Raw genomic sequence first — 57,671 nt, 5'->3', positions numbered from 1 at the left:
AATATCATCATTTGCCGCATAACTTGAAATAGGAGTTAAAAGTAATGATCCCGTTAATGCCACTGCTGTTATACCTTTTGAAAAAGTCTTCAAGGTTATCCTCCTCGTAATCTACGAATTTATTATCACAAATTTGATTATATATAAGTCCTCTTTAAAAAATCGACATATCTGTACGTTGAATACGACTGAGGATTGCATCCGGATTTTTATCAATAGATTCTATAAATTGATAGATTGAATCCACTAAATGATTCATCGTTTCATGATAACAATTTGCTAATACATTTTCCTTCATTACCTTCCATACACGTTCAATCATATTTAAGTTCGGGGAATATGGAGGTAAAAACAGCAAAGTTAGACGGCGGTTATTTTCTCGTAAAAAGGATTTCAGTAATTTAGCATGATGATACCTTGCATTATCTAATACAAGCACGACGTGCTTATTTTTATATTCTTTTAACACATATGTTAAAAAGTGCTGAAACGTTTCAGCATTACAGCGTTCTGCTGTTGTACAGAGAAATTTACCAGTGATTGCATCAATTGTACCGAATAAAGATGTTGAAATACGCTTTCCTAATACTGCAATTTTCTTTTGCTTCCCCTTTGCAAACCATGTAGCATGAACGGTTTGACTATCTCTAAAGTGACATTCATCTTGATACAAGAGTACAGTATTTTCATCAATTAAGTTTTTTTTATCATATCTAATTGTTTTTGAAACTGTATTTGTTTTTCTTTATTCGCTTTTTTTAATACATAAGTAGCATTTGTATAGGAAAAATTCATCCGATGTAACATTTTACGGATGCCTTCACGTGACATACAAATCGTAAATTTCTCTTTGATGATGTATTGGATATTGCGTGTATTCCAGAAAGATTCTTGACCGAATTGCAACTCCACTGGAGTTGTATTTAAAATGAGTTGCTTCAATTCTTCCTGTTGTTGCTTAGTTAAATACGGCTTTTTACCTGGGATTTGTTTACGAGTAAGTAATCCTTCCAGTTCATGTTCTTTGAACTTTTTTACATAACTAGCAACGCTTTGACGATGCATACCAAGTATGGCCGCTACGTCTACCATTGTATATCCTTCCATTACCATTCGGACAGCTGTAATACGTCGTTGACGAGAAGCTTGTTTTTCTTTTTTCTCTAATTTTCGTAAATCTGATATTGTGAAAGGTTGTGATTTTTGTATTTTATATGACATAGCGTATTTTCTCCCCTTATGTTTTTTACAAACATTATCGGGTATCTCGAAGTGATTTATACATGATGATATTTTATAGTGGACTTATATATAATAATCACAATCATTTTAGCATAATAAATAGGAATTAAAATAAAACGTTTTTTAATTAGAATTTTCATTACATTCAAAACAAAATAAAAGACACTTTACTTTTTTAATAAAGTGCCTTTTTCCATATGATCAATGAGTTTCTTTGTTGCCTGTTTGCCTTGCAACCGAAGCTCATCTATTGTCAATTGTAACTCTTGCTGCACAGTTCCTTGTTGCATTAATTGCTTTTTCGCAATTTCATATAAATATTCAGCACTCCATTCGCCATCCACACTTCCTATAACTGGCTGATTCACTTGACTTAAAAACGAATCAATTTTCGGATCGTATGAAATCCCGACCATTGGAGTTTTGGCTACAGCAGAAAAAACTAGTGCATGAAGACGCATACCAATTAGTAATGAACATTGTGATAAAATGAATATTTTCTCTTCGATATCCATTTTATATGGAAGCATATACGTCTCTTCCCCCATTAAGTCTACTACTTCACGCGAAGCTTTTTGATCAAATGGCTCATGCATTGGAACAAATAGAATTTGGTATCCTTCTTGCTTTAATTTTTTTAATGCCGCAGCTAATTTTTTTATATAATCTTCTTTTGCATTCCAATAACGTACACTAACCGCAATTACTTTTCCATGTATCGAATGCTTTTGCAACCAATCCGATTGTTTTGTCCGTTTCCATGTTAAAACAGGGTCTGGAACAATTTCAATATCGTTTTTTATGCCAAGTTCTTTTAAATATAAAAACGAATCCTCATCTCGAACTGATACATAGGAAGCTTTTGACAAGTTCCATTTTACTAATAGACGATTATATCCTTTTGTAATTGGACCTATTCCTTGTGAATAAATATAATACGGCTTTTTTAATAATCGAGCGAGTCCCATAATACCCGTATAATATAGAATACTCTTCGTACTTGTCTGATCTTGAAGAAGGCTCCCGCCACCGCTAATAACTCCATCACTGTTTTTGATTGCATGATAAACAGCTTTTATATCCCAGCGATCTACCGATTCTACACCATACATTTCCTTTGTATATTTAGAATCATTTGATAGTACTACTAGTTCTATATCCGGGTTCTCTTTACTTAACGATTCAATAATTGATTGTAGAATCGCCTCGTCTCCAACATTATAAAAACCATAATATCCTGATAAGACTAAACGCACCCTAAATCTCCTCCAAAACTAGGTAACCGTTTATTTCATCTAACATAAACTAGTACCCATTCCTTACCTAAACACTTGATACCCTACATAGTTTCCTCTTTATCAGTTCATATGAATTATAATAAAAAATTAAATTTCTATATTTATCTTTTCAAAAATGGTATTTTGTTTATTGATATCCATTTTAATTTCAAAGCACATACACCATACAAAATGGTTGTAATACTTAATGCTATACCACTGAATAATAACGTCATAATTCTTGAAGATGTAATATTTATCACATTACATAGTTCATACAATCCTAGTCCCAAAATACATGCTATTGCTAGCACACCAAAAAAGCTTTTTAAATGAATAGAATAGGCAATATAGCTTCGAATATACAAATGATTTACAATACAAATCAATACGTAAGTAATGAATGTACTATACGCCGCTCCATCTATGCCAAACTTCTGCACGAACATTATGTTTAACACGACTTTCACACAACTCGCACCAATAACAATCCATGCAGCTTGTGCAGAACGGTTAATGCCCTGTAAAACACCTATTGATAATACCATAACCGCAGTAAAATACGAACTGCCAATCATAACTGTTAACATACTACTGCCTTTTACATCTGTGAACAATCCGACATTTAACGGTACTGTTAATGCCATCAACCATATTGTTAACGGTGCTGTCAAAACATGCGCTAGTCGATTTGTATTTTGAATTGTTATTTTCGCCAAATTTATATCTCTTTTGGCCAATGCGGAAGTTAAGAGTGGTATTAACGGAAATACAATTGCGCTTGCAAAAATAACAATTATTTGCGTGAATGCAAAACCGCGACTGTATATTCCAAATTGTTCTTGAATTTCTGTTGATGATCCTTGTAATACATGCGGTATTGTAAGCGAGTCTACTAAATTTAAAAGTGGCATTGATAAAGCTCCAATAGCGATTGGGATCGATACCCGCAATATCTTTTTGCCGTTTTCTCTTAAATCTCGGAGCGAATAGGAATTGCTTTTATTGTAGTATGGACTTCTATTATATTTTATACGCAAATATATAAGCGAACTAATGACTCCAAGAAAAGAGCCAACCATCGCACCACTAGTAATAACAGTATTACTCTTATCCCATGATACTAGTATGTAAGCAATTATTAACATAAAAAACACACGTACAAATTGCTCAATGACCTGTGATACCCCTGTTGGTTTCATATCACCGAAACCTTGAAAATACCCTCTATACACCGCCATGTATGGCGCAATGAGTAACGCTAATGAAGTAATAAGCAACGGCATTCTAGTTTCTTGTCCACCAAGCATATTTGCAATTTCAATAGAAAATAATACAATGACTAAACAGCCGAAAACGCCAAATGCTATCCCAATAATTGACGCTGATTTAAATAATTTCGCAATTTCCTTTTGCTTATTTTTTTCGTTCAACTCTGCAATTAGTTTCGAAATTGCAAGTGGAACTCCGGCTACCGATAATGTAAGAGCAATCATATATACAGGAAAAACAAGGCGGAAAATACCGAGCACTTCATCTCCTGCAATATTTTGTAATGGAATTTGAAAAAAACTACCCAGCAATTTCGACAAAAAAGTTGTAATGGTTAAAATTGCTGCTCCTTTTACAAATGTTTTATTCATATTTTTTCTCTTTTCTTTTATACATATACTCTCAAACATATTGTTTTAAACGATAGGAATTCACTTTATCCCATTGGTTATCATAACAAATTTATTATAGGTTGAATACTTGGTTTTTTTTTCAAAATAGAAAAGAGAACCCATTTAAGCCTGTCTCTTCACAATATTTTTTCTAATTCCTTCCATTATATATGTACACACTATAACCGTTTCTATTACTCAAAAGAGCCCTTCCTCTCTATCACTGCGATACATATTACTAAAAACATTATAAAAATATCCCACAACTCTACATTATAATTTATGTAAGATTGTGAGATATTCTAATTACCATCTAAACACTTAAAATTTTCAATTGCTCTTTCTGTTCATTGCTTGCCATTACTGCGATTGTTTTTTCAATACTCGGATGTACTTGCTCAAGCTTTACACTTGCTCCTACTTTATTTGATTGCTCAACAAAATTTAATAATGCCATAGCTCCTGATACATCCATATAACGCACATCTTTCATACGTAAAACAACCGGTGGCTTCACATCTTGTAAAGTAGAGAAAATACGATCTACTGATAGGAAAGAGAGCGGTCCTTGAATTGTGTACGTTTCTTCTTTTTCTTTTACGATAGAAGTTTTGCGTTCTTTACATTTCACCATATATATGATGAACGAAAGAATAATACCGAATGCAACAGCAATCATTAAATCGAACTTCACCGTTACAATCATCGTTACGAGCATAACAACGACATCACCTTTAGGAGCGACATGCATCTTTTTCATGCTTCCCCAATCGAACATTCCAATACCAGTTAAAATTAAAATACCTGATAATACAGCAAGTGGAATATATTGTACGACCGAACCAAGACCCATAATAAAAATAAATAAGATAACACTATGCATACATGCCGAAAGTGCCGTTTTACCGCCACTTCTTATATTCACGATAGACCTTACAGTCGCACCTGCACCTGCTAATCCGCCAAACAATCCGCTCATCATATTACCGATACCTTGTCCGACCAGTTCTTTATTACTTTTATGACGTGTACCTGTCACATTATCCATTACGACCGATGTTAACAACGAGTCAATCGATCCTAATAAAGCAATACTAAGCGCTGGCAAAATAAGTGCTGCTATTCCTGTTCCACTTAAAGATGGAATATGAAGCGTAGGCATCGCTTCTGGAATGGTTCCAATCTTTTCAATTACTTTATTTAGTGAAAGATTTCCGATAATCGGTAACTTTACTGTAAGTCCTTCGAGTAAGGAAGAAAATAAAGGAAGCAAAGCTGTCACACCGACTAGTGCTACTAAACTAGACGGAATCGCCTTAATCCATTTACCAGAAACAATCATTGCAATAATCGTTAACACAACAAGTAAAAAACTATTTTGTACGTGCTTTATTTCGCCTAAAATAATGATTAATGCAATACCATTCATAAATCCCGAAACGACAGGATACGGAATATATCGAACGTAAGAACCGAGCTTACATACACCGAATAAAATTTGAAATAACCCTGCCATCATAAAGGCAATAAAACTTGCCTCTAACCCGTGCGTCGCAATAACTCCTGTTGCAATAACGGTAATTGGTCCAGTTGGCCCTGTTACTTGCCCAGGTGTCCCGCCAAATAACGCTGCGAATAAACCTGCAAAAATCGCACCATACAATCCAACAAGCGCTCCCTCAGACGTTCCTGTCGCGGCAATACCAAATGCAATCGCAAGTGGTAACGCAACAATCGCAACAGTAAATCCTGCTAAACATTCCTTTGCTATTTTTTGAAACATAAAAAAACCACCTTTGTATAAAGTCCATGTTCCATTGTACACCTAAAAAGATACATTCGTTAGCTCACTTTTTACATTCTCGTGACGTAAACGTATTCAACGAAAAGTTTTCCCCTTATCTTTGGAAACAATTGCAACTATGCTATAATGAACAAATTAAATCTTTTACTATATACTTGGAGGCACTATGCTAACTTTTGAAGAAAAATTATCGATTATTGAATCTTTCCCAGAACTAGAAAGAAAGAACGTATCATTAAAACGTGTAAACTTCCACTTTGAAGAAAGTCGTTTAGATAAAAAGAACGTTGTATTTCATTTACACCCAAATGGAAATGGATTTGTATATGCAAGCGGTATTAAAGGTTATAAAACAGATGATAAAGGCATGGTTAACATCCGTGAGTTTTCAGCAGAGGAGTTACGTTCAGTAATTGAGAAATCAATTGACCTTCTATCACAAGAAGAAGTAGTAGCACCTGTAGAACCTGCGAAAGAAGAAGAATGGCAGAACGAAGATGGTCATATTCTTACTCTTATTTCAGAGGATGACATGTGGAACGTGTACGCTGGTGTAAACTTAGACGGTACATTCAACTCTTATCCAGAAGCTGCGGAATACCTTGATGAAGAAGGCTTTTCACGCAAATAAAAATAGAAACCTATTTCATTCAACGACTTTTATAGTAATCAAAGAAGACACTTAAGGTGTCTTTTTTTGTTATATAAACTCCTTTCTCACACTATCTCTATTAATTTTCATAAAATGATTCAGAGGAGGTTTATATGAATACAACTGCTAAATTAATAAATTGGAAAGAACATGACGATATGATTATTCTAGAATGTGAATTAAATGGAAAACGCTTCGAGATATCAACATATAAACAACGAATATATAATGCACACCTTTTATCAGCTGACGTTTATATTCGTTTAGACTCATCTGATAATATAATTGGAATAAATATTTATAAAAAGTAAGAAAAGCCCCCTATTCCTGAAGTGACCCCCGAAAGTTAGACAGGTCGTTTCATTAGGCAGCCTCTAGGGTATGAGCCCGGTATTGTACTGGGCTCATACCCTAGAGGCTGCCTTAATTCTTTTATGATTATAGTATTCTATATACTTTGCTAATTCTTGTTTGAAATGTGTTATACTTTCAAATTCTTTTCGATACAGAAATTCCGATTTCATGATACCGAAGAAATTTTCAATAACGGCATTGTCATAACAGTTTCCTTTGCGAGACATACTTTGAGTTATGCCACAATTCTTAAGAGAATGACGGTATTGTTTCATTTGATAGTGCCAACCTTGATCAGAGTGAATGAGTAGTTTATCCGGATCGGTTACACAATAAAGGGCTTGGTCCAACATCGTTGAAACAAGGGAATAGGTCGGTCTTGAACCAATTGTATATGTGATAATTTCACCATTAAATAAATCCAACATTGGTGATAGGTATAACTTCTCCCCAAATAACTTAAACTCCGTAATATCTGTAACCCACTTTTCATTTGGTTTTTCAGCTTGGAAGTTGCGATTTAAAATATTTGGCGCAATTTTCCCAACTGTCCCTTTGTAAGAGCGATATTTTTTCATACGAACCAGACATTTTAACCCTAATTCTTTCATAAGGCGATACACTTTTTTATGATTTACTTTGTGTCCACGATTCATAAGTTCATCACGAATACGACGATAACCATAACACCCATCGTGTTCATTATAAATAGCTTGAATCAGTTCTTTTACCTCCGCATTTGGATCAGGACGATTAAAACGTTTCATCCAGTAATAGTACGTACTACGTGGAATGTTTGCGAGTTGAAGTAACTCCTTGATAGGAAATTCATGCCTTAACTCGTAGGTTACTTGCGCTTTGTCTTGTTTGGTGATTTTTCTTTGTTTTGAACTAAGGCATTCAACTTTTTTAAATAGGCATTTTCCATACGTAAACGCTCATTTTCCGCTTGTAAGGCTTCGATTGATCCTTCATCTACTGGTTTTATTTTTTTATCTTTCATGGTTGGACGCCCCTTTTTCTTTGATTGTAGGGCATCCAATCCTCCTGTTTCATAAGCTATTTTCCATTTCCGAAGTGTTTCATAAGACGGTATATTGAAAAGTGCCGCTGTTTCTCTGATAGATGTCCCGTGTTCATTCATATAATAAAGTACATCTAGTTTATACTGGGCTGGGTAGAATGTATAGCACTTTTCAAAGGCCTTTTCACCTGAAGACTCATATCGTCTAATCCACTCACGAAGTACACTAGGGTTAACTCCTATAGATTTAGCAATTGTTTTTCCACTTTCTGTACCATCTAAATATCGTTTCACCGCTTGGATTTTTTCTTTTGAAGAAAATTTAGCCATAAAAAATGCACCTCCAATTGTTAGGCTGTGTCTAACAATTGGGGTGCACTTCACCATAGGCGGGCTTTATCTTTATTACACAACATCAGAGTATACTCTCTTTTTTTCATACAGTTTATGTAATTATACATATTCATCAAAAAATACACTGAATGAATATTACATATAGTAAAATATAACTTGTGGGCACGTTCTATAAAGCAGATTCTTTTAAAAGGCGTAACATATCAATTATTATAGGGGATGTGGCGTCACTTCGATATTGATCTCAAATCTCTTGTCTTTTGTGAACTAACAATCTAGTGTATATAGACGATTCTGCTTTATAGTGTGTGTTTACACTCATAACAAAGGGGTAATGGTAATACGGATAGATTCCGATTCGTATGAAATGAAATGGTTCAAGTCGGAGAAAGGCACCTTAGGGTGTCTTTTCTTTTTGTATTACATCCACTTTGTGTTTCCACCTTATTTCAAATGCGCTAATTAACCTTCACCAAGAAAAAATGAGAATTAACAAAGATATTGTTTCTTCTGTTTAATACAGAAAAATGCAGGATACCCCATAGATATGGGGCATCCTGCATTTTCTATTTTTTCGCACCTTTCAACGACTCCCTCAGTACAAACTTCTGCAACTTCCCGCTCGCATTACGAGGGAGTTCATCTACAAATAAATAATGACGCGGACGTTTATAATCTGCTAGTTCATCACTTTCTTTGCAATACGTTTCTAAATCAGCTTCTGTTATTGTTTCATCTTTCTTCACAATAACTGCCACAACACGCTCTCCCCATAATTCATCTGGCTCACCAAGTACCGCCACATCTAATATACCTGGATGACTATGAAGGAAATCTTCAATTTCACGAGGATAAATATTTACGCCACCGCTAATTACCATATCATCAACGCGATCAGCAACGAATAAATAACCGTCTTTATCAAAATAGCCTAGATCACCAGAATGATACCATCCTTTATACATCGATTTTTTATTCGCTTCTTCACGATTATGATAGCCAGCCATCATAGTTGGGCCGCGTAAAATAATTTCTCCCACTTCATAAGGAGGTAATACATCATCTGGTTCTGCCGGTGCATCCTCGTTCGGTTTCACAATACGAACTTCATGGCTAAAACATGGCGTGCCTGCTGAACCAGCTTTGGTAATTTGATCCTCCTCTACGAGAAATGCAACAACTGGCCCCATTTCTGTCATTCCGTATATTTGAACAAGATCAATATAAAGACGTTCTTTACATTCCTTCACTAACGCCGGTGCCATTGCTGCTCCGCCATATATACCGATTTTCATTGACGTTAAATCATACTGAGCTAAATCTTTTTGCAACAACATATTCCACATCGTCGGCGCTGCAAAGAACGTCGTAATCTTTTCTTCTTGAATCGTATGTAATACTGTTTCTGTATCAAAATGATGCAAAATAACATTCTTTCCGCCAACTTGAATGCGTGGTATGATTCCGGCATTTAATTCACCACAGTGATATAAAGGTGCAACAACAAGCCCAACGCTATCTCTATTATATTTTAGGAAATACGTACAAATCATACTATGCTCAGCCATTTCACGATGGCGGTGTAACACGCCTTTCGGATGACCTGTCGTACCGCTCGTATACAGCATAGAACAATAATCCATTTCATCAATTTCGATATTTACTTTCTCAGAAGATGCTTCATTCACTTTTTCATGGTAGGAACTTGCATAGGAAGGTTTATCGTTTTCTATAGACCAAAAAGATGTATTTGGAAAATCTCTTTCAATTATAGCAACAGTTGACTCAACTGCTTTTTCAAAGACAACGACTTTCGAGGATGCGTCCTGAAGAATATAAGATACTTCTTTTGCTTTTAAGCGGAAATTAATCGGGTTAAAGATCGCTCCAATTTTCGCACAGGCTAAGTAAACGTTTACAAATTCATGGCAATTATATAAGTAAACAGATACCGTATCTCCCTTTCTTACCCCTTCTTCTAATAGAGCGTGCGCTGTTTTATTTATTTGTTCATCCCACTGTTTATACGTCCAGCGAATATTTTTTTCAGGTTCCACTAACGCCTCTTTATTTGGATACTTACCAACTGATAAATCAAAAATTCTCCCTATCGTCATATACATGCCAACAATTTCCCCCTTTTCTCTTTCATAAATCTATCATTTCGTCCATAAGTAGACATTGTCCTCTAATGATTTGACTAATTTTTCTGATTATTATCGACATAGTTTTACATACGATACCGCTAGACAGTAAATGAAATTATATCGGAGATTTTCCAGATATATGGACCGTAACTTGAAATATATCAACCACAACTCAATTTATATCAGCGATTTTTCGAATATATCGACTTACCGACAAAAACTGATAAGATATAATCGGACCGCCCGTTACTGCAGGATAAAAAAGAGGTTGTTCCGAGTCGGAACAACCTCTTTCTTCTTATGCAAATAGCTCTTCTAAAATTTTCAGTTTATCTTCTGTATATTTCACAAAGCCATCGTTATATGATTTTGGATCTTTCGGATTCGCAAAGTGCGTAATTGCTCCCGTCTTCGGGTGAACAAATTTACTTGATGCACCACAACCAAGTCCGATAATTGATTGTACTTCTTCCATAATGACAATGTTGTAAATACTTTCTTGCGTCGGCATTGCATAACCAACGTTCTCTAAGTTACCTAAAATATTCTTTTGACGATATAGGTAATATGGTACGTAATTATGCTTTTGCGTCCACTCTTCTGCTTCATGCATCATCGCTGTAATTTCTTCGCGACCTGCTACTTTATATTTACGTTTGTTTTGCGTCATTTCAGAAGCACGTTTAAATGATAACGTATGAACTGTTAATGATTCTGGCATTAACTTTTCTGTTTCATCTAACGTATGCTTGAAGATATCTAACCCTTCACCAGGAAGACCAATAATTAAGTCCATATTAATATTGTTCATTCCCATTTCACGAGCTAAATGGTATTTCTCAATTGTTTCTTCTACAGTATGATGACGTCCAATTGCTTTTAGTGTCTCTTGATGGTATGACTGCGGATTAATACTAATACGGTCAATATTCCATTTATTTAACACTTCTAGCTTTGCTGGCGTAATTGTATCTGGGCGACCTGCCTCAACTGTTACTTCACGCACATTTTTCACATCTGGGAACGCTTCATACATTTCTTCATACAGCATATCCATCTCTTCTGCTGTAATACTTGTAGGTGTACCGCCGCCGTAATAAATCGTCGTAACTTTTACACCTTTTTCTTTTAAAAACTTACCAATTTCACGAACTTCATAATGTAAACCACCTAAGAACGAATCAACAGATCCTTGGCGTCCATTAATTGCATAAGCCGGGAATGTACAATATGCACATTTCGTTGGGCAGAACGGAATACCGATATAAATACTTACTTCTTCTTTCAAACGGTATAAATCCGGAACAACTGCTAATTGGCAATCAACAATGCGCTGAAGAAGTTCAATTTTCTCTTCATGAATTAAATAACTTTCACGAAGTTCTTGATGCGCTTCTTCTTTTGACATACCATTTTGAAGCATTTTGTGAAGAAGTTTCGTCGGACGTACTCCCGTTAAAATACCCCAGCTTTGTTCAATACCAGTTAACTGCTGAAGAACAGAAAGATATACATAAGAAACAACGTGTTTCACTTGCTTCATACGCTCTTTTTCATCTGTAAAAGCAGATAAATCTTTTGCGAATGTTTCTTCATACACATTTCCAGTCGCAACATCTGTTAAACGAGCAGATGCTTTCACATTCTCTTCAATGTGTATATCAACGATAAGATTTGCTTCCTCTTGTTCAAATCCAATCGTACTCTCTTCAAAAAATAAGCCGCCAATATTTTGTAGCGGACGTAAAAAACGATCATCTTGTAACGTTTTAATTGAAATTAACAACATTATCACCTTTTCATTTGCAAACTCTCTTTAGTTTACTTGAAGGGCGTTTGCAGGTCAATACAGAAGGTTTTACCTGTTTCTCTTACATTTTTTCAAATAATTCTTTTTATGAATATTGCTCATGTATATAGACATCATGATTTTCTCTTGTTAAAATTTATTAGTGTTAAAATCGATACATAGTGAAAATACAATATAAAAAGGAGGACTGTTAACACTAGATTCCACAATCTAATGTGTTAAAAACAAATATGAAAAAGAAATTTTATAGTGTATTAACTCTCTCTCTTGCATTACAAACTGTTCTTGCACCTACTTATTCATTTGCAGAGAGTGCTGAAAAATCCGCCGAAGTATATACGGAGGATCAAGTTTTTAAAAGTATTAAGGAGCATGTTAATGAGCATAGTACTCATGAAGAAGATATCGAGGTTACTGGCCAATTCCTACTATACACTTCAAAAAAACATTCATTATATACCGCGAATGATTTAAAAAACAAATCGAATATCGAGATTACAGAACAAGTCGTAACGGCGACAAAGAAAAAAGGAAATGCTTACTACATAACGACGCCAACTGGCGCTGGATGGATAGATAACAATGATAATAGCTTAGAAGTTCAAGAGATTCATAAACTATCTAACCAAAAATTAATCGTAAAAGAAGAAGCTTCCATACATGCACTTCCGTTCCAATCGTTTAAAGAAGAAGGGAAACTAGAGCCACAAGTCATTACTCCTACTGAACAAGCTGGAAATTGGTTTAAAGTCCAAATAAACGAAACAGCAAAATGGATTTATGCACCTTCTGCTACATTTGAAGGTACAAAAGCTTCATTATTAAAAAACAGTCGTACTGCTAAAAACAGTTTATTGAGATCGCCAGAAGCTCTACAAACAAACAATATTTATGGCGTTACATTTAAAGAAATGATTGTCCCAAAAGGAAATGACGATATTCGACCTGGCTACCCGATGGTGCCTAAATATATTACGATTCACGAAACGGCTAATACAGCGAAAGGTGCTAATGCTCTAAATCATGCAAAATTCTTAGATAATCAAGCACGCGGAACAGCTGATCGCGCCGCATCTTGGCATTTCACAGTAGATGATAAAGAAATTTATCAACATCTTCCGGTAAATGAAGTTGGATGGCATGCTGGAAATAAAACTGGAAACTATGAATCTATCGGAATTGAAATTGCCGTTAATCAAGATGGAAACTATGAAAAAGCGGTAGAAAATGCCCGTAAATTGGCAGCTTATTTAATGAACGACTTAAATATTTCTCTAGATAAGGTCCAAAAACACCAATTTTGGTCAGGAAAAAACTGCCCTGCGTTTATGATTCAACGCGGACAATGGGATGCTTTCTTAAAAGGAACTGAAACATACTATAAAGAAAATCAAAAAAATCCAGTAACTGATGACATTACAGGTGGCTGGTATGAACAAGACATTCGTCAATTAGCAGCTAGAGGCATTATGCAAGGAGAAGGAAACGGCAAGTACTTCCCAGAACGTCTTGTAACGCGTGCTGAATTTGCTACATTAATTACTCGTGCTTTACAATTACCAAGTGGAAATGCTAATTTCACAGACTTAGAACAAGTACACCCATCGTTACGAGACGGTATTAATCGTGCAGCAAGCGCAGGCATAATCCGCGGACGTGGTGATAATACATTTGACCCAAATACTACAATTACACGCGAAGAAGCTGTTATTATGATCGATCGTTCTCTAAAACACGCTGGTATTTTTGCAAAACAAGTTGAACTACCATTCGTAGACCAAAACTTAATTTACGCTAAAGAAGAAGTACAAAGAGTGTATGGATATGGAATTGTAAAAGGTAATGAATTGAATCAATTCGTACCAAAAGGACCATCACAACGTGCTCACGCAGCTGCATTTATAAACAGAATGCTTAGCGTAATTGAAGCTTAAAATATTTATCTGTATTAATTTAAAAGGCATCAGAGATTGTATATCTCTGATGCCTTTTATACATCCGTTAACTATTTTTAGCCATGAATCTTAAACGTATTCCTAGTAACAGAAGCATAAAACCGATGAATGGAACGTAATTCGTATTGTGTCCTGTAGCTGGGAGTTGTTGATTATTAGAAGAACCTTGTCCTTGTTCTGGTAAATTAGGTTTTTCTACTCCCTCACCTGGCTTTTCTGTTCCTTCACCTGGCTTCTCTGTTCCTTCACCCGGCTTTTCTGTTCCTTCACCCGGCTTTCCTGTTCCTTCACCTGGGTTTCCTGTTCCTTCACCTGGTTTTCCTGTTCCTTCACCTGGGTTTCCTGTTCCTTCACCTGGTTTTCCTGTTCCTTCACCTGGTTTTTCCGGATCTTTATCTGTATCTTTTTTATTTGTAATTTGAAGCTTTACAACTTCAATTTTTTCATTAGAAATCGTAAATTTCATTTCCTTATCGGATAAAGTATATCCTTCTGGCGCTTGGATTTCTTTTAAAGTGTAATCTCCTGGTTCTAACTTCTTAGAAGTCGCTTTACCGCTCTTATTTGTTGTTAATGTGTCGATTTTTATTCCGTCTTTCCAAATTTCAAACACTGCGCCTGCTAATGTTTTATTTGTATTATTAGCATCTACCTTTGTAATTTCTAATTGACCTGTAATTTCTTCTTTTACTTTTTCATTCATAACTTCTTGTTTTACTACTTCGTTCGCTACAACATTTACTTCTACTGTTACTTCTAACGCCTTATAACCTTCCGGCGCTTTCGTTTCTTCTAACGTATACCTTCCTGGCACTAAGCTTTCGAATTTCACAACGCCGTCTTTATTCGTTGTTTTCGCTTCTCCAACTACTTGACCAGCTTCGTTCTTTAATTTAAATTCCGCACCTGCTAGAACTTTTCCACTCTCTGCATCCTTTTTGATTACTTGTAAGCTTCCTAGTTCTTTTGCGTTTTCTATTTGTACTTCTACTACTTTGTCTGCTTCCACAACGACTTCAATTTCTTCTTTTAACAACTTATATCCTTGTGGTGCTTTCGTTTCTTTTAATTTGTATGTTCCTGGCTCTAATTTCTGAGAAATTACTTTACCAGTTTTATCTGTTCGTAACGTATCTACTTTTTTACCATCCTTATACACTTCGAATTCTGCATCTGATAATACTTTCGTTTTATCTTGAGCATCTACTTTTACGATTTCGAATTGCCCAAGGCTCTTACCGTTCGTTACTTTTACATCAATAACTTTTTCACCGTCAACTGTTACATGAATTATTTGTTTTGTTAACTCATAACCTTCTGGTGCTTTTGTTTCTTCTAACGTATATTCACCTGGCACAAGTCCGTCTACCTTAACCGTTCCAGACTTATCTGTTGTAATTCCTTCTTTTACAACATTTCCTTTCGCATCTTTCAATGTAAATTCTGCGCCTGCTAAGCGTTTCGTTTGATCTTTATCATCCATTTTAATAATTTGTAGAGAACCTAAGATTTTTTCGTTTTCTGCCTCTACTTTTACTACTTCTTTCTCGTTTTGAATTGTTACTTTCCATTCTTTATTTGAAAGCTTGTAGCCCGCTGGTGCTTTCGTTTCTTTCACTGTGTATTCACCTAGCGGTAATTTCGGTGACATCACTTTTCCACTCTCATCTGTTTTCAGTTCCGCTACCTTTTTACCATCTTTATACACTTCGAATTCTGCACCTGATAACAATTTCGTTTTATCATTCGCATCTACTTTCACAATTTCGAATTGACCTGTTACTTTTTCATTCGTAACTTCTTGATTTACTACTTCGTTCGCTACAACGTTTACTTCTACTATCACTTCTAGCGCTTTATAACCTTCCGGCGCTTTCGTTTCCTCTAACGTGTACTTTCCTGGCACTAAGTTTTCGAATTTCACAACACCGTCTTTATTCGTTGTTTTCGCTTCTCCAACTACTTGACCAGCTTCATTTTTCAATTTAAATTCTGCACCTGCTAGAACTTTTCCACTCTCTGCATCCTTTTTGGTTACTTGTAAGCTTCCTAGTTCTTTTGCGTTTTCTACTTGTACTTCTACTACTTTGTTTGCTTCCACAACGACTTCAATTTCTTCTTTTAGCAATTTATATCCTTGTGGTGCTTTCGTTTCTTTTAATGTGTACTTTCCTGGTTCTAATTTCTGAGAAACTACTTTACCAGTTTTATCTGTTCGTAACGTATCTACTTTTTTACCCTCTTTATACACTTCGAATTCTGCATCTGATAATACCTTCGTTTTATCTTCCGCATCTACTTTCACAATTTCAAATTGACCTGTTACTTTTTCGGGAATCTTTTTATTCACCACATCTACAGTCAATACTTTATTAGCCTCTACATCAACAGAAACTGAACTAGATGATAATTCATACCCTTTCGGTGCTTCTACTTCTTTTAATGTATAGCTTCCAACTGGAAGTCGTTTCGATAAGGCTTCACCTTTATCATCTGTAACAATTGTTTCCACAACTTTCCCATCTTTATCGATAACATCAAATTTTGCACCTGGCAGAAGTTGACCGGATTCACTATCTTTTTTCAATAATTTAAATTGGCCATTCTCTACTTTTTTCGTATTCTTCATAACAAGTTCAATTACGTTTGTATTATCAATTGTTACTTTGACTGGTGTATCAACTTTTATATATCCTTCTGGTGCATTTATTTCTTTTACAAAATAGTCACCAAGTGGTAAATCTTTAACTTCCGCAATACCCTTTTCGTTTGTTGTAACAGTAGCCACAACGTTATTATCTTTGTCTACAACATCAAATTTTGCGTCTTTTAAAACAATATTTTCATCGTTTTCATCAACTTTTTTAATTTGTAAATGTCCTTTTTCAGCTGCTGGTTTATTCCATTTTGGCCAGTTAAATTTAAAGTTATGAACCTCAAAACCATCTCTTTGGTGTAATCCTCCAACATAGGCTTGTCCATTAATAGAACCACCTTTTGTTTCTACAACTGCATTAGGTGCAAACACACTACCTACTACACCATAACCTTTAGTTGTTATCTTTGTAGCATTAGGAAATACCCAAATTACCTTACTAGCTAACTCAGTAAAAGATGAATTAGGGTCGTATGCTTGAGATGTATTAATTAAATCCGTCGCCATCCCAGTATTTCTTGTATCATACAAAATTGCACCGCCACCAAAACTCACTTCTTCTGCATCTGAATAAATAACAATAAAGTCTTTATTCTCTACATTCGGAAGAAAAACGTCTTTTACATCAAATGCTTTCTTTCCCGTTTGGCCTGAAGAGACATAAATATTAGGGTTATTTACATCTTCACCGATTCCAAAACTCATATTAGGTTTTGGCTTATCAGTGTGTAGTTTACTTGCATCCCCAATTACACCATCAACGTCTTTTCTAAATTCTTTAAACTTAGCATCAATCTCCGCTTGCTCTTTATAAGAGATACGGTCATATGATGTTTTCATCGCGCCATCTGGGTCACCGTCTTTTGTCATCGCCACTGTTCCATCTTGAATAATTACCTGTCCTGCTCCCGCTTTCGTAAATTGACCGCCTAGTAATAATGATGGATATCCTTCATCTACCCAAGTTGCTCCAGCTAAGTTATTTGCTCCAGTTGCAGCCGCTACGACTGTATAACTTGATGCTTTCATATTTTTCTGAACAGCCATCGCACCTTCAATATCAGCACTCGTTGCACTATGATCTCCAAAAATGATGGCGTTGTAATAAGATACATCACCTAAACCTTTTAACTCTGTTGTAGCTGCCTCTGCTTTAAATGGTAAATGGATTAAAAAATTCATACATATTAGTAATACAACTATTAAACTACTACTTAACTTTTTAATTTTTTGATTAAATGATTTCCTCAAGAAATTCATTCCCCCTTTTAAACTTCCTAAAATCACAAAAAGAAGTACATTTCATATGTACCAGGTCTTACTCACATTAACTTAAAATAATCCATTTAAATACAACAAAGGAACGCTACAACTACTTAATAAAATTACTACAATTCATTTTTGAAATAATACGTGAACTAAACTGTCATGCGGAAATACTTTTACGTATGGGAGCCCAATAAAATTAATCTGAAGAATATTTCATGTGGTGTAACTATTTTGACAACATCCTTCACTTTACATTAGTTTTCTAAAGGATTCAAGTGAATTGTATAGATTTCATACACAATTCACATTTTAAAACGTTTTCATTCATTTTAATAAGCTCAACAAAAAACGTAGCCAAAAAGCTACGTTTTTCTTTCATCGTTTCGGTGTATTTTTATGATTCTTCAAAAACGGAAGCGGGAACTGCTTACGGAAATGCTCTTTAATCATGTACTCTACACCGTTTTCACTATTTGAACGTGTAATCCAATCGGCTGCTTGCTTTAATTCTACAGGCGAGTTCCCCATCGCTACCCCAAGTCCCACGTTTTCAATAACCTCTAAATCTTCCATACTATCTCCAATCGCAACCATTTCATTTAGCGAAATATTTAAATGCTCTCCAAGCAATTGTAACCCGCGTAACTTTGATACATTTTGCGGTAAAATTTCTATTCGTTTTGAATCACATTCAACATACTCTACATCTTGGAACGCTTTTCTTAATGTATTTAGCCCGCGTTCTTTTTCACCTTTAGTTTGGAAAAGAACATCAATTTTTGGCGCCGCTACCGGATGGTCACGAAGCGCGTCACCTAACGAATCTACAAATTGAACTGGATAAAATAACGGATCTGCGCTTGATAATACAGTGCGCGCAATTAAGTTTGGTGTATTTCTCTCACGATTTCCTATCGAAAACCGTTCATGAGAAATACGTACGTTACAATCAAAGTGCTCTAACACTTGCACAATGTTAAAAGTCTTCTCTTCAGACAATCTTCTTTGAACGTACGGCTTATCTAACGTTGCTGAAACGAAAGCACCACCATGTGTCACTAATATAGAATCTAATTTTAACGCCTTTGCTACTTTATGAGCGGATTGAAAATTACGACTCGTAAATAACGTAACGTATACATCTTTTCTTTTCACAAATTCAATTGTTTCTCTTAATCCTTTTGCAATTTTTCCATTGTTGTATAGTAGTGTCCCATCTATATTAAGAGCTAGTAAGCGATAAATCATGTCGCACTCCCCCTCTTCGCTGTTGTACTCTATCCATAATTTATGAAATAAATGTAGCAAATAGAACGAGTTAGAATTACTACTGAAAATTTGGTTTACTATATACATATACACTTAGCAAAGGAGATAGTACAATGCAGGCACCTCCTTCTTTTTATGAAGGCGATACGTTAGAAGTCGCAAAAAAATTACTCGGGCAAAAACTTGTTCATATTGTAGACGGAATAAAGCGAAGCGGAATCATTGTAGAAGTAGAAGCATATAAAGGCCCGGATGATAAGGCCGCACATAGTTACGGAGGCAGACGGACAGATCGCACAGAAGTTATGTTTGGTGCACCAGGGCATGCTTACGTATATTTAATTTACGGTATGTATCATTGCTTTAACGTTATTACAGCGCCAGTGGGCACCCCACAAGGTGTTCTCATTCGAGCTCTTGAGCCGGTAGATGGAATAGAAGAAATAAAACTAGCGCGCTACAATAAGACCGAAATTACAAAAGCGCAGTACAAAAATTTAACGAACGGTCCTGGCAAACTATGCCGTGCACTTGGCATCACTTTAAAAGAACGCGGTGTATCGTTACAAAGTGATACGTTACATATTGAATTAGTTCCAAAAGAAGAACACATATCATCACAATATAAAATAACAGCAGGACCTCGTATTAATATCGACTATGCAGAAGAAGCTGTACACTATCCGTGGCGTTTTTATTATGAGGGACATCCGTTTGTTTCAAAAAAATAAGCGATATCAACAATTTTTCAAATATATCTATCGTAACTTACAATATATCAACGGTTCGACAAGAAATATCGATTTATCGACAAATAATAACATTACGAATAAAAGAAGACTGTTCCAAAATGGAACAGTCTTTCCCTCTTACTCTGCACCTTCCGCAGTTGCAATATTATCCTCTAAATTTTCTCTTGATAATTCAGCCGCCATAAAATCAGCTGTTTCTGGAAGTGCTAAATGCATATGAGCTTTTTGACAAATTTGGATGGTACAGTTTTCTATAACATAGTCGAAAACATGTCCGCCCCCGCTTCTTTCATCATCAATGTAATGTAAGTGGAATCCAGCTACCCCAATACCTTGCGCATAATCTGGTGTCCAAAATCCAGCAAGCGTACCTTCTGTATTTTCAAATGAAAAGATTGGTTGTGATTTCGTCACTTCAACGAGCGGTGTATACGGTTTTTCTTGTCTTGGAACAGTTCTCGTCCTTACTTCACGGAACGTACCGTCCATTCGAATACCGTAAAACAAGTTTTTACTTGGCATTAATTCATATAATAACGCTTCAACTTCTTCACGATTCATCGGACGCTCTACCGTATAACTCATTTCTTTTTCAAAAAACGTTACAGTCGCAAATGGCGTTGTTTCTTCTGGCTCTACTTTTTCCGCTGAACCGTCTGAACGTAAATGATAAAATTCATTATCAAATGCAATCATTTCACCATCTAATTGATCAAATGTGCCGATGCCGAAATCACCATGTTTTTTCAAATCTTCAAAGCTAATCACACCATCATATATACCATCTAATAGCGCAAGCATTGTAGATGTTTGATATACTTCATTACTCGTTTTCGTTCTTTTTGCATCAATATCAATTAATTGCGCAACAGTCATCTCAAATCTGCCTCCATTAGTTTAATTGGTTTGGTAATAATTTTTCGCTTAATTTAATGTTGTCACGATAGTCAATTGGAATATCAATAATGACAGGACCATCTGCTGCTAGCGCGGATTTTAACACACCTTCTAATTCATCAGGCGTGTTAACACGAAGACCTAACGCCCCGAAACTTTCCGCATATTTCACAAGATCAACATCGCCAAACTCTGTAGCTGATGTTCTGCCGTATTTCATCATTTGTTGGAATGCAACCATATCATATGTGCCGTCTCTCCAAACAAGATGGACGATTGGAGAATTTAAACGTACCGCCGTTTCTAACTCCATCGCTGAGAATAAGAAACCACCGTCACCTGATACGGAAACTACTTTTTTACCTGGTTCTACTAAAGTAGCTGCGATTGCCCAAGGAAGTGCAACACCTAACGTTTGCATGCCGTTACTAAATAATAATCTACGTGGTTCATAAGAACGGAAACATCTCGCCATCCAAATAGAATGGGAACCGATGTCACATGTAACAGTTGTATCGTCACTAATTAAAGAACGAAGTGTACGAATCACTTGAAGTGGATGCGTAACACCTTCTGCAGGACGATTTGGAACTTCTGCTTGTTCTGATAATTTTGCGCGTAATCGTTCTAATACCGCTTCTGATTTCGTACTTAATACAAGTTTCGGTAATTTCTCCGCGATGCTATTTACCGTTAAAGCAATATCACCAATTAATTCACGCTCTGGCTGGTAATCATGGTCGATATCTGCTTGATGGTCGTCAAGATGAATAATCGTTCTGTCGCCAAGTTTATTCCAGAACTTTGGATCATACTCGATTGGATCATAACCGATAGAAATAACAAGGTCTGCTTCTTCTAGTAAAATATCACCTGGTTGGTTACGGAATAATCCAACGCGGCCAAAGAAATGATCTTCTAACTCACGTGAAATCGCACCAGCTGCTTGATATGTTTCAACGACAGGAAGTTCTGTATCCGCAATTAATTTACGAACAGCTTTCGTCACTTCATTTGTGCTCGCTCTCATACCGAGTAAAATAACTGGTAATTTCGCTGATTTGATTTTTTCTACTACATATGTAATATCATTTGTGGGAGCGATTCCAAGCTGTGGCTTAGAAAGCGCACCGATAGACTCTACAGTTGTTTCCGCAGTCATAACGTCTTGCGGAAGACTTACTAAAGTAGCTCCCGGATTTGTGGAAGTCGCACTTCGAAATGCATTACTAAGTGCTTCTGGCACATTATCAGGATGCTCTACTTCTACGCTATATTTTGTGATTGGTTCGAATAGTGCAGCATTATCCATAGATTGATGCGTACGTTTTAATCGATCCGTACGCGGTACTGCACCAGCTAAAGCAACAACGGGATCACTCTCCGCATTCGCAGTAACAAGACCTGTCGCTAAATTTGATGTCCCTGGTCCTGAAGTTACAAGACATACGCCCGGTTTCCCTGTTAATCTACCAATAGCAGCTGCCATAAATGCTGCATTTTGTTCATGACGACAAACGATTAACTCTGGTCCTCTTTCTTGCAATACATCAAATACAGAGTCAATCTTTGCTCCTGGAATACCGAAAACATGTGTAACACCTTGTTTAATTAAACAATCAACAACAAGATCTGCTCCTTTTGTTTTTGTCTTCACGTCGTTTACTTTTACACCTGTACTCAAACTAATCATTCCTTTGTTTCATAATTTGTGTAATAAAGATTTTAACTTCACCTAGTTAATTAATGTGGTGAAGTATCATTTATCATTATATTACAAATGCATTATTTTCCCAACAATATGAATTCGATATTATTTTGACAAGATTTAAAGAATGCGCTTACAACCTTTTGTTTATCTTAAAATAACATTTTTATATCTCTTCTAAAAATGTACAAAAATACTTCCACCTATTCACATTATTAACAAATTTATAGTACCTTGCAAAGAATAATAGCAAGTGATATATTTGTAAATAATGGAATAACCATTATTTGGAATGTTATTTACGATTAGTATATCGCCTTTCAAAAAGTAAATATAGATTGTGTGTGCTGTTTAGAAAAAAGATAGGATTCTCAGCTGTAATTTATCATTTTATAAAGGAAAGTGATTGTTATGAACAAAAGTGAATTTTTAGAGCAACTTAGTTCTTCCCTACGGAATATGCCTAATTTAGAAAAGGAGGATATTATCTCGGAGTACGAAACTCATTTTATTAGTGGTAAACAAGATGGAATATCTGAAGAGAAAATTTCTAAAAAACTAGGAAACCCTAAAACTATCGCTAAAGAACTTAACGTTTCATATGCAATAAGCAACGCTGACAATAGGCGCAGCCTAAAAAACATTATGACAGCACTGTTTTCTGTTATGAGCTTAAGTCTTTTAAACTTTATATTTATCATTATCGCCTTTTTCGTATTACTCTTTCTATTACCGCTTCTTCTAGCACTTATCATTGCTACACCATTATTAATTATTTCACCTATCTTATTAATAGGATTAGGATTCTTTAAAGGGTTTCATCAAATCAGTTATTCCGATGTTTATAATGTATTTATAGCTTTTTGCGTCGGTTTACTCATATCCGTCATATCTTATCAAATGGTAAAACATCTATATGCACTTTTAGTAAAGTATTTGAAATGGAATATTGCTATTTTACAAAGACACTAATGAATGTAAAAGGAGATTAAAATGAAGAAATATACGTAACTACTCAGCCACCTTTCGGTGTCTTTTTTAAATTTTACTAGTTTCATATGCCTCCCATTTGTAAATACTGAGTATATCAAACAGGGGAGGTGAATCTTATGGTCGATCGAAAAATTATTTTAGATACATATAAAAAAGGACCTGAAGCTGTTATTTCTTTATTTGAAGAAACATTTTCTAAGTTAGAAAAACGTATACAAGAACTAGAAAATGCTTCAAAAAAAAACTCCAAAAATAGTCATAAGCCACCTTCTACAGATGGTTTGGGTAAGCCCGTTACAAAAAGTTTGCGCAAACCGTCTCATCGTCAAACGGGTGGCCAGTTGGGCCACAAGGGACATACTCTTGGTTTGACAGCGACTCCAGATCATACGATTACACATTCTCCTACATATTGTACTTGTTGTCATACTTCCTTGAACCACGAGCCTGTAAAAGGGTATCGCATTCGCCAAGTGTATGACTTACCACCTATTCAGATCGAAGTGACAGAACATAAAGTAGAACAGAAAGAATGCCCACATTGCCATTCTATCCAAGAAGCCCAATTTCCTTCGACAGTATCTCGTCCTGTTCAATATGGTCCAAATATAAAAAGACTGATTCCCTATTTAACGCATTATCAATGCATTTCTTTGAAGCGAACAAAAGAATTCTTTCAGGATTGTTTTGGACATTCTATAAGCGAAGGAACCCTGGTAAATCATACACAGGCTTTCGCTTCTCAATTGCAGCCATTCATAAAAGAAGTAAAGGAAAAGATTCTGCAGTCTCCTGTTGTCCATTTTGATGAAACTGGTATGCGTGTAGAAAACAAAACACAATGGTTACATACTGCCAGTACACCGGAGGTGACATTGCAACATATTCATCAAAAACGTGGAAAAGAAGCAATGGATGCTGGAGAAATCTTGCCATCTTTTTCTGGAATTGCGATGCATGATGGTTGGAAATCGTATGATGCGTATACAGATTGTCGTCACGTTTTATGTAATGCCCATCTCTTACGAGATTTACAAGGAATTATAGATAGTACTGGAGAACAATGGGCACAACAGATGCAGAAATTTCTAACGCAAGCGTTGACGATGAAAAAGCAATCCGAAGGTACCATGCCAAAAGCGACGCAAAAGAATCTGTTTATTATGTATCAATCCATATTGAAAGAACAACAGATTCTTTCCACGAAACAAAAGAAGAAAGGAAAGCAGACGCCTTCTCAAAATTTATGGAATCGCTTCGTCAAGTATTCTGACAGAATTCTAGCGTTTTTAGAACATCCAGCCATTCCATTTGATAACAATCAAGCAGAACGGGATATTCGGATGACGAAAGTAAAACAGAAAGTGTCTGGGACTTTCCGAAGTAAGAAAGGCGCAGAATCTTTTTGTCAGATACGAAGCTTTATGAGTACCATGAAAAAACAAAAACAATCGGTCTTACAAGCGATAAACCAAGTCATAGAAACTAGAACGGTTCCTTGGAATAACACGACTTCATAAGAGAATTTCTCTATTTGGCATAGATTCTTTCTCTGATTGGAGTATTTTCTTTTCATGTTTTCGAATCGGAAACATGTATTTGGCCTGTTTTTTTATTTGAAGAAGCTGAGTAGTTACAAATATACTTTATATTCACTCATGCTACTTACTCTTTTATTTCTATCAGCTTGTTCAAACAGTGTACAACCTAAGGAAGAAAACGATGTACAATCTATTAAAGATGTTGCTATTAAAGTTCCAGAAAATATATTTAGTTCCTCAAAGAAAAACGAAACTATTAGTGAAGACGAAATGAAACAAAATATAAAAAATTATATAGATTATAGTTGGGAGTTATCTGAAAATATTATCCCTCTCGCTTCAACAAATTCTGATAAGAATTTCACGGAATCTGACCGAGAAAAATTACAAAAACTAATTGATTTAGCGAAACAAAACGATATGAATTTCCATGAGTTTATTAGTAATAATAATTTACCTACTGATTATAAAAAACCTTCAAAAGAAATCTATGCATTTATGTCATCATCTACGGATATTTTCGTAGAGCTAGATCAAGAATTAGACAAACTCACCCAAGATGGTAACTTATTCAAAGCCAATTTTTCTTTTACAAAACGCCTTGAGAAAATAAATGGGAGGAAACAAAAAGAGATTGAAACGTTTTTGAACGAAAAAAATATTAAAACTTCAATTAACAGCAATAAAAAAAATTAACAGATATGTTACATATCCCTTTCAAAATAACCAATAAGAAATGGCTATTTTGAAAGGGAGTTTTTGTGGTATAACTATTAAATTCCCTAAACAAAAAAGACACTCCTAAACTAGGAGCGTCTTCCACTATTACGCTTGTTGTTGCGCGCTATATAATTCTTCAAGTGGCTTCATGATAATTTTGTTAACGTCACCGATTACAACGTTTAGACGTTGCTCAGTTTCCATTAATTTTGTAATTTTAGCATCTTGTTGAATGCGAGCTACAACTTCTTGTGCTTGTTGGTTATCTTCTTCAGTGATTTCTTGGCCTTGCATCATTTTTTGTTGTAGGCTAAGTTGCATTGTACGGAACTCATCGAATAAGTTCTTTGAAGCTGTGTCAGCTTGAACTGCTGCGTAGCTCTCTTTTAAAGTTTTGAAGTCTTCGTTTTCAGCGATTGCTTTTTGTAATTCATATGCAACATCATGAATGTTCTTTGTCATTTTATTTTTCCTCCTTTAGAAGGCTAGCGCTTTTCACTCGCACTGCCTTTTACGTGCATTTACATACGCACCTCTTCTTACCATATCAAACTATGCAAGAGATGTGAAGAAATTTCACTTTTATTTCTATGTACTCACCTTATTATCTAAGAAACAATAGTAACAATCCTTGTACGAGCCCGATCATTCCGCCTAATAACGCTCCTAAATACGTAATCATTTTCAATTCATTTTTCGTAATAGACAGAACTAAGTCTTCTAATCTTTCTGTTGAGAATGTAGACACTTCTTGCTGGACAATTTCCGCAAAGTGTAGATTATTTAGTATACTCTCTACATTTTCTGTTCCCCACTTTAAGCCTTTCGCTACTGCACTTGGAACCACTTTTTCAATAATTGTTTCTCGAACTGGTTCACATACTTGCTGAACAGATTGATTTAAAAACTTACTCACTGTTTCCTCTACTTTAACTGCTGACAGCACGGAGCTTACAATCATTTCTTTCTCTACAAATGCTTCTAATTCTTTTACATCTCTTCCTTTTAACTTTTCCCACTCTTTGTGCAGTACGTCAGTTAAAAGCTGCTTTGTACCATCTTGACCTAAAAACTTAATAACTTCTGGCTGCACACGATCCACTACACTTACATTTCCTAAAAACATTCCGACTAAGTTAAGTAGCGTTCCGCGAGAAGCAAAGAAATCATCAATCATTTTTGAAAGACGTGCTTTCCCTTCTTCACTTTCAAAAAAGCTAATTCCTCGCTCTAAAATAAACGCCGAGACATTCGGAATCGCATTCTCTATCTTTTCATGTACAGAATGAGGTAAAGCCTGTTCCCATGTATATGTATAATACTCTGCTAAAAATGCATGAATTTTTTCTGTAATCACATGTTCGATTTTTCGAGTCGCTTCTTCTTCTACATGCGCTACATTCCATTTTTCTAACATATGTCGCAGTGATTGTTCATTCGTAATTACTTTATCCACTTCCACTTGCGCCCAGTGAATTAAACCTTTTTGAAACTCTTCATTTGTTAGCTTTTTTCCAATTCCTTCTGGTGTTAACAAATGTTCTACAACCATTTTTCCTAATTGAACAGCAAGTTCATCACGACGCTTCGGAATTAACCCTGGTGTAAATGGAACTTGAAACTTTCCGATATAAATAGGACGATGAGGACGAAATAACATTTTTATCGCTAAATGATTCGTGTATCCCCCAATAATTGCTCCGAGTCCTGTCGTCGTTAACATATTTAACCATATATTCATTACAATCAACCTTTCACTTCTCCAAAACTATAGCATATCATCATACGGACAAAAGTATAATGGTATAAAAACGTATTTGCAATATATAGCTTCGCCTATTATGCAAATAGTAGTAAAGGAGTGATTTCGTTGGTTCTCGGCCTTTTAACTTCTAAACTTCATTATGAGCAAACGTATTACACCGAAATCGCTAAACGCGCTCGGCTTTATCATAATGTCGTTGCCCAGTTTACGCCATTTTGTATTGATTCTAAAACAGACCTTGTTTCTGGTCTTATTTACGATACAGATACAGGAAAATGGAAAGAGCAAACATTCCCTATTCCTTCTTATATATATGATCGTTATTCTTTTCACGAGGAAACAGACTTTGAAAAAGCAAAATCAATTATTCACTCTTTGCACAACCGTCCTTCCACTACCTTTTTAAATAACACACTTATTAACTTAAGTGAACTACATGATTTATTTCTTACTAATAAAAAACTGTCTCCTTATATACCCAAATTTGAAGTGGCAACGATACAAAACATTTTCAAACTGTTGTTAAAAACTAAAGATATTATTATACGCCCCACTAATATACATTCTAAAGACAACTTATATCGAGTCGCTTACAAAAATAAAACGTTTCATATCGATACAGTAAATGAAAAATACCATACTTCTCTTCCAATCAAGCGGACAGATGAATTTATATCTTGGTGTAAATCTAACATACGTTCATCACGCTACATAGTGCATACCATGCTACAACCACCAAATCAATTAACATACCCACTCCACATTCGAACCATTTTGCAAAAAAACAAAGAACAAACTTGGAATATTATCGGTCAATTTATACAAAAAAGTTCATTTCCTAATCAACTTTTACCCTCAGCAACAGACGATGATTCATTGCATTCATTTTCAAAAATTAAATACGTACTATCTAGTACAGGTGTGCAACTATTGCAAGACGCTTTACACGACATTATAAATGAAGTATTCCAAACACTAGATCAGTCTTATTCTTCATTATTCGAACTAGAACTTTCCACAATTATGGATCAAAAAGGCGCAATTTGGCTTATGTATGTCAACACGATTCCTCCTTACGAACAATACATTCGTCATAGTGATTCATTAGCCGAAAAGATATTTCACGGACCACTTAAATTCAGTCGCTTTACACCATAATGAAAGGAGGTAAACCTATTTTGAAAGAACATATATATACATTAAACATTTCAGATGAACATCCAAATAGCATTACTTTACCTTACGTTTTTTCTATTACACCACCTATTACATCCCTATCCTTCGGTATACGTCACATTGCAAGTAAAGAGGTGAAAATTCATTATTCCTTTACTCGCGAAATTATTATCGGAAAGCATATTGCCGAAAAACTTTTACTGCCTCAATCCACTACTATTCATGCATTTACACAAAACCAAACAATTATTTTCGGACCATTGATTGGCATTTTTACAACTGGCTTTAACGATGATTCTTCTACCCCTTTAGGAAATCGTTCAATTGCTCTCAGTGAGTTGTTAACACCACCATTCTCATTACGACCGTTCGTATTCGTCTTTGGCGTTCAACATATAAACTGGGAAGAAGAAACGATTGAAGGATATTTCTTTCAAGAGAAACAATGGGTAAAGAAAAAAGTCCCTTTACCAAATGTCATTTACGATCGATTACCGAATCGACAAGCGGAAAATTATAAACCAATCGTCAGAGCAAAAAGAAAGTTAGAACATGACTACTGCATTCCATGGTTTAACCCAGGTTTTTTCAATAAATGGGAAGTTCATCAACTTCTTACGAAAGACGAATCAATTAAACCCTTATTACCAAATACAGAAGCATTTCAGCATTTTGAACAAGTAGAACGGTTTCTTGGCACATATAAATCCGTGTACATGAAACCAATACACGGGAGCTTTGGTAGAAATATTCATCAAATATTTTATTCTCAAACAGAGAATTGCTACTACTGTCGTTATCGCGAAAATGAAGAAAATAAACTGAGAAAGTATCAATCATTAGAAACGCTTCTAAACCACCTATTAAAAGGACATGATTTAAAAAAGTTTATCGTACAGCAAGGTATTTCGTTACTTCGCTTCGATGGGCAACCTGTTGATTTCCGCATTCATACAAATAAAAACCATTTCGGTAATTGGATAGTTAGTGCAATCGTCGCCAAAATCGCCGGCAAAGGCAGTTTAACAACGCACGTAAATAGTGGCGGTGATACAAAATTATTACAAGAGCTTTTTCCAGATTCAACGAAACAAGTTCAAATTGAAAATAAATTAAAACATACTGCCTTACAAATAAGTTACGCGCTCGATGAACAAGTAACTGGAAATATTGGAGAAATCGGTTTTGATATCGGTTTAGACACAAAGGAAAATCCGTGGCTCTTTGAAGCCAACTCTAAACCTGGGCGAACTGTATTCCAAGATAAAAAATTAAAAGAGCAAAGTGAACTGACGCGCCAATTATTTTACGAATATGCCGTCTACTTAACTGAACATTCTTTACGTGATACAAAAGAAAAAATGTCTCAAATAAAATCAGGGGCTTCATCAAACACCGAACATATCCCTTCTCCTATGATTCACTCACAAATACAAAAACAAAAACTTCCACCTAGATAATAAGGTGGAAGTTTTCTATTTACACAAGTTTTACTACAACCTCAGTTTCCACGTTACATACTCTGCAATAAAAAATATGATTGCAATATTCATTTGAATTATTATGCGTTAAACCATCTACTGCACTTAATAATTCTTGATCCATATAGGCACTATAATCGTCTATGTAATCTACAGACTTCCCATAATCTTGGAGTATACTTTGGCAATTTTGACAAGAATATGTTTGTGATTCTAATGCGTTGCAAAGCGGGCAAATTCCCATCATGATTCCTCCATACGTTATCGTTTATAAGCCTCTCTTTTTTAGAGTGAAGAGAGCAACCTATCCAGACATAGGAGCGCCCCTCCATCCCTACTTAAAAATAGAACTATGAAGTTGCTACCGATTTCATTTTTATTTCAATAAATCATAAATAAGAAGCTAATAATTAGCCTACAAGTAGCAAGCTACAATGAAAAAATTATATTTAATATCACCCTTAGTTTGGCCTGTTTTCTTAAAAATACAACGATTACTCTTATTTCATAATTTACGAAATCAATACGTTTTTTTTGACAAAATTTACAAATTATTATTTTGTATATCTTTCTAGGTAACATCCATACTATGAGTACAAACTTAATTACCGATGGATTAGCGCCAACCGGGGCGATAATCTGGTTCAACTCCAGCTAGTCCAACCAAAAAAACTTTTATAACTCTAAGGAGGATATATTCCTATGGCAAACCAAAATTCTTCAAATCAATTAGTAGTACCAGGTGCAACAGCTGCAATCGATCAAATGAAGTACGAAATCGCTCAAGAATTTGGTGTACAATTAGGAGCAGATTCTACGGCTCGCGCTAACGGTTCAGTTGGTGGAGAAATCACAAAACGTCTAGTTGCAATGGCTGAGCAAAGCCTTGGCGGATTCCACAAATAAATATATATGGCAAAAAGGTCTCAAGGCATATGCCTTGAGACCTTCCTTAATTTATTGCAACATTTGTAAAAACTTCTTCGTGCGTTCTTCTTTTGGATTTGTAAATACTTCTTCTGGTGTACCTTGTTCGACAACGACACCACCATCCATGAAAATAACACGGTTCGCAATTTGATGTGCAAAACGCATTTCGTGCGTTACAATAACCATCGTCATGCCTTCTTTAGCAAGTTCTTTCATTACTTTCAGAACTTCTTGAACGAGTTCAGGATCAAGCGCTGACGTCGGCTCATCAAATAGTAACACTTCCGGCTCCATCGCAAGCGCGCGCGCAATTCCAACGCGCTGTTGTTGTCCGCCTGATAATTGGAACGGATATAAATCCACTTTATCTGCTAAACCAACTTTTTCAAGGAAATAGTTTGCTTTTTTCTTCGCTTCTTCTTTCCCCATCTTTTTCACTGTAACGAGCCCTTCCATTACATTTTGAAGTGCTGTTAAATGCGGGAATAAATTATGGTGCTGGAATACCATACCTGTTTGCGTACGAAGATTAACAATATCTTTCTTCGTTACTTTTTGAGAGAAGTTAAGCTCTTTATTACCGATACGAATATTACCAGCGTTTGGCGTTTCTAATACATTGAGACAACGTAAGAATGTCGTTTTACCAGATCCAGACGGCCCAATAATAACAACAACCTCGCCCTTCTCAACTGTTAAATCTATATGCTTTAGTACGGTATTATCTCCGAAACTTTTTTGTAAGTGCTGAATTGAAATCATAAAAACAAAAACTCCTTTTGTAAAAGGATTATTTTAATGTATAGCGTTCTGAACGCTTTTCTAACATCTGTTGTACGATTGATAATAAGAAACAAATAACCCAGTAAATAAGACCTGCTTCAAAATAAACAATTAAAAACTCGTAGTTCATCGCCGCAATTTCCTGCGCTTTTCGGAACATTTCTGTTACTAAAATTAACGATGCTAATGAAGTATCCTTCACTAAGCTAATAAATGTATTTGAAAGCGGCGGGATTGATACGCGCGTTGCTTGTGGTAAAATAACACGTTTTAATGCTTGTGGATATGTCATCCCAATTGTATAAGCTGCTTCCCACTGCCCTTTCGGAATGGAAAGGATAGAAGCACGAATAATTTCAGATGCATATGCACCGACATTTAATGAAAATCCAACAACTGCTGCTGTATATGGCTCAACTTCAATATTAAGAGTTGGAAGTCCATAGAAAATAATAAATAATTGTACAAGAAGTGGCGTTCCGCGAATGATAGATACATAGATACGAGCAATCCATTGTAAAATACGACTACCAGAAATACGTGCGAGCGCTGTTAACGTTGCCAGTATAATCCCGATAATAAATGTAATAAGCGTTAATGGAATTGTTGTAAAAACAGCTTCCTTCAGCATAGGCATGAAGGAAGTCTGCATAATATCTATCCAAGTAGACAATCGATCTGAAACCAATGCACTACTTAGATACATTTTCACCGAACCATTTTTTCGTTATTTTGTCATACGTACCGTCTTTTTTCATATCTTCTAACGCTTTATCTACTTCTTGTACAAGCTTATCGCTACCTTTACGGAATAAGAATCCACTTTCTGAAGCTTCTTTTTCAGTATCTACAATTTTAATTTTCGCATCTTTTTTCGTTTCTAAATAATTTAATACTGATAACTTATCATTAATTGTAAAATCAACGCGTCCTGAAGCTAATAATTCTGCTGCTTGGCTAAATCCTTCTACACCAATAATTTCCGCACCATTTTTCTTAGCGATATCTGCATAGTTACTCGTTAAAGATTGTGCTCCTTTTAATCCTTTTACATCAGCAAATGTAGCAGGCTTATCTTTATCTTTTGCAATAACTAATGCCGCTGAAGATGAAACGTATGGCTTAGAGAAATCGTATTTCTTTTGACGATCTTCACGAATACCAACTTCGTTTGCAACCATATCGAAACGTTTTGCATCTAAACCAGCAAGTAAGCTATCCCACTGTGTTTCTTTAAATACAGGCTTTACACCTAAACGTTTTGCAACTTCTTCTGCTAATTCAACATCGAATCCAGTTAATTTATTGCTTGAATCGTGGAACGTAAATGGTGGATATGTACCTTCTGTACCAATTACAAGTTCACCGCTTTGTTTAATCTTTTGTAACGCATCTTGACTAGCTGTATCTTTTTTCTCTTCTTTACCGCAGCCGGCTACAATCCCGATCGCTAATGTAGTTACTGCAAGCACTGAAAATAATTTCTTCATGATTGTAATCCTCCAAGTATTCTGATAGGAATTTAAAAACTATATTGATTGTATGCAATCTTGAACAATTTTTCAATGAAAATGTTCTTATTTAGTTTATCCTTTTTCTTCATAATCAAACAAAAGGGAAAAATAACGCTACATACAAAAAATAAGTAACATTTTTTAATATAGCATTTATAAAGAAAAAGGTAAAACAATACTTCTTATTTAACTGTCGTAATTCGCTAAAGAGTCGACATGTTCATCAATAAAAAAGAACTTGTGAAAATCACAAGTTCTCCTCCATACCTATTAAGCACTCTGATTGCCTTCCATTTGCGTTTTATACATATCATAATAACGCCCACGCTTTTTCATTAGTTCATCATGAGACCCTTTTTCCAAAATCGTCCCTCTATCGAGCACAATAATTTGATCCGCACTTTTAATCGTTGAAAGACGGTGAGCAATAATAAACGTCGTTCTTCCTTTTTTCACAACTTCCAGCGCTTGTTGAATCATCGCCTCTGTTTCTGTATCAATACTAGATGTTGCTTCATCTAAAATTAAGATAGCTGGATCAAAAGCAAGCGCCCTAGCAAACGAAATAAGCTGACGTTCTCCAGTGGAAAGCGTACTTCCCTTTTCTGTAATTTCTTCATTTATATTGTTTGCAAATCTTTCAGCACCAACATCATGCAATGCTTTTATGATACGCTCTTTTGAAATTTTTTCGTTTTCTAAGCTTACATTGGAAGCGACCGTTCCGCTAAAAAGAAACGGGTCTTGCAGTACGATTCCCATATGTTCACGGGTTGCTTGTTTCGGCATCTCTTTTACATCGTGACCATCAATCGTAAGCTTTCCTTTTTCAAACTCATAAAATTGAAAGAGTACATTCATGATAGAACTTTTTCCTGATCCAGTATGACCGACAAGTGCCACTGTCTCGCCTTGTTTCGCTTCAAAAGAAATATTTTTTAACACTTCATCTTTTCCATTATAAGAAAATGATACATTATCAAATTTTACATTTCCTTTTAAACGAGGCATACGTTCTTCTTCTACCGGTTCCCCTTTTTCCTCTAACAATTCAAAGACACGTTCTGATGCAACGCGCGCTTGCTCTAAGTTTGCAAGCTGGTTCACCATATTCGTAATTGGCGAGAATAATCGTGTTAAATAATCGACGAACGCATACAGTACCCCAAGTGAAATAATACCTGTAGCACTTAATGACGCACCGCCGAAATACCAAATTACTCCTGTGAAAGCGATATTTCTTAATACGGCTACTAAGTTATGCGAAGTTGCTGCATTTAAATTTAAAATTTTATTTTGATACTTAAAATAATCGCCATTTAATTCTTCAAATTCTTTTTTCGTTTCACGCTCTTGACGGAACGCTTGAATAATTGGCATCCCTTGAATGGATTCATTCACTGTTCCGTTAATATCAGATAAGCGAGAGCGCATTTTATGATTGTATACAGACGCATATTTTCTATAAAGAATCGCCCAAACAATTAAAATTGGGATAATTAATAAACATAATGAAGCGAGCTTCACATCTAATAAAAATAACGCAGCGAATATCCCAATAATATAGATGATACTAGAAACGAATGTTGCCAGCACCGTTACATATAAATCACGAATGGCCTCTGTATCATTCGTCACACGCGAAACAATTTTCCCCGCCGGTAAATGATCAAAGTACCGAATTGGCAACGTTTGAATATGAGAAAAAACATCTTCCCTCATAATTTGAATAATTTTGTTCGCTGCCTTCTGCAAGAAGAACTGCTTTCCGTATGCAAATAATGACACGACTACTAATAAAGCGAAATAGCCACCACCAAGTAATAATAGACGGTTTATTTCTGGTTTATAAAATGCAAACACTTCTTCTTTCGTTAATGCTTTCGCTTTATACACTTGCACCGCCTTACCATTTTGAACGGTAATCATATCCCTTTTTACAGTCCGTGACCCTTCCGCATTTACTTTATTCGGTACAAAATAATATTGAAAACCGACTTGCATTACGCGTACTTCTTTTCCTTTTTTCTCGCCTTGTTCAAAGCGATCACTTCGCTTATAAAAAGCCCCATTATACGAAACAGCATCTTCACTCTGTTCTGTTTCATACCAAGGTTTCTCTATCCCGACGATATGATCGTCAATCATCGTTTTAGCGACGAAAGGACCAGCAAGCTCTGCGATGACGAAAATAAATAACATTAACATCGCAGCAAAAATCGTCCCCTTCACTTTCATCGCGTATTGAAACAACCGTTTTGAAACGCTCATATTTTCACCCCACTATCCGCACTTTCACTTTCACCTTGTTGTCTTTCAAACTGCTCAGCATACCAGCCTCCCTTTTGGATAAGCTGATCATGCGTACCTTCTTCTATAACTGCACCTTCATCCATAACGAGAATCCAATCCGCATGTTGCACTGCAGATAAACGATGCGTCGTAATAATCGTCGTCTTTCCGCTTCTTTCCGTTCTTATATTTTCAATGATCGCTGCTTCCGTACGAGCATCTACAGCTGATAAAGAATCATCCAAAATTAAAATTTCTGGATTTTGAATAACAGCTCGTGCAATCGAGATCCTTTGTTTTTGCCCTCCTGATAAAGAAACACCTTTCTCTCCAACGAGCGTTTCTAACCCTTCTGGTAAAAACTCTAAATCCTTTTTAAACGCAGCAATTTCAATTGCTTTCTCTAATTCTTCTTCAGTCGCTTCCCTATTTCCGAATAAAATATTTTCTCGCGCTGTTTTTGAGAACAAAATATGCTCCTGCGGTACATAACCAATCCAGCCGAGTACATTTTCATTCGTCATTTTATCTAATGTCACATCAGAAACTGCAATATCTCCATCTCCAAGCGGATATTGGCGAAGAAGCTGACGTACAAGCGTCGTTTTCCCGCTTCCTGTTTTTCCGACAACCCCTAGCGTTTCTCCTTGCTTTAATGTGAAAGAAACCTTTTTTAAATTTTCTTCAGTTGATGAAGGATATGAGAAAGACACATCATCAAACTGAATATAATCCGGCTCTTGCACAAGCTTTGGATGTTTCGGATTCTTTACATCTGGCTCATACGCTAACGTTTCATTCACACGGTCAAGCGAAGCATTTCCTCTTTGCATAACATTAATTAATTCACCAATTGCAAACATCGGCCAAATCATCATCCCTAAATACACGTTAAAAGAAACGAGTTCACCAAGGGTCACCTTTGACTGGAACACAAGGTATGCACCGTACACTAAGCCGATTAAATAACTAAGACCGACAAGCATTTTCACAGTTGGTTGGAATAATGCATCAATCTTTGCTACCTTCATATTTTTTTCGTAGACGTCATCTCCTAGATGATGAAATCTTTCCTCGTCTGCATTCTCTTGTACGTATGCACGAATAACGCGAACACCAGCGATTGATTCAAGCACTTTATCGTTCATATCACCAAACGCATCTTGCGCAACTGTAAATCTTTCATGCAATTTCTTTCCATATATATTCATCGCATACGCCATAATTGGAAGCGGAATAAGCGCTGCAAATGTAAGCTCCCAACTAATTGTAAACCCCATCATAAAGACAATCGTAAGCATATATAAACTAGAATCCACAAGCGTTAATATACCAAAACCAGCTGTCATAGCGATTGCTTTCAAATCATTTGTCGCTCTCGCCATTAAATCACCGGTACGATTTTTTTGATAAAAAGTCGGCGTCATCTTAAGTAAATGCCCCATAAATTTAGAGCGCATCGTTTTCTCAAGTACGAATGCACCGCCAAACAATTGATGTTGCCATACGAAAGTGAGGCCATATCCAACGATCGTAACCCCTATTAAAATAAGAATAGACTGTATAATAGCTTCGTTCGATAACGTTCCTGTTTTTATGTTATCTATCGTAACCCCTAACACTTTCGGGGGAATCACTTCAACTATATTCACAATTAAAAGAGCTCCAATGGCAATACTATATCTCTTCCAGTGCTCCCTAAAAAACCACTTTAGCTTTAGTAATACTGATAACAATGTAACCTCTCCCTTCTCGTTCTCGTTTACCTCTCATTTCTTTATCCACTATCCAGACCTATCACATTTACATTTCGTAACCCATACAATCTCATCACATTTTTCCACCTTCCAAAGTTTTTTATCGGAACTAAACAAGGGAAAATAAACAAAAAAAAGCATACCGCCGCTTGACGATATGCACAGGAATGCATAAAAAGCGTACGTTACGATATACGCAACGTACGCTTTTTATAAGACAAAGATGCCCTATATATCCGTACGGGTTGCGTAATGATATGAATGTTTTCTGCCATTTAACAGAGCTAAGCCCATTACATTTACGATTACAATCATTACGCACACCCCTTTCATTTATTTTCCATTTATAATCTTACAACTTTATTGAGTATTCTGTCAATTATTTTTTTACACTTTAAATAAAAATATATGATACACCATTTTGAAATAAGGGAATGTTCTGTAAGAAAGGGCATACAAAATAAAAAAAGAATAAGAAATCGTTTTCACAAACATTTCATTTGAAAAATGTTATCAAACCCCCTACAATCACCTTATACTCACTCTTACAAGTTGCTATTTTAGGAGGACTAATCATGACAACTAGCAATACGTACAAATTTTATTTAGACGGAGAATGGAGAGAAAGCTCTTCAGGAGAAACAATCGAAATTCCATCTCCATACTTACACGAAGTAATTGGACAAGTACAAGCAATTACTCGCGGAGAAGTAGATGAAGCAATTGCATCTGCAAAAGAAGCTCAAAAATCATGGGCTGAAGCTTCCCTACAAGATCGCGCAAAATACTTATATAAATGGGCTGATGAGCTCGTAAATATGCAGGATGAAATTGCCGATATCATTATGAAAGAAGTCGGTAAAGGCTATAAAGATGCGAAGAAAGAAGTTGTTCGTACAGCTGACTTCATTCGTTACACGATCGAAGAAGCTTTACATATGCACGGAGAAAGCATGATGGGCGATAGCTTCCCTGGCGGAACGAAATCGAAACTTGCGATCATCCAACGCGCACCACTTGGTGTTGTATTAGCAATCGCACCATTTAACTACCCAGTAAACTTATCTGCTGCAAAACTTGCACCAGCATTAATTATGGGTAACGCTGTTATTTTCAAACCAGCAACTCAAGGTGCAATTAGTGGTATTAAAATGGTTGAAGCACTTCACAAAGCTGGCCTTCCAAAAGGTCTTGTAAACGTAGCTACAGGACGCGGTTCTGTAATTGGTGACTACTTAGTAGAACACGAAGGCATCAATATGGTATCGTTCACAGGTGGTACAAACACAGGTAAACATTTAGCGAAAAAAGCTTCAATGATTCCACTTGTATTAGAACTTGGTGGTAAAGATCCTGGTATCGTTCGTGAAGATGCTGACTTACAAGATGCTGCAAACCATATCGTAAGCGGTGCATTCTCTTACTCTGGTCAACGTTGTACAGCTATTAAACGTGTACTTGTACACGAAAACGTAGCCGACGAGCTTGTTAGCTTATTAAAAGCGCAAGTAGCTGAACTATCAGTTGGATCTCCAGAACAAGACAGCACAATCGTTCCATTAATCGACGACAAATCTGCTGACTTCGTTCAAGGCTTAGTTGACGATGCTGTTGAAAAAGGTGCTACAATCGTTATCGGTAACAAACGTGAGCGTAACTTAATTTACCCAACATTAATCGACCACGTAACAGAAGAAATGAAAGTTGCTTGGGAAGAGCCATTTGGCCCAATCCTTCCAATCATCCGTGTTTCTTCAGACGAGCAAGCAATTGAAATTGCTAACAAATCAGAGTTTGGCTTACAAGCAAGTGTCTTCACAAAAGACATTAACAAAGCATTTGCAATTGCTAACAAAATCGAAACTGGTTCTGTTCAAATTAACGGACGTACAGAGCGCGGCCCTGATCACTTCCCATTCATCGGTGTAAAAGGTTCAGGTATGGGCGCACAAGGTATTCGTAAGAGCCTTGAGTCTATGACACGTGAAAAAGTAACTGTATTAAACTTAGTTTAATCTTATAAAAAGAAGCTGATCTATTTTTAGATAAGCTTCTTTTCTATATAAATACTTCCGAAAAACGAAGTATTTCATTCTACTTCCGATTTGGTTTTCCAAATCGAACTAAAACATGCCATAATAATTTTAATTCCTGAAGCACTTCTTCATAAGTGCCACGATCACTCCAAGATAATGGATTGCGTTTCAAATCCACTACAGCAGAGCCAATTATATTTGCATCGATACAATGATTCCTTGCAATGCGTCTTGCTAAAGATGGCATTTTTGAACCTCTAAAATCCATCGGAACTTCGTCTACCATAAGTACAAAACCGATGTGCCAATACAAATCAATAGCATACTTCAGGCAAATCTCTTCTAAAACTCTTCCTACATCCGTATCCTTAAATGAAGGATCTGCAACAAGCACCTCTACGTCTTCTTTAAGAGAAATCTCTCCATGAATCTGCGCTTCAATATAATGATTAAGATTACGGGCTGGCTCTTTGCTTACTAAATCTATAAACGGCCTTTTCAGGTTAGCCAGTAAATGATTAATAAATATTGTTGGAGTCAAATTTCCTTCACCAATTGCAAAATCTCTTACGAATGTCTCTTCTAAAAGAGCAGCTAAAATCATATCAAACTCCTCATAAGTCCCCTTTTCTTTCGGATCTTGATGCGAATCTAAATATGTATATGTAGAACGCGAAGAAACTTTTGGAGATAAAAGAAAATAACATGAACCAAAACGCGGAGCGGGCCCATCTGGATGTAACATTAAATTTAGCGCTCCGTATTTGGGCCGTTGCTCATTCGTTACGCCTTCTAATTGATATGCCCCTCCAAATATTCTCTTTTCCCAAAGGTCACGTTCACCACCAGGATAAGCAGATACGCTTCCATTAGATAGTAATGTTTCAAATTGACTTTTATATACTCCTTGCTCAAACAATGCTTCAGCAACACTTTTCATACTCGAATCAAGTCTGTCTGGATGAAAGTGTAAAGCAATCCTTGCATGAGATTTTAAATTAGCGACAGCTTCTTCAAATATTTCATCTGTAATATTAGACATTTTAAGTATATGATTAATCGTTGCTTTAGCCCCACGTTTTTCGTTCTCTGCATATTTTGAAATATACTCTAAAGCAAATAATTGAGATCTTGATAATTCCATAATCAAACCTCTCCTTTAATTAAAATGACCTTAATCATTTCAATTAAAAGCTTATTCTTTCCTTCTTATGAAACGAACCTGATTTATTTAAAAAAGTAATTTACTAAATCTTAATTATGCATACACGCATTTTTCATAGGCAAATGTACACATTCTACAGAAATGTGATATCCTAGCCATCGCTCAGCAATATGTTCAAATGATAAAACAGATCCCGTTGTAAAAAAACGATGTTTCGGATTCAGATTGTCAGACAAAATTCCTTTGTGCTGTAAAATGGTGCTTAACTCTATCGCCGTTTCTTCTGCAGAACTAATAATCGTTATATCTTCTCCTAGTTCCTTTTTTATATAGGACTCTAAAAGTGGATAATGCGTACATCCAAGAATTAACGTATCTATATCTTCTTTCGTTAATGGAAGTAAAGCTTATTTCACTTGCTGCGTGACATATGCTGTATCTTCTAATTGATTTTCTACAACTGTGGCTAAAGTCGGGCAAGCATAGCTATGCACTTCCAAATATGTATCCAGCTCGTGTAATGCTTTTTCATACATATTAGATTTTATCGTACCTACAGTTCCAATTACCCCGATTTCCCCTTTCTTTGTTACTTTAATTGCCGCTCTTGCTCCTGGATGTATAACGCCAATAACTGGAATGGAAAGTGCTTCTTGCAGCTCAGTCAATGCAGCAGCTGCAGCAGTATTACATGCTACGACTAGCGCTTTTAATGGAAACTGTTTGAGGAACTCAACCATTTCAAATACGAAAGATTGCACCTCCTCTACACTTCTTGGTCCATACGGGCAACGCTTATTATCACCAATATAATAAATGCTTTCTTTAGGCAATTGTCTTATAATTTCGCTCGCAACTGTTAATCCCCCAACTCCCGAATCTAGCACACCTATTACTGAATGTTTATGACATACAGACATTTACTTCATCCCCTTTTCAATCATCTAGCGCTAATAATATGTATTATATTACGAAAATTCAAATATCACATAACAACCCCTCTTACTTTTAATCACAAACTCTTCTCTATAATCTGATTATTACTATATCCATTGACGTATAAAAATTCATTTGTTACTCTTAAAGACGTTAATTTAATATTTAAATCCTCATTCGTATCTCGGTGAGGTAGAGGTTGCAATCATTAAGAGTATCATTTCAGGAGATGTAGTGGCATTGATGAAGGAATGAGAAAGGAATGGTTGCCGAAGTAAGTCGTGTCCACCATGCACGCTTGCTGGGTCTGCATTTAATAAGTGCAGAACTGTCACAAACGTTTCGTTTGTGGAGAGCTATCGAGAGGTATGTCGTGGGTTTCTTATAAGATAGAAAGCATGTAGCGGCAAATTACATGCTTTTTTTGTTTTGTTTGGGACTTCTCTTCCTAACTCAGGAAGACATACATATCTCCTCGCTTGACTTGGTTATACTAACTTTGGAGGTATTTTCTATGCAACAAAAAAAATGGGGCTTTTGGGTACTAACAGCTTTCGTTGTCGGTAACATGGTTGGCGCTGGTATTTTCATGGTGCCAAGTACGTTGGCACAAACAGCAAGCCCACTCGGTGTCACTTTAGCTTGGTTAACTACAGGGTTTGGTGTTTTAATGCTAGCTCTTGTTTTCGGTAATTTAGCAATTCGTCGTCCTGATTTAACGACAGGGCCACAAAGTCATGCATATGCTTTATTCTCAACACCAAAAAAGAAAAAAATGGCTGGTTTCAGTATGGTATGGGGATATTGGGTTGCAAACTGGGCAAGTAACGTTGCCATCATTACATCATTTGCGGGATATTTATCACTCTTCTTCCCAATTATGAAAGATACGCGACTACTATTTTCAATCGGCTCGTTTAACGTAGAAGTCGGAAAACTAATTACATTTACGATTTGTTCCATCTTACTTTGGGGAACTCATATTATATTAACAAACGGTGTAAGCGGAGCTGGAAAACTAAACTTCTTAGCAACAACAACGAAAGTAACTGGATTCCTTTTATTCATCATCGTTACGTTATTTGCATTCGAAGCTTCTAAATTTGGACAATGGTACACACCGATGATTGATAAATCAGGTGCATCACACGGTCTTCTTTCACAAGTAAATTTAGCTGCTCTTACAACGCTTTGGGCGTTTATCGGAATTGAATCAGCCGTTCTTTTATCAAACCGTGCTGTTTCTCCAAAAACGGTAAAACGTGCAACAGTTGCGGGATTACTTATTACAGTTGCCATCTACTTAGGAATTACAATTTTAACAATGGGTGTACTTCACGTTGATAAATTACAAGCTTCTGAACGTCCATTAGCAGATGCACTAAACGCTGCAATGGGTCACGGCGGCGGGAAACTGATGGCATTACTGGCTCTTACTTCCCTGTTCGGTTCTATCTTAGGCTGGATTTTATTAAGCTCAGAAGTACCTTATCAAGCAGCAAAAGAAGGTTTCTTCCCTTCCTTCTTCACGAAAACAAATAAAAAAGGAAGTCCAATTTACTCATTACGATTAACAAACATTATGTCGCAAGTATTCCTATTCTCAACATTATCAGGAACCATTGCGGAAGCTTATACATTCGTTATTACCGTATCAACACTGGCCTACCTCATTCCATATCTCGTTTCACCAATCTTCCAGTTAAAACTAGTCGCAACTGGTGAAACATATAAAAATGAAATGCGGGCAAGAATTACAGATGGCATAGTCGCAGTTATCGCACTTTGCTACGCACTATGGGTTATTAAAACGGGCGCATCCGATATAAAAACGTTCCTTCTCGGAATTGGTTTATTCGTAATCGGATTTGCTTTCTATCCATTAATGAATCGTGATCAGAAAAAAAATAACGAAAAGAAAAACGGGCAAGTTGCATAACGCAATTTGCTCGTTTTTTCTTTTGTAAAACATATATAATAGAACAAAGAGGTGAAAAACATGTCAATCGAATCGCTATGGAGCAGTCGCTTCCAACAACATATTCAAAATATCATTACATACTTTGCACGTATGATTAACGGTTTACTATATAGCTTTATCTTTATTTCATGCGTTGGTGCATATTATTATGCTCAGTTTCTAAAAGCATCTCCTTCTAAAGGAATATCTTTAATAATTATAACGATTGTACTTACATTCATTATAACGAGATGCCCTATCCGTACATTTATTCAAAAACCTGATGCTGTCTATTTACTAGCACTAGAAGAGAAATTAACATCTTATTTTAAAAAATCTCTTCTATACAATTACATCATGCAGCTTTTCCCATTATTATTTACGTTCCTTATTCTCGTTCCACTTGCTATGCAATCATTGCAATTAACTGTACCTTTTTTATGTACAATCTTTATCGTGTTAATGATTACGAAAGCCTGGAACATGTACATACATTGGATGTGGCGTGATAGTCACGAAAAAAATATATGGCTAATCATTCGTATTACTTGTAACGCCCTAATCATTTACATGCTGTTTTATTCCGCAAATGTTCTCATATTGGGCGGACTACTCTTACTACTTGCTTTCCTACTTCTATATACGAAAAAACAGCCTACAAAACGAATACCGTGGGATTACATAATCGAGCAAGAAGAAAAAATGAACGTTCGTTTTTATCAATTTGCTAGCATTTTCACAGATGTTCCGCAACTGAATAAACAAGTAAATAAAAGAAAATGGCTTACAAATTGGATTGAACCTTTATTACATAAAAAACGAGCAACTTTCTTCTATTTACATACATTAGCATTTTTACGTGGAAATGATTATTTCGGTATATATATTCGCTTAGGATTGATCGGTGCCTTCGCCTTATATTTTATACCAAACATATACGTAAAAGGCGCTATCGCATATATCGTCCTATATATGATTTCTATGCAGCTCCGTTCCCTGTGGAAATATTTTTCGGGAAATATTATTGTAGCATTATATCCAATTGATACTGAAAAGCGAATGAATCAATTTCTTCACTTAATCTTTATATTGCTAAGTATTCAACTCATTGTATTTTCGAGTGTTATACTCATTGCTACAGGTCAATTTTTACATATCCTTATCATTATGATTGTCGGGTTACTCTGGATCAAATTTATTATTGTACCAAAAACGAAGCAAAGAATTTCCGCATTTTAACGAAAAGAATTATCTTAAAAGCCAAGGAGAAAATAAACTTTCTCCTTGGCTTTTTTATTTTTCTTCCTCAAACAAGAATCACCAGCACAACCAATGTATTATGATTTTTACATACAAAAATCATAATACATGTTTACGTCCTAATAAAAAGGGTATCTATTAAATTAACAAAGTAAAGGAGGGGCCTATATTGTGAATAAAAAAATGGAGCAATTGAAGCACCATGTTACGGATAATCAACGCAAACATGCTTTAACAACAAACCAAGGAGTAAAAATAGCCGAGGATGAATTTTCTTTAAAGATGGGCTTAAGAGGCCCAACCTTAATGGAGGATTTCCACTTTCGCGAGAAAATGACCCACTTTGATCATGAACGAATTCCTGAAAGGATTGTTCATGCACGCGGAGTTGGCGCTCATGGTTATTTTCAGCTTTATGAATCGTTAGAAGCATATACGAAAGCAGATTTTCTTACTAATCCTTCAAAGAAAACACCTGTATTTGTACGGTTCTCAACCGTTCAAGGTTCTAAAGGATCCAACGACACAGTAAGAGATGTACGCGGATTCGCCACAAAATTTTATACAGATGAAGGAAACTATGATTTAGTGGGTAATAATATGCCCGTATTCTTTATCCAAGATGCTATTAAATTTCCTGATTTTGTCCATGCAGTTAAACCAGAACCACATAATGATATTCCTCAAGGAGCTAGCGCTCATGATACCTTTTGGGACTTTGTTGCGCATAATCCTGAGTCCACTCATATGGTCATGTGGCAAATGAGCGACCGAGCTATTCCGCGTAGTTTACGAATGATGGAAGGTTTTGGAGTTCACACATTTCGACTCATTAACACAGCAGGAAAAGCCCATTTCGTAAAGTTTCACTGGAAACCTACCCTTGGGGTTCATTCATTAGTATGGGATGAAGCTCAAAGGATTGCTGGGAAAAATCCTGATTTTCATCGTCAAGATTTATACGAAGCAATTGAAAAAGGGGATTATCCTGAATGGGAGCTTGGATTACAGTTAATTCCAGAAGAAGATGAACATAAATTTGATTTTGATATTTTAGATCCAACGAAATTATGGCCAGAAGAAGAAGTTCCCGTAAAATTAGTTGGTAAAATGACATTGAACAAAAATGTTGATAACTTCTTTGCTGAAACAGAGCAGGTAGCTTTTCACCCTGGTCATGTCGTACCAGGTATTGATTTTTCAAATGACCCTCTTCTGCAAGGAAGATTATTCTCCTATACAGATACACAATTATCTCGTTTAGGGGGCCCTAATTTCCATCAAATCCCTATCAATCAACCCGTATGTCCTTTTCATAATAATCAACGTGATGGTATGCATCAAATGCAGATTCATCGCGGTCAAACAAGCTATCATCCTAACGGATTAAATAACAATCAACCTGCAACCGTCCAAGCCGAACAAGGAGGATATGAACATTATCAAGAAAAGATTGATGGGCATAAAATTAGAGGTCGTAGTAAAAGCTTTCTTAACTTTTATTCTCAGGCTAAACTTTTCTACAATAGTATGAGCCCTATTGAAAAGCAGCACATAAAAGAAGCTTTTTGCTTTGAAGTTGGGAAGTGTAAATCAGACATGGTGAAGGCAAATGTAATTGCTCTCCTAAACCACGTCGATCGTCAATTAGCACAAGAAGTCGCTAACATTGTTGGAGCTCCTTTACCTAAAGAAAATCACGAAGTAAATTCAGATGCAAAATCACCTGCACTAAGTATGTCCAATACTATTTTTAAATCTGATTCTAAAAATGTCGCAATTCTATTAAATGGTGACCCAAGCGTCTCCCTTCTGTCCGAATGGATTCAAGCTTTTGCACAGCACCGAATGAACTATAGCATCATAGATAATAAAATTTATCATTTCAATGATTCCATTAAAGTAACTGATACTTATACAACAACAGACTCTTCGCTTTTTGATGCAGTATTAGTGTTTAGTAGTGAGTCTGTCATTCACCCCCCTGTTTTAGAATTTACAGAAACTACTTTTAAACATTTTAAACCGATAGCTCATGTCCTTAGTAATCCTCATGCTTTGGACAATAGTAAAATTAAATTAGATGGAGCAGGAGTTTATAACTTAACAAACACTTCAATTGAATCATTTATAGAAGGTATTGCCCAAGGAAGATTCTGGAACCGATAATATAATATAAGGAGCGGATTAGAATGAGTAAAAAAATTGCTATTTTAATAACGGATTATTTCGAGGACACAGAATACACAGAGCCAGTAGGAGCTTTTAAACAAAAGGGATATGAATTAACAACTATTGAAATGGAAAAAGGGAAAACGGTACACGGTAAACAAGGAAAAAGTGAAGTCGTAATTGATAAAAGTATTGACGATGTTTCTCCAGAAAACTTTGATGCCCTCTTCATACCAGGCGGGTTCTCCCCAGATATACTTCGTGCAGATGAACGTTTTGTTCGCTTTAGTAAAGCATTTATGGATGCGGACAAACCCGTTTTCGCTATTTGTCACGGACCTCAGCTACTCATCACTGCACAAACACTTGAAGGACGTGATGTAACTGGATATAAATCTATTGAAGTCGATTTAAAAAATGCCGGCGGGAACTTTCATGACAAAGAGGTTGTCGTATGTCAAAATCAGCTAGTAACAAGTAGACAGCCAGAGGACATCCCAGCGTTTATTGAAGAATCGTTGCGTATATTAGGATAACTAACCTCCTTTTATTTACATGAAAATAGTTAATCAGTGAGGTTTTATTCATCCCCCACTGATTAATTAGCCCCCACCAACTGGTCGTTTACAGGCAATCCGACCACCACAAATAGCAAGATAAATAAAAAGAGGGGAATCCAAAAGTTCAGTTTTAATAATCTTTTGGATTCCCCCTTTTTCTCGCCCAAAAATTCCTTATCACTTTTCATAGGCAGTTCTCATATAGTGAAAATGACTATATAATTCCTATCCATAAGTTAAATAATGATTTCGCACATATATAAATACAAAAGATGGGAGCCTAACTATGAACAATAATCCACCTTCTCCGCCCCAAGACAACTCCGAAAACAATAGCCGTGATATTACACTGCAAACATTACGGGTCATTGGACTCATCGTTCTTATTAGTGGTTATATCCTCGTTGCTCTCTCAGAAGTAGGTGAGCTGAAAACCTTATTAACAAATCCGAATGCTAACCCTGATTTAGCTGAAGTTGATCCGTTCTAAAAATTATATAAAAAGCGAGTCCCAGTATAACTGGTTCGCTTTTATATAGTTTCATCCAATTTGAGAAACATTTCTCTCATCCTCCTCATACTTCTCTTTCCCTATCGCCTTCATAAATAATAAAATACTGCTCATACCAACGATAAAGTACAGAGCACTCATGCCCCAAGATGCAATAAATGAACCTAGCATAACATCTAATGCCCCGTTCATTTTTGCAACTTGAAAGACCATCCCGTTAATCGCCATATAAGAACCCCTTGCCTCATTGTAAATTTAATTCCATCTCATTGTTTTTTTATTATAGAAAGTTGACAACATAAATATGCAAATCATTAATGATAATAAATATACAATTAGAACAATAGACAATTGTTTTATTTCAATGCTTTCAAAATAAAGACTCATAATTGGATATGACCAAGGGAATAGTATCCAATAGTTTGTATGAGAGATAAAAAAGCTACCCAATCCGCCTATAACCCCTACTAATAATGAAAGTAACGGGATTTTATAAAATATTATATTTATTAAAAAATGTAGATTCACAATAGTTAAAGAACTAATCACCATAAAAAGTATAGAAAAAATTAATCTTTGATAAACAGTCCCAAGATTATCAACCGTTAATACTATAGGTATACTAGTTATGACTAAAGCACATATTAAATAACTAAAAGTAATTATTAAGCAAAACAAAAACTTATTACTTAATATAGTTTTTAAAGTGATTCCATGATAAATAGCAGACATATATCCTTTTCTTCTAAATTCGTTTACAAAAGAAAACGACACTAATAGACCTATCGCAATAGGTAAAAACAACCTACAAAAAAGGCTCAGAATCGCTATATGCATGACAACGCCATCTTTTAATTGAGACGCTACAGTTAGAAAAACTTGAAAACTTATTGGTATCAACAAAAATACTAGTAACAGGATATACAATCCATTATGAAGACTTTTTTTATACTCACCTAATATACCCACTTATTTCACCCTTTATTATTCATATGTATAATATTTAAAATTCACAGTTAATAACATAATTCCTAAAATATATATTAAAGAACTTGCAAGATATATTAAAATAGTTGTTTTTTTAATCATTATGTCACTTACTATATTCAATGCATAAAATATTGGAAATGTCTTTGTGAATATTGCAGGGAATAATCCATATGTTACGCTAAAGAAAATCCAAATAACTGACAAGGATGCCGCTAAGACTCCCTTTTTTATTATTAAATGTAAAAGCAATTGAGAATATGGTATTGCTAAAGATAAAACGGTACAAAGTATCAACATTTTTAAAAAATACAGTATGGATATTTCATAACCATTTATAAAAGCATAGATACCTATTACCAAAAAATTTAAAATATCAAAGATCAAATAGAACAGTATAAACAATATATTTTTAGCTATCAATAACTTAAATTTTGAAATGGGTTTTGTATAAATAATAGCCCAAGTACCATATTTATTTTCAGAAGAAATGATAAAATACCACATACAAGCAGAAAAAATGCTTAATGTTAGTGTATTAAAGTTTACTGTAATTGCTATAAGATTTGTAGATTGAAACATGTCAGGATTATTCTTGTTAAAAATAAAATAACTTATACACAAAAAGCTTGATAATAATGAAAAAAACAAAGAAAATAATAATAATTTTCTCCCACCAATTTTCCTCATCTCACTATTTACACTTTTAAAGATAAATTGCATTATTATAGTAACTCCTTTTGTTTAGTTAAAGATAAAAATACTTCCTCTAATGTTGGCTTTTTAGGACTAACTTCAAAAATATCTATATCATTTTTAATTAATATTCTTGTTAAACTAGGAACACTATCTTGATTTATTATTACTTTGAATACCCCTTCTTTTTCTATGCTATAAGGCATACCCTCTGTATTTAAAACCCTTTCTGTGGCAGCAGTATCATCAACATGAACAATATATTCTCCAGAAGTAATAATACTGTTTAACTTCCCTTCATAGAGTAAGCCACCCTTATGTAGTAATGCTATGTGATCTGCTATCATTTCAATTTCAGCTAAATTATGACTAGAAATAAATATAGTCTTCCCCTCATTTTTTACTAAATGAAGTAATAAACGTCTAATCTCGTGTACTCCCTCTGGGTCTAATCCATTTGTCGGCTCATCCAGAATTAATATTTTAGGATTATTAAGAATAGCAAAGGAAATACCTAGCCTTTGTTTCATTCCTAAAGAAAAATCTTTCACTTTTTTATCCTTTGCTTTATATATTCCTGTAGTTTTTAATACTCTATCTATTTCATCTAAAGGTTCATTAATCATTTTTTGTACATAGGCTAAATTTTCATATGCTGTTAAATTAGGATAATAGGTAGGTGAATCAATAAAACACCCCACATTTTCAAATAATTCTTCTTTCCATTCTTTGATATCTTTATCATTAAATAATATCGTTCCTTTATCTAATGGAATTAATCCTAATAACATTCGCATTGTTGTTGTTTTTCCTGCACCATTTGGTCCAATAAAAGCATATAAACTTCCTTCAGGAACAGATAAGTTTAAATCCCTTACAATGGATTGATTGTCAAAAGACTTTGTTAAATTTTTTGTTTGAATTGCTAATTTCATTTTGTTCCTCACTTTCTCATTCTTAAATAAAAGTAAGTATCTATCAAATTCTTGATCTATTAGATAGTATATTTACCCTTTACCCAATGTTTGCAATTTAGACTTAGAAAATATTCCTCTTTGTTCTAATTTTTTATCAATAAGTTCATAAACTCTATCTTCACGCTCTAAATTATTTTCGTCATAAGTGATACTAATTTTAGTGGACGGTATGACGAGCATATGTTCAATAACTTTTTTAAAAATACTGTTATATATTCATTTTTTTACCACATTTTCATCTAAAAATAATATATCATTAAATAAAATTTTAAAAAAGGTGTATTTACAGAAAATACAAAAACAACAAAATCATTCGACTTTTGAAATGAAGTATTAGTTATTATTTAACTATCTAAAATTCAAGTGCTACTTTTCAAAATAATACTAAAGTTAAAATTTAATTCTCGTAAAAAAATATCCCCACACAAATGTGCAGGGATGTAAACTATTATTGAATGACTTCTTCCAAATGATTCTTCACGTCTACTAAAAACTTCTCAATATCCGGATTCTTCACCACATCATAACAAGCAAAACTCTTTAACGGACTCATACCGAGAAACTTTTGTACGCGGTGTAAATGACTAAGCGCTGATTCTAAACTTTCTCCTTCAAAGAACTTCGTCTTATCTCCAAATGCTTTTTCAGGTGCATTCCAAGTTGTAGAGAACATATACTCTTTCTCTTTTAATAAACCACCTGTTCCATATTCATCTGCACCTTTAAAGAACAAACCATATTCATATACTTCATCCATATACGTTTTAAATAAGCCTGGAACACTAAACCAATAAATCGGTGTTTGATAAATAACAACATCGGCCCATAAAAATTTATCCTGTTCTTCTTTAATATTGTAACCATCTTGAATCGTTGTTGTTTTCACATAATGATTCTCGCCTAATAGAGTAACCATATAATCTACTAACGTTTTATTTAATCGTCCTTCCTTTGTACCGTATTTTTCATGACCATTTATAATAAATATATTTTTCATCGCTTTCCTCTCCCTTATATGATCTACTCTTCAGCTATTAAGCCGAGTTGCTGCTGTAGTGTAAGATTATCTTCTAAATGCCAATCCTCCGTTATCTTTCTGTCTTTCACATGTAAAATATCAATTGCAAAAAAATTAATTTTCTTACCATTATGCGTTCCTGTAAAAGAAAGACGGGCTGTTACTTTATCACCAACAACCAATAAGTCTTCAATCTCGCAATGTATATCAGGCACAACTTTACGAAAATTTTGCGCTGCAAACTTTAATCCTTCAATGCCTTGTGGTCGCCCTTTCGGCAATGTATTATCGAAGAAATCTTTAGTAACAGTCTGCGGAATAAGTTCCTCCTTACCTGTATCCCAAAATGCATAAAAACGCTGCGCCGCATGAACCATTTCTGTCGCTTCTTTTTTACTTAGTGAGGGATCAATTGTCATTGCTTTTGGCCTTGGCATTTCTTTTAATAACTGAACTTCACCTTTTTGTTCCGCGCCGCATGCTACAAGCACAATACAAATAACAAACAAACTAAGGAATCCAAATAACTTTTTTATCCCCATGGAAATCACCACCTCCTCATATAAATCCTTTATGTTTCGTATTACTATTGTATATGCACTAACTTCCCTTATGGAAGTAGTGATATTTTTTTCATATAGTTACCAAAAGTATAGTTTTGTGATACTATAAAGCAAATTCATCCAAAAAAATTTTATGGAGGCTTGTTCCATGAACAATATAGATCCAGTTGAATTAACGAAAGGTTTACCTGGCATACCTTGTCCTATCGCTAAAACGCTTGATGTAATTAGTACAAAATGGACATTTTTAATCATTCGTGATCTTCTTATCGAAGGAACATTACGCTTTAGTGATTTACAAAAATCAATGGATGGGATTAGTCCAAAAACATTATCGCTTCGACTAAAGGAATTAGAATCTCAAGGCATTATAACGAGAAAAGTATATCCAGAAGTTCCGCCTCGTGTAGAGTACACATTAACGGATAAAGGAAAGCAATTAGAGGGGATTTTTATTGAATTAAAACGGTTTGGATTAAGTTTATAAAACAAAAACCCCTTACCGTCGTAAGGGGTTTTATTACTTCGCAAAACTCTCAGCCAACTGTTTCTCTCTCCACATAAATGTAATGCCGAGACCAACTATTAAAACAACTCCTGAAAATGCATATGGATAATGAATATTCATATCAAATAATATTCCGCCCATCGCTGGTCCTGCGATATTTCCTAAACTCGTATAAGTCGAGTTCATTCCAGCAACGAATCCTTGCTCTTTTCCAGCTGCTTTTGATAAAAACGTCGTTAAAGCTGGACGAAGTAAATCAAATGCTAAGAAAATGAAGCAAGTAACGAGAAGTACAATCCAATAATTAAAGACTACAGTTGAGACGAATGCTAATACTGCACCTACAATTAAACATATTTGAATTAATACTTTCTCACCGAACATGTCTACCAATTTGCCAAACATAAATACTTGCACAACTACCCCAAAGATTGAACTGATTGTAATAATTGCTGCAATATCTTTCGGCGAGAAACCAAATTTATGATCTGAGAATAAGCTAAACACAGTTTCATACGCCGATAATCCGAATGCGAGTACAAATACGATAATAAATGCAATTGCATACATTGGATGTAATGATTTCTTTAAATCACCAATAAAACTTGATTCTTTCGTATTAGAAGAAATCTCTGCAAGTTCTTCTTTCGTTAACGGTTCTTTTAAAATAAAGATTGAAATCACACATGCTATAAAAGCAATTGCTGCTGCAACGAAAAACGGCACACGTATACCGTATTCTGCAATAAATCCGCCGATTCCAGGCCCTATAATGAATCCAGTACTAATAGCCGCAGATAAGTATCCCATCGCCTTTGGACGTTCCTGAATAGATGTAATATCCGCAACATATGCCGTAACACCAGGCATAATAAAAGCAGCACTAATTCCGCCTAATACCCTTGCCACATAAAGCATCCACACATCTTTTCCTAATCCAAAAAGAAGCTCTGAAACACCAAAAATAAATAATCCAATGATTATCATTTTCTTCCTACCGTAAAGATCAACCCATCGGCCTGTAATAGGTGAAGTAATGAGCTGTGCCATTGCAAACACTGCAACGAGATATCCCATCGTCTTCCCTGTTAAATGCATATCATTCATAAAGGACGGCATAACCGGAATGATTAATCCAATCCCTAAAAAAGCGATAAATATATTACTCAAAAGAATAACCAATACCATCTTTTGTTCTTTTATCGGTTTCTTCACTTTTTAACACCTCTTCCCATAAGTTCCTCTCAAAAAATAATACCCAAGAAGCTTTTTCTTTATCCTGCTCTTTGCGGGCTAGTAATGAGTGAGGATGCCTCCACTCATTAGAATTTCACTCTATCCTTCTACACATACATAAGTATTAGGTGAATGACTATCATTCAGTTTTCCTCAAAAATGAACCTACCTTTTCAGACAGGTTCATCTTACTACTTCTTTATATGTAGTGCATGTGTTAAAAAATCTAGTACTTCTGCCTTTTGCAAATCCACTTGCTCATCATCTTTATGATCATATAAATAAACTTGTTCCGCTGCTGATTCAACAAGAGCGATAAATAACTTCGCTGTTCGCTCTGCGTGAACCGAATCACGAATTTCACCGGCTTCTTTCGCCTCACTTAAAAATTCGCTTAACCACATATAAAGAGGCTCATACACAGCTTCCCACTCTTTTATATGTTCAGTAGATGCAAGACCTGCATACATTAAAGCTTGTATTTCACGGTATTCCTCTATAAAGTGAAACACCGCATCGATTACTTGTGCCACTTTATTTGAAAAAGGTACATCTTTTTGTACTTTTTCTTTCACTGCAAGTATCATCTTTTCAACCATCACTTCTGCTATTGCAGGCATAACAGATAGCTTAGAAGGAAAATATAAATAGAAAGTTCCTTGCGCAATGCCAGCTAATTTCACGATATCAGAAATCTTCGTTTTTTCGACGCCCTTTTCCTGAAACACTTCAATAGCTGCATAGACAATTTTCTCTTTTTTATTCATCATCTAAACCCTTTCACACGCATATTGAATGACTGTCACTCATTTTATAAGATAATCGATTGTACTGTCAATGATAGTGAACTCTAAGAGGAACTCATTTTTTTATAATAAAATCTCCTAATAAACAATTAGGAGATAAAAATGCAATATATCTTTAAGAAAGTGCCTTTAATCCTGTCACTCCACATACAATAAGAAACACACTAATGATACGCGCTTTACTTTTCGACTCACCAAACAAGAACATGTTTAACAAAACTGCACCTGCTGTTCCGATACCAATCCAAACCGCATATGCGACACTTACTTGTAAAAATAAGAAGGAAGTATACAAAAATGCGAAGGATGTAGCAAACCCACCGATATAAATCGCACCATTGGCTAATGTCTTATCTTTACTATACATTTTAAGTCCTATCACACCGACTATTTCACTAATTGCAGCACAAAATACGAAAAACCAACCCATTTTTAAGCAGCTCCTTCCACAGTTTCTTCTTTATTATCAGCTAGCTTTAAACCGATAACGCCAGCTACAACCATCACGATAAAAAATAACTTCCCTACACTGAAACTTCCGCCGAAAAGAAATACATCCATTAAGAAAGTACCTACCGTACCAGCTCCGGCGAAAACAGCATATACAGTCCCTGTTGCAAGATGTTCACACGCTTTAGAAAGGAAGTGAAAATCAACAGCGATAACTCCTAAAATAATAATCCAATGCCACCAAGTATTAGCCGTATTAAAACCAAACACCCAAAAAATTTCAAAGATACATGTTAATATGACATATAACCATGCTCTATTTTTCATACCTCTCACCTCTTATGACTGACTATCAGTCATTTTTATTTTAAAAAAATATACTCTTTCATCAATACTATATAAAAACAACTATCATCCTCATTTACCATTGTATTTGTTCCATTTCTAAGCTAACTGCATCCTGTCACATAAAAATGACTGAATGTCATTCATATATATATTGTACATGAACATTTTAAAAACTGTCAATGCCGAAAGTTTATTTAAAATTTCTTTCATCTGATTTGTATATTTCTTAATAATCTGTCAATACTGCTAGTAACATAATATTTTCTCCACTCCCCCTTGGAGAGATCCCTTGAATGGAGCAGTTAGCTTTTGCTAGCTGCTCTTTTTTATTTGTCCGCACACTTATGATGAAATACTCATAGATCAAATCCATTTTTCATCACATAACAACCATCTATTTATTTTCCAATAAGTTTTTGTATGCACTAATTTTATTCTCAAGCATCTTCTCTGTAACCTCTAAGTTTTCTCTTTGAATCTGAATAGATTTCCTATGATCTTCTAGGAGCTGTAAACGAGCTTCTGTTGTATGCTCCCCTTCTGTATATAATCTAGCGTATTCTCTTATTTTCGCTATTGGCATTTGCGTTTGTTTTAATTTCATTACAAACTGCAACCACTTTATATGTGACTCTTCGTAAAGTCGATTTCCATTTGTATCACGATTTGCAATTAATATATTTTCCTTTTCATAATAACGTAGTGTATGTGTGCTCACGCCTAATAATTTTGCTACCTCGCTAATTGTGTACATACTAAAACTCCCTTCACATGCTTACCCTCATATATTTTATAACCGTATCAAATTTATAAAAAACGTTTGACTTAGAGTATACTCTAACAAATACAATCTAACCATAAATGAATTTGAATTTAGGGGGATTTTATATGAAATACACGGTTATTACTGGCGCAAGTTCCGGAATTGGTTATGCAGCAGCTTTAGCATTTGCATCTCGCGGAAAAAATTTAGTACTTGTAGCTCGAAGACAAGAAGAATTAAACGAATTAAAATTGAAAATTAACGAAATGCATCCAGAATTGGATGTTGTCATTCGAAGAACTGATTTATCTGTTACTGAAGATGTTTATAAACTTTATGAAAGCCTACAATCTTTTCAAATTGAAACGTGGATTAACAACGCAGGTTTTGGTAATTTCGCCTCAATTGCTGAACAAAATTTAAATAAAATCGAGACGATGTTGCATGTCAATATAGAAGCACTAACAATACTCTCTTCTCTTTTCGTTCGAGATTATTCAAAGGTTGACGGAACACAGCTTATTAACGTTTCATCGGGAGGCGGATACACGATTGTTGCTGATGCTGTTACGTATTGCGCTACGAAATTCTATGTAAGTGCATTTACAGAAGGGCTGTCTCACGAACTGAAAGAACAAGGCGCAAAACTGCAAGCAAAAGTTTTAGCTCCTGCTGCAACTGAAACAGAGTTCGCGAAGCGTTCATTTGATATTGATGAATTCCAATACGATAATGTTGTACCAAAATTCCACACTGCAAAACAAATGGCACAATTTATGCTCGATCTTTATGATAGCGATAAAGTTGTAGGGCTTGTCGATGGTTCTACTTATAACTATGAACTTAAAAACCCCATTTTTAAGTTTGCAGTAAGAAAAACGAATTCAAGTTCTTAATTTCCCCTAAAACATAGATGCCCACTATTACGTAAAT

50 protein-coding genes, 3 pseudogenes and 1 riboswitch (1 of these 54 only partly in view) are annotated in these 57,671 nt (G+C 35.3%); of the genes and pseudogenes, 18 read left to right on the top strand and 35 right to left on the bottom strand.

The window, feature by feature from the left end; translation table 11 throughout:
• The 6 genes from MHH55_RS26270 to MHH55_RS26245 all read right to left on the bottom strand — a co-directional run.
• Nucleotides 1-93: the 5' portion of an S-layer homology domain-containing protein gene (locus MHH55_RS26270; protein ID WP_000847498.1), read on the bottom strand. It extends 1,770 nt beyond the left edge of the window; only the first 93 of its 1,863 coding nucleotides appear in the window; the start codon lies at nt 91-93; its stop codon lies beyond the left edge, outside the window.
• Nucleotides 94-154: 61 nt separating this feature from the next.
• Entirely contained in the window at nt 155-673 is a 519-nt protein-coding gene (locus MHH55_RS26265) for an IS630 family transposase (RefSeq protein ID WP_078188212.1), read from the bottom strand.
• Nucleotides 674-693: 20 nt separating this feature from the next.
• Nucleotides 694-1,221: a helix-turn-helix domain-containing protein gene (locus MHH55_RS26260; protein ID WP_078188213.1), complete on the bottom strand. Its 528-nt coding sequence runs from the start codon at nt 1,219-1,221 to the stop codon at nt 694-696.
• Between the two features lie 188 nt (nt 1,222-1,409).
• Nucleotides 1,410-2,498, bottom strand: a complete 1,089-nt coding sequence (gene csaB, locus MHH55_RS26255) for a polysaccharide pyruvyl transferase CsaB (RefSeq protein ID WP_001241593.1) — start codon at nt 2,496-2,498, stop codon at nt 1,410-1,412.
• 143 nt (nt 2,499-2,641) lie between these two features.
• The gene (locus MHH55_RS26250; protein ID WP_001043999.1) at nt 2,642-4,162 is read right to left on the bottom strand and encodes a putative polysaccharide biosynthesis protein; all 1,521 of its coding nucleotides are present in this window, start codon (nt 4,160-4,162) and stop codon (nt 2,642-2,644) included.
• 334 nt (nt 4,163-4,496) lie between these two features.
• The gene (locus MHH55_RS26245; protein WP_078187958.1) at nt 4,497-5,966 is read right to left on the bottom strand and encodes a SulP family inorganic anion transporter; all 1,470 of its coding nucleotides are present in this window, start codon (nt 5,964-5,966) and stop codon (nt 4,497-4,499) included.
• Between the two features lie 187 nt (nt 5,967-6,153).
• Here MHH55_RS26245 and MHH55_RS26240 point away from each other — a divergent pair, with 187 nt between their 5' ends.
• Together MHH55_RS26240 and MHH55_RS26235 are read left to right on the top strand one after the other, a co-directional pair.
• The gene (locus tag MHH55_RS26240; RefSeq protein ID WP_000954998.1) at nt 6,154-6,618 is read left to right on the top strand and encodes a hypothetical protein; all 465 of its coding nucleotides are present in this window, start codon (nt 6,154-6,156) and stop codon (nt 6,616-6,618) included.
• A 134-nt stretch (nt 6,619-6,752) separates the two neighbouring features.
• Entirely contained in the window at nt 6,753-6,950 is a 198-nt protein-coding gene (locus MHH55_RS26235) for a hypothetical protein (RefSeq protein ID WP_078187957.1), read from the top strand.
• A gap of 52 nt (nt 6,951-7,002) precedes the next feature.
• Here the strand turns inward: MHH55_RS26235 and MHH55_RS26230 are convergent.
• The 3 genes and pseudogenes from MHH55_RS26230 to MHH55_RS26220 all read right to left on the bottom strand — a co-directional run bounded on the left by MHH55_RS26230 (nt 7,003) and on the right by MHH55_RS26220 (nt 12,307).
• Nucleotides 7,003-8,347: pseudogene (locus MHH55_RS26230) on the bottom strand (IS3-like element ISBth10 family transposase).
• 590 nt (nt 8,348-8,937) lie between these two features.
• Nucleotides 8,938-10,494: a fatty acid--CoA ligase gene (locus MHH55_RS26225; RefSeq protein WP_000281991.1), complete on the bottom strand. Its 1,557-nt coding sequence runs from the start codon at nt 10,492-10,494 to the stop codon at nt 8,938-8,940.
• Nucleotides 10,495-10,816: 322 nt separating this feature from the next.
• Nucleotides 10,817-12,307 (bottom strand): coproporphyrinogen III oxidase, encoded by a 1,491-nt coding sequence (locus MHH55_RS26220; protein ID WP_002025370.1) that lies wholly within the window; start codon nt 12,305-12,307, stop codon nt 10,817-10,819.
• Between the two features lie 251 nt (nt 12,308-12,558).
• On the opposite strand from MHH55_RS26220, the gene MHH55_RS26215 reads away from it, so the two are divergent.
• The gene (locus MHH55_RS26215) at nt 12,559-14,262 is read left to right on the top strand and encodes an S-layer homology domain-containing protein (RefSeq protein ID WP_033666542.1); all 1,704 of its coding nucleotides are present in this window, start codon (nt 12,559-12,561) and stop codon (nt 14,260-14,262) included.
• A 67-nt stretch (nt 14,263-14,329) separates the two neighbouring features.
• Here MHH55_RS26215 and MHH55_RS26210 read toward each other — a convergent pair whose 3' ends face one another.
• Both MHH55_RS26210 and MHH55_RS26205 read right to left on the bottom strand, forming a co-directional pair.
• A complete protein-coding gene (locus tag MHH55_RS26210; protein WP_340881666.1) occupies nt 14,330-18,190 on the bottom strand; it encodes an MSCRAMM family protein in 3,861 nt (1,286 codons plus the stop codon).
• Nucleotides 18,191-18,583: 393 nt separating this feature from the next.
• On the bottom strand, nt 18,584-19,456 hold the full coding sequence (locus MHH55_RS26205; RefSeq protein ID WP_000640431.1) for a Cof-type HAD-IIB family hydrolase: 873 nt from the start codon (nt 19,454-19,456) through the stop codon (nt 18,584-18,586).
• 134 nt (nt 19,457-19,590) lie between these two features.
• Here MHH55_RS26205 and MHH55_RS26200 point away from each other — a divergent pair, with 134 nt between their 5' ends.
• On the top strand, nt 19,591-20,208 hold the full coding sequence (locus MHH55_RS26200) for a DNA-3-methyladenine glycosylase (RefSeq protein ID WP_001148797.1): 618 nt from the start codon (nt 19,591-19,593) through the stop codon (nt 20,206-20,208).
• A gap of 138 nt (nt 20,209-20,346) precedes the next feature.
• On the opposite strand, the gene alsD is transcribed toward MHH55_RS26200, so the two are convergent.
• Together alsD and alsS are read right to left on the bottom strand one after the other, a co-directional pair.
• Nucleotides 20,347-21,105: an alpha-acetolactate decarboxylase gene (gene alsD / locus MHH55_RS26195; RefSeq protein WP_074554187.1), complete on the bottom strand. Its 759-nt coding sequence runs from the start codon at nt 21,103-21,105 to the stop codon at nt 20,347-20,349.
• A 16-nt stretch (nt 21,106-21,121) separates the two neighbouring features.
• A complete protein-coding gene (gene alsS, locus MHH55_RS26190) occupies nt 21,122-22,810 on the bottom strand; it encodes an acetolactate synthase AlsS (protein WP_074554189.1) in 1,689 nt (562 codons plus the stop codon).
• A gap of 435 nt (nt 22,811-23,245) precedes the next feature.
• Here alsS and MHH55_RS26185 point away from each other — a divergent pair, with 435 nt between their 5' ends.
• From MHH55_RS26185 to MHH55_RS26175, 3 genes are all read left to right on the top strand, one after another.
• Nucleotides 23,246-23,806 (top strand): HAAS signaling domain-containing protein, encoded by a 561-nt coding sequence (locus MHH55_RS26185; protein WP_074554191.1) that lies wholly within the window; start codon nt 23,246-23,248, stop codon nt 23,804-23,806.
• A 137-nt stretch (nt 23,807-23,943) separates the two neighbouring features.
• Nucleotides 23,944-25,347, top strand: coding sequence for an IS66 family transposase (gene tnpC, locus MHH55_RS26180; RefSeq protein WP_100910632.1), 1,404 nt, complete (start codon nt 23,944-23,946; stop codon nt 25,345-25,347).
• 138 nt (nt 25,348-25,485) lie between these two features.
• A complete protein-coding gene (locus tag MHH55_RS26175) occupies nt 25,486-26,064 on the top strand; it encodes an NDxxF motif lipoprotein (protein WP_078188198.1) in 579 nt (192 codons plus the stop codon).
• 129 nt (nt 26,065-26,193) lie between these two features.
• Here the strand turns inward: MHH55_RS26175 and MHH55_RS26170 are convergent, their stop codons facing one another.
• Both MHH55_RS26170 and MHH55_RS26165 read right to left on the bottom strand, forming a co-directional pair.
• Entirely contained in the window at nt 26,194-26,550 is a 357-nt protein-coding gene (locus tag MHH55_RS26170; RefSeq protein ID WP_000164614.1) for a YlbF/YmcA family competence regulator, read from the bottom strand.
• Nucleotides 26,551-26,692: 142 nt separating this feature from the next.
• On the bottom strand, nt 26,693-27,829 hold the full coding sequence (locus MHH55_RS26165) for a DUF445 family protein (protein ID WP_139362474.1): 1,137 nt from the start codon (nt 27,827-27,829) through the stop codon (nt 26,693-26,695).
• Between the two features lie 129 nt (nt 27,830-27,958).
• Between MHH55_RS26165 and MHH55_RS26160 the strand changes: the two genes are divergently transcribed.
• Nucleotides 27,959-29,011: a YheC/YheD family endospore coat-associated protein gene (locus MHH55_RS26160; protein WP_000242827.1), complete on the top strand. Its 1,053-nt coding sequence runs from the start codon at nt 27,959-27,961 to the stop codon at nt 29,009-29,011.
• Between the two features lie 20 nt (nt 29,012-29,031).
• Complete coding sequence (locus tag MHH55_RS26155) at nt 29,032-30,489, top strand: YheC/YheD family endospore coat-associated protein (RefSeq protein WP_078187045.1); 1,458 nt, start codon at nt 29,032-29,034, stop codon at nt 30,487-30,489.
• Between the two features lie 19 nt (nt 30,490-30,508).
• Here the strand turns inward: MHH55_RS26155 and MHH55_RS26150 are convergent, their stop codons facing one another.
• A complete protein-coding gene (locus MHH55_RS26150; RefSeq protein WP_000510476.1) occupies nt 30,509-30,754 on the bottom strand; it encodes a hypothetical protein in 246 nt (81 codons plus the stop codon).
• Between the two features lie 458 nt (nt 30,755-31,212).
• On the opposite strand from MHH55_RS26150, the gene sasP reads away from it, so the two are divergent.
• The gene (gene sasP, locus MHH55_RS26145; RefSeq protein WP_000013338.1) at nt 31,213-31,416 is read left to right on the top strand and encodes a small acid-soluble spore protein, SasP family; all 204 of its coding nucleotides are present in this window, start codon (nt 31,213-31,215) and stop codon (nt 31,414-31,416) included.
• 51 nt (nt 31,417-31,467) lie between these two features.
• Here sasP and MHH55_RS26140 read toward each other — a convergent pair whose 3' ends face one another.
• From MHH55_RS26140 to MHH55_RS26120, 5 genes are all read right to left on the bottom strand, one after another.
• Complete coding sequence (locus MHH55_RS26140; RefSeq protein WP_000623610.1) at nt 31,468-32,202, bottom strand: amino acid ABC transporter ATP-binding protein; 735 nt, start codon at nt 32,200-32,202, stop codon at nt 31,468-31,470.
• Between the two features lie 28 nt (nt 32,203-32,230).
• Nucleotides 32,231-32,929 carry an amino acid ABC transporter permease gene (locus tag MHH55_RS26135; protein WP_000281499.1) on the bottom strand — a complete coding sequence of 233 codons (699 nt, stop codon included), beginning with the start codon at nt 32,927-32,929 and terminating at the stop codon, nt 32,231-32,233.
• Nucleotides 32,916-33,713, bottom strand: a complete 798-nt coding sequence (locus tag MHH55_RS26130) for an amino acid ABC transporter substrate-binding protein (protein WP_000732843.1) — start codon at nt 33,711-33,713, stop codon at nt 32,916-32,918. The genes MHH55_RS26135 and MHH55_RS26130 overlap by 14 nt, the downstream gene beginning before the upstream one ends.
• Nucleotides 33,714-34,007: 294 nt before the next feature.
• Entirely contained in the window at nt 34,008-36,008 is a 2,001-nt protein-coding gene (locus tag MHH55_RS26125; RefSeq protein WP_074554200.1) for an ABC transporter ATP-binding protein, read from the bottom strand.
• Nucleotides 36,005-37,765, bottom strand: coding sequence for an ABC transporter ATP-binding protein (locus MHH55_RS26120; RefSeq protein ID WP_000953783.1), 1,761 nt, complete (start codon nt 37,763-37,765; stop codon nt 36,005-36,007). The genes MHH55_RS26125 and MHH55_RS26120 overlap by 4 nt, the downstream gene beginning before the upstream one ends.
• Nucleotides 37,766-38,361: 596 nt before the next feature.
• On the opposite strand from MHH55_RS26120, the gene gapN reads away from it, so the two are divergent.
• The gene (gapN, locus tag MHH55_RS26115; protein WP_000213615.1) at nt 38,362-39,801 is read left to right on the top strand and encodes an NADP-dependent glyceraldehyde-3-phosphate dehydrogenase; all 1,440 of its coding nucleotides are present in this window, start codon (nt 38,362-38,364) and stop codon (nt 39,799-39,801) included.
• Between the two features lie 79 nt (nt 39,802-39,880).
• Here the strand turns inward: gapN and MHH55_RS26110 are convergent, their stop codons facing one another.
• Entirely contained in the window at nt 39,881-40,966 is a 1,086-nt protein-coding gene (locus MHH55_RS26110; protein ID WP_074554202.1) for a DUF3626 domain-containing protein, read from the bottom strand.
• A gap of 110 nt (nt 40,967-41,076) precedes the next feature.
• A pseudogene (gene racE, locus MHH55_RS26105) lies at nt 41,077-41,907 on the bottom strand (glutamate racemase).
• Between the two features lie 201 nt (nt 41,908-42,108).
• Nucleotides 42,109-42,290, top strand: a riboswitch (Lysine riboswitch).
• 147 nt (nt 42,291-42,437) lie between these two features.
• Between racE and MHH55_RS26100 the strand changes: the two are divergent.
• The 4 genes from MHH55_RS26100 (at nt 42,438) to MHH55_RS26085 (ending at nt 47,851) form a co-directional block, all read left to right on the top strand.
• On the top strand, nt 42,438-43,862 hold the full coding sequence (locus MHH55_RS26100; RefSeq protein ID WP_001186299.1) for an amino acid permease: 1,425 nt from the start codon (nt 42,438-42,440) through the stop codon (nt 43,860-43,862).
• A 60-nt stretch (nt 43,863-43,922) separates the two neighbouring features.
• A complete protein-coding gene (locus MHH55_RS26095; protein WP_078187046.1) occupies nt 43,923-45,122 on the top strand; it encodes an ABC transporter permease in 1,200 nt (399 codons plus the stop codon).
• A gap of 192 nt (nt 45,123-45,314) precedes the next feature.
• Nucleotides 45,315-47,312 (top strand): catalase, encoded by a 1,998-nt coding sequence (locus MHH55_RS26090; protein WP_001035774.1) that lies wholly within the window; start codon nt 45,315-45,317, stop codon nt 47,310-47,312.
• Nucleotides 47,313-47,335: 23 nt separating this feature from the next.
• Nucleotides 47,336-47,851 carry a type 1 glutamine amidotransferase domain-containing protein gene (locus MHH55_RS26085; protein ID WP_000037548.1) on the top strand — a complete coding sequence of 172 codons (516 nt, stop codon included), beginning with the start codon at nt 47,336-47,338 and terminating at the stop codon, nt 47,849-47,851.
• Between the two features lie 62 nt (nt 47,852-47,913).
• Here the strand turns inward: MHH55_RS26085 and MHH55_RS26080 are convergent, their stop codons facing one another.
• Nucleotides 47,914-48,063, bottom strand: a complete 150-nt coding sequence (locus MHH55_RS26080; RefSeq protein ID WP_162900581.1) for a hypothetical protein — start codon at nt 48,061-48,063, stop codon at nt 47,914-47,916.
• A gap of 98 nt (nt 48,064-48,161) precedes the next feature.
• On the opposite strand from MHH55_RS26080, the gene MHH55_RS26075 reads away from it, so the two are divergent.
• Nucleotides 48,162-48,365, top strand: coding sequence for a hypothetical protein (locus MHH55_RS26075; protein ID WP_001063856.1), 204 nt, complete (start codon nt 48,162-48,164; stop codon nt 48,363-48,365).
• A 51-nt stretch (nt 48,366-48,416) separates the two neighbouring features.
• On the opposite strand, the pseudogene MHH55_RS26070 reads toward MHH55_RS26075, so the two are convergent.
• The 6 genes and pseudogenes from MHH55_RS26070 to MHH55_RS26045 form a co-directional block, all read right to left on the bottom strand.
• Nucleotides 48,417-48,635, bottom strand: a pseudogene (locus MHH55_RS26070) (MDR family MFS transporter); the annotation flags it as partial.
• Nucleotides 48,636-48,641: 6 nt separating this feature from the next.
• Nucleotides 48,642-49,355, bottom strand: coding sequence for an ABC transporter permease (locus MHH55_RS26065; protein ID WP_078187047.1), 714 nt, complete (start codon nt 49,353-49,355; stop codon nt 48,642-48,644).
• Between the two features lie 15 nt (nt 49,356-49,370).
• Nucleotides 49,371-50,096 carry an ABC transporter permease gene (locus tag MHH55_RS26060; RefSeq protein WP_001159640.1) on the bottom strand — a complete coding sequence of 242 codons (726 nt, stop codon included), beginning with the start codon at nt 50,094-50,096 and terminating at the stop codon, nt 49,371-49,373.
• A 2-nt stretch (nt 50,097-50,098) separates the two neighbouring features.
• Nucleotides 50,099-51,004 (bottom strand): ABC transporter ATP-binding protein, encoded by a 906-nt coding sequence (locus tag MHH55_RS26055; RefSeq protein ID WP_000761417.1) that lies wholly within the window; start codon nt 51,002-51,004, stop codon nt 50,099-50,101.
• A gap of 490 nt (nt 51,005-51,494) precedes the next feature.
• Nucleotides 51,495-52,043, bottom strand: a complete 549-nt coding sequence (locus MHH55_RS26050; protein ID WP_059304112.1) for an NAD(P)H-dependent oxidoreductase — start codon at nt 52,041-52,043, stop codon at nt 51,495-51,497.
• Nucleotides 52,044-52,066: 23 nt separating this feature from the next.
• Nucleotides 52,067-52,606 carry an ester cyclase gene (locus MHH55_RS26045; protein WP_000511552.1) on the bottom strand — a complete coding sequence of 180 codons (540 nt, stop codon included), beginning with the start codon at nt 52,604-52,606 and terminating at the stop codon, nt 52,067-52,069.
• Between the two features lie 169 nt (nt 52,607-52,775).
• Between MHH55_RS26045 and MHH55_RS26040 the strand changes: the two genes are divergently transcribed.
• Nucleotides 52,776-53,114 (top strand): winged helix-turn-helix transcriptional regulator, encoded by a 339-nt coding sequence (locus MHH55_RS26040; protein WP_001059470.1) that lies wholly within the window; start codon nt 52,776-52,778, stop codon nt 53,112-53,114.
• Between the two features lie 33 nt (nt 53,115-53,147).
• On the opposite strand, the gene MHH55_RS26035 is transcribed toward MHH55_RS26040, so the two are convergent.
• The 5 genes from MHH55_RS26035 to MHH55_RS26015 form a co-directional block, all read right to left on the bottom strand.
• Entirely contained in the window at nt 53,148-54,350 is a 1,203-nt protein-coding gene (locus MHH55_RS26035; RefSeq protein ID WP_000742953.1) for an MFS transporter, read from the bottom strand.
• Between the two features lie 212 nt (nt 54,351-54,562).
• Nucleotides 54,563-55,141, bottom strand: coding sequence for a TetR family transcriptional regulator (locus tag MHH55_RS26030; RefSeq protein ID WP_002025356.1), 579 nt, complete (start codon nt 55,139-55,141; stop codon nt 54,563-54,565).
• A 151-nt stretch (nt 55,142-55,292) separates the two neighbouring features.
• Nucleotides 55,293-55,607: a DMT family transporter gene (locus MHH55_RS26025; protein ID WP_000539671.1), complete on the bottom strand. Its 315-nt coding sequence runs from the start codon at nt 55,605-55,607 to the stop codon at nt 55,293-55,295.
• Nucleotides 55,608-55,609: 2 nt separating this feature from the next.
• Nucleotides 55,610-55,954: a DMT family transporter gene (locus MHH55_RS26020; RefSeq protein WP_000796022.1), complete on the bottom strand. Its 345-nt coding sequence runs from the start codon at nt 55,952-55,954 to the stop codon at nt 55,610-55,612.
• A gap of 415 nt (nt 55,955-56,369) precedes the next feature.
• A complete protein-coding gene (locus MHH55_RS26015; protein WP_000288068.1) occupies nt 56,370-56,729 on the bottom strand; it encodes a MerR family transcriptional regulator in 360 nt (119 codons plus the stop codon).
• Between the two features lie 134 nt (nt 56,730-56,863).
• On the opposite strand from MHH55_RS26015, the gene MHH55_RS26010 reads away from it, so the two are divergent.
• Complete coding sequence (locus MHH55_RS26010; protein WP_078187207.1) at nt 56,864-57,634, top strand: SDR family NAD(P)-dependent oxidoreductase; 771 nt, start codon at nt 56,864-56,866, stop codon at nt 57,632-57,634.
• The last annotated feature ends 37 nt before the right edge of the window (nt 57,635-57,671 follow it).

Source organism: Bacillus sp. FSL K6-2944 (genome assembly GCF_038005385.1).
Classification (GTDB): domain Bacteria; phylum Bacillota; class Bacilli; order Bacillales; family Bacillaceae_G; genus Bacillus_A; species Bacillus_A cereus.
The sequence above is the reverse complement of the archived record's forward strand: the minus strand, read 5'-3'. Positions and strand labels throughout refer to the sequence as shown.

Excerpts from the sequence above, each read along its gene's own strand:
- MHH55_RS26175 (WP_078188198.1), top strand. The coding sequence starts at position 25,486 with ATGCTACTTACTCTTTTATTTCTATCAGCTTGTTCAAACAGTGTACAA.
- MHH55_RS26030 (WP_002025356.1), bottom strand. The coding sequence starts at position 55,141 with ATGATGAATAAAAAAGAGAAAATTGTCTATGCAGCTATTGAAGTGTTT.
- MHH55_RS26075 (WP_001063856.1), top strand. The coding sequence starts at position 48,162 with ATGAACAATAATCCACCTTCTCCGCCCCAAGACAACTCCGAAAACAAT.
- MHH55_RS26085 (WP_000037548.1), top strand. The coding sequence starts at position 47,336 with ATGAGTAAAAAAATTGCTATTTTAATAACGGATTATTTCGAGGACACA.
- MHH55_RS26045 (WP_000511552.1), bottom strand. The coding sequence starts at position 52,606 with ATGGGGATAAAAAAGTTATTTGGATTCCTTAGTTTGTTTGTTATTTGT.
- MHH55_RS26140 (WP_000623610.1), bottom strand. The coding sequence starts at position 32,202 with ATGATTTCAATTCAGCACTTACAAAAAAGTTTCGGAGATAATACCGTA.
- MHH55_RS26235 (WP_078187957.1), top strand. The coding sequence starts at position 6,753 with ATGAATACAACTGCTAAATTAATAAATTGGAAAGAACATGACGATATG.
- MHH55_RS26130 (WP_000732843.1), bottom strand. The coding sequence starts at position 33,713 with ATGAAGAAATTATTTTCAGTGCTTGCAGTAACTACATTAGCGATCGGG.
- MHH55_RS26220 (WP_002025370.1), bottom strand. The coding sequence starts at position 12,307 with ATGTTGTTAATTTCAATTAAAACGTTACAAGATGATCGTTTTTTACGT.
- MHH55_RS26100 (WP_001186299.1), top strand. The coding sequence starts at position 42,438 with ATGCAACAAAAAAAATGGGGCTTTTGGGTACTAACAGCTTTCGTTGTC.
- MHH55_RS26010 (WP_078187207.1), top strand. The coding sequence starts at position 56,864 with ATGAAATACACGGTTATTACTGGCGCAAGTTCCGGAATTGGTTATGCA.
- MHH55_RS26015 (WP_000288068.1), bottom strand. The coding sequence starts at position 56,729 with ATGTACACAATTAGCGAGGTAGCAAAATTATTAGGCGTGAGCACACAT.
- MHH55_RS26245 (WP_078187958.1), bottom strand. The coding sequence starts at position 5,966 with ATGTTTCAAAAAATAGCAAAGGAATGTTTAGCAGGATTTACTGTTGCG.
- gapN (WP_000213615.1), top strand. The coding sequence starts at position 38,362 with ATGACAACTAGCAATACGTACAAATTTTATTTAGACGGAGAATGGAGA.
- MHH55_RS26060 (WP_001159640.1), bottom strand. The coding sequence starts at position 50,096 with ATGCAATTTATCTTTAAAAGTGTAAATAGTGAGATGAGGAAAATTGGT.
- MHH55_RS26150 (WP_000510476.1), bottom strand. The coding sequence starts at position 30,754 with ATGGGAATTTGCCCGCTTTGCAACGCATTAGAATCACAAACATATTCT.
- MHH55_RS26125 (WP_074554200.1), bottom strand. The coding sequence starts at position 36,008 with ATGAGCGTTTCAAAACGGTTGTTTCAATACGCGATGAAAGTGAAGGGG.
- MHH55_RS26200 (WP_001148797.1), top strand. The coding sequence starts at position 19,591 with ATGCAGGCACCTCCTTCTTTTTATGAAGGCGATACGTTAGAAGTCGCA.
- MHH55_RS26135 (WP_000281499.1), bottom strand. The coding sequence starts at position 32,929 with ATGTATCTAAGTAGTGCATTGGTTTCAGATCGATTGTCTACTTGGATA.
- MHH55_RS26080 (WP_162900581.1), bottom strand. The coding sequence starts at position 48,063 with ATGAAAAGTGATAAGGAATTTTTGGGCGAGAAAAAGGGGGAATCCAAA.
- MHH55_RS26095 (WP_078187046.1), top strand. The coding sequence starts at position 43,923 with ATGTCAATCGAATCGCTATGGAGCAGTCGCTTCCAACAACATATTCAA.
- MHH55_RS26240 (WP_000954998.1), top strand. The coding sequence starts at position 6,154 with ATGCTAACTTTTGAAGAAAAATTATCGATTATTGAATCTTTCCCAGAA.
- MHH55_RS26110 (WP_074554202.1), bottom strand. The coding sequence starts at position 40,966 with ATGGAATTATCAAGATCTCAATTATTTGCTTTAGAGTATATTTCAAAA.
- MHH55_RS26165 (WP_139362474.1), bottom strand. The coding sequence starts at position 27,829 with ATGAATATATGGTTAAATATGTTAACGACGACAGGACTCGGAGCAATT.
- tnpC (WP_100910632.1), top strand. The coding sequence starts at position 23,944 with ATGGTCGATCGAAAAATTATTTTAGATACATATAAAAAAGGACCTGAA.
- MHH55_RS26205 (WP_000640431.1), bottom strand. The coding sequence starts at position 19,456 with ATGATTTATCGCTTACTAGCTCTTAATATAGATGGGACACTACTATAC.
- sasP (WP_000013338.1), top strand. The coding sequence starts at position 31,213 with ATGGCAAACCAAAATTCTTCAAATCAATTAGTAGTACCAGGTGCAACA.
- MHH55_RS26250 (WP_001043999.1), bottom strand. The coding sequence starts at position 4,162 with ATGAATAAAACATTTGTAAAAGGAGCAGCAATTTTAACCATTACAACT.
- MHH55_RS26025 (WP_000539671.1), bottom strand. The coding sequence starts at position 55,607 with ATGGGTTGGTTTTTCGTATTTTGTGCTGCAATTAGTGAAATAGTCGGT.
- MHH55_RS26050 (WP_059304112.1), bottom strand. The coding sequence starts at position 52,043 with ATGAAAAATATATTTATTATAAATGGTCATGAAAAATACGGTACAAAG.
- MHH55_RS26170 (WP_000164614.1), bottom strand. The coding sequence starts at position 26,550 with ATGACAAAGAACATTCATGATGTTGCATATGAATTACAAAAAGCAATC.
- MHH55_RS26215 (WP_033666542.1), top strand. The coding sequence starts at position 12,559 with ATGAAAAAGAAATTTTATAGTGTATTAACTCTCTCTCTTGCATTACAA.
- alsD (WP_074554187.1), bottom strand. The coding sequence starts at position 21,105 with ATGACTGTTGCGCAATTAATTGATATTGATGCAAAAAGAACGAAAACG.
- MHH55_RS26225 (WP_000281991.1), bottom strand. The coding sequence starts at position 10,494 with ATGTATATGACGATAGGGAGAATTTTTGATTTATCAGTTGGTAAGTAT.
- MHH55_RS26020 (WP_000796022.1), bottom strand. The coding sequence starts at position 55,954 with ATGAAAAATAGAGCATGGTTATATGTCATATTAACATGTATCTTTGAA.
- MHH55_RS26260 (WP_078188213.1), bottom strand. The coding sequence starts at position 1,221 with ATGTCATATAAAATACAAAAATCACAACCTTTCACAATATCAGATTTA.
- MHH55_RS26055 (WP_000761417.1), bottom strand. The coding sequence starts at position 51,004 with ATGAAATTAGCAATTCAAACAAAAAATTTAACAAAGTCTTTTGACAAT.
- MHH55_RS26185 (WP_074554191.1), top strand. The coding sequence starts at position 23,246 with ATGAACAAAAGTGAATTTTTAGAGCAACTTAGTTCTTCCCTACGGAAT.
- MHH55_RS26040 (WP_001059470.1), top strand. The coding sequence starts at position 52,776 with ATGAACAATATAGATCCAGTTGAATTAACGAAAGGTTTACCTGGCATA.